This is a genomic window from Dehalobacterium formicoaceticum, assembly GCF_002224645.1.
Taxonomy (GTDB): domain Bacteria; phylum Bacillota; class Dehalobacteriia; order Dehalobacteriales; family Dehalobacteriaceae; genus Dehalobacterium; species Dehalobacterium formicoaceticum.
This window is the reverse complement of sequence record NZ_CP022121.1, coordinates 2,882,501-2,940,171: the sequence shown is the minus strand read 5'-3', so window position 1 is coordinate 2,940,171 and position 57,671 is coordinate 2,882,501. Positions and strand designations below refer to the sequence as shown.

The following is a 57,671-nucleotide window of genomic DNA, read 5'->3' as shown; positions in this document are numbered from 1 at the left end:
GACGCTGGGTGCAAGCTCCTGGAGCTTTACCACCACCGCCGGGTCGGCACCGACTGTTCAGAGTCAGTATCCCGCCTCCGGTGGGAAAAATATTCCGTTAAATGCCACCGTTACCTTTAAGTTTTCCAAAGCCATGAATTCCGGTACGATTAACGGGAACAATATTTATCTTACCCGTGCAGGCTCCAGTTCGAAAATATCCGCTGATCTGAACTACAATAGTTCGACTCGTACTGTTTCCCTTGATCCCAGATCAGATTTAGCAAGATCCACCTCTTATACTGTTTATGTCACTAGCGGTGCTAAGGATTCGTCAGGAAATGGTGTTTCCGCCACCAACTGGAGCTTTACTACGGGAAGTGCCAATTCCGTGACGATTTCCAGTAAAAATCCGGCGCCTAATGCCAAGAATGTACCGGTGGAAAGCACTGTGAGCTTTAAGTTTTCCCGTGCGATGAATACTTCTTCCATTGATAGTGACAGCATCTATCTGAGACGGTCCGGAAGCAATACTGCTGTCAAGGCGGATGTGAGTTATAACAGCTCTACTCGGGTCGTAACATTGACTCCGCGCAATGAATTGGATTACGATGAAACTTATACCGTTTATGTTACCAGTGATGTACGGGACTCTGATCGTGATTATATTGCGGCAGAGCAATGGTCCTTTGATACGATAAGTGAGGATGACCTGCATATCAGAGATCGGGATCCGGAACCGGGAGAGGATGATTTTCCGGTAGACAAGGAAATCACGATTAAATTCTCACAAAAACTAAGGTCCTCTTCCATCACAGGAAGTACGGTTTATCTCCGCAAAGCTGGAAGCTCCACTAATATCAATGCCACCTTGTCTTATTCAAATTCCAGTCGGACGGTGACATTAACGCCGAAATCCAATCTGGCAAGCGATACGGATTATCGCATCTATTTAACCAACGGGATTCGGGATGAGGACGGCAATAGATTGTCTGCCACCAACTGGATCTTTACCACAGAGAAGGAAACATTGGCAGCCGGCAGCTTTGTACCTTCTTCCGGTGCCCAAAATGTGGCGGTGGGGCAGAGTATCAGAGCCACTTTCTCCCAGGCCATGAGGGCCAATACCATTGACAGTTCTTCTGTTTATCTGAGAGAAACGAGAAGCGGTCAGTCGGTCCCGGCGGATGTGAGTTATAATTCTACCAACCGTACGGTTACCCTGAACCCTAAGAACAATCTGAAATTTGACACTCAATATACTGTTTACATTACTGACAAGGCCAAAGGTTCTAATGGAATCAGTGTCAAGGCAGTAAATTGGTCCTTTACCACGGTGAGACTGCAAGGAACCTCTGCTCGTCCCCTGGTCCTGGTGAACGGTAATAATGTAGAATTTACCGATGCCTATCCTTATTTGAAAAACGGCCGGGTGATGATTCCTTTCCGTGCCCTGTTCGAATCCTTAAATGCCACTGTGGATTATCAGCAAACGGAGAAAAAGGTTACGGCGAAATTAGGCAATAACACGGTGGTTCTTTATGTAGGAAGAAGCACGGCCTATCGTAACGGCAAGGCGATTACTCTGGATGTACCTCCTGTTTCCATTGACGGCAGGGTGATGATTCCCCTCCGCTTTGCCGGAGAATCTTTAGGTGCTGATGTGCGCTGGGATAACAATGTCAAGACTGTGTTTATCAACACGAAATAAGCTTTATATACAATAAATCCAGAAACTAGCGCTAAAGAACCTCCACTCTTCCTCCGGTGGAGGTTCTTTGTTTTACTTTCAGAAGGTATCAATGAGGTCATTTTTTCTGATTTCTCATGATAACATTGATACGAAACTTTCCTGGTTACTCCGAAGATAAAAACATATTTTGTCAAAGTTTGTATTTTAACATTATTTAAGTGAAAAAGAATTGAATTTTCTTCTCTATGAAATATAATGAAATAATATACCTTTACCATTCGGTTATAATTAAGAACAGTTAAGAGCAGAAAGGATGAGGATCATGGAGATATCATTTTCCAGACGCTGCTTAAGCACAGCAAAAAGAATCGTGGTCAAGGTGGGATCGACAACATTGACCTGCAGCACAGGGAAAATGGATTTGGACTTAATTGATAAATTGGCACGCAAATTAACTAATGCCGAGCATCAGGGCAAGGAAGTCATTTTAGTCACCTCCGGTGCCGTAGGGGTTGGCCGTGATAAGCTGGGGATGTGCAAAAAACCCAAAAGCATTCCGGAAAAACAGGCAGCTGCTGCTGTTGGCCAAGGCCTTTTGCTTCATATGTATGAGAAAATGTTCAGTGAATACGGACAAACGATTGCTCAGATTTTGCTGACCAAGGGGGATATTGCCCGGCGCAGGAGTTATATCAATGCCAGGAATACCTTGCATACCCTTTTGACCATGGGGATCATCCCCATCATTAATGAAAATGATACGGTAGCCTGGGAGGAAATCCGTTTTGGGGATAACGATACTCTGGCGGCCATGGTGGCCGGTCTGGTAGATGCGGATTTGCTGATTATCCTTTCTGATATTGACGGTCTATATACCGGGAACCCAAAAACCTGTCCTGATGCTCAACTGATTCCTTTGATTCGGGAGATTACACCGGAGATCGAAGCTCTGGCCGGGGGGGCAGGGAGCCAATTGGGAAGCGGCGGGATGCAGACAAAAATTCAGGCAGCCAGAATTGCCGGTAATTCCGGTATTCCCACGGTGATCACCCAGGGAAAGGATCTGACCCTATTTGATGATATCCTGGAAGGACGGGAGGTGGGCACTCTTTTTCTCCCCAAAGAATACAAGCTGCACCATCGAAAAAGATGGATTGCCTACGGAGCTGAAATTCGTGGTGTTTTATTAGTGGACCAAGGAGCCCGGGAAGCTATCTGCACAGGAGGGAAAAGCCTTTTACCCATTGGAGTGGTCGGCGTGGAAGGGCATTTTGAACCGGGAGATATCGTTAGCATTCAGACAGCTGATCATCAGGAATTAGCCAGGGGTATTGTAGATTATGATGGGGAAAACGTGCGAAAAATTATGGGACATCAATCACAGGATATTGAAGGAATCTTAGGCTTTAAAGATTATGATTATATCGTCCACCGGAATAATATGGTACTGAAAGGTTAAGGTGAAAAAAATGAATTGGCAAGAACGTTGGCAAGAAATCGGCAAAACGGGACAGGAGGCAGCACAGTTCTTAAACCTGGCATCTGCAACGGAAAAAAATCAGGCTTTGGCAAGAATGGGCGCAGCTTTGGTGCAAAACACCTCCTGCATCCTGGAGGAAAACGAAAAGGATATGGCTTTAGGACGGGAAAAAGGTTTGCCCGGCCCTCTGTTGGATCGCTTAATGCTCAATGAAAAGCGTATTCAGGAGATGGCGGACGGTCTTCAAGCTTTGATCAATTTGGACGATCCCATTGGTGAGGTTCTCGGCATGCAAAAGAGACCGAACGGTCTCGTGATTGGCAAAAAAAGGGTGCCCTTGGGAGTAGTGGGCATGATTTATGAAGCCCGGCCTAATGTCACGGCAGATGCCGCCGGTTTATGCCTAAAAACGGGTAATGCTGTGATTCTGAAAGGAGGCTCCGAGGCTTTTTTCTCTAATCAAGTTCTAACAAGGATCTTGCGTCAAGGGCTTAAGGAATCCGGATTTCCAGAAGGTTGTATTCAATTTGTAGCCTCCCGGGATCGGGAAGAAGTGGATCGCATGATTCAAATGAAAGAGTATCTGGATGTGATCATTCCCCGGGGAGGAGCGGGGTTGATTCAGCATGTGGTGCAGCATGCCACTGTACCTGTAATTGAAACCGGCGTGGGCAACTGTCATACCTATATTGATCAGGATGCGGATCCGGAAATGGCAGTCAGGATTGCTGTCAATGCCAAGACTCATCGGCCGGGGGTGTGTAATGCCATGGAAACGCTTTTGGTTCATGGTGAAATTGCCCCGCTCATTCTCCCTGCCCTTCAGGAAAAGCTGGAGGATCTGGGTGTGGAATTAAGGGGCTGCGCCAGAACATGTACCCTTCTCCCCGGGCTTACCCCGGCACAGGAAGCGGATTGGAGTACGGAATATCTGGATCTGATTCTGGCAGTGAAAGTGGTGGAGAACTTGGATGAGGCTTTGGCTCATATCCACACATATGGGACGAAGCATTCTGAAGCCATTGTTACCAATCATTATGGCCGTGCTCAAAAATTTCTGGAAGAAGTGGATGCAGCGGCAGTCTATGTCAACGCTTCCACTCGTTTTACCGATGGTGCCCAATTTGGTTTTGGCGCGGAAATCGGCATCAGCACTCAAAAGCTTCACGCTCGGGGACCTATGGGATTAGAAGCTTTGACCACCATCAAGTACATTATTTATGGGAGCGGGCAAATAAGATCTTAAGCATAGGAAATATCTTGGTTTTGATTTTTAGCTATAACAATATGGGGGATTAATGATATAATCAAATATAAAAATAAAAGGGAGGAATAAAAGATAATGCCCATAACAGAAATACTTGCCCGCAATGCTAATTTATATGGAGATGAGGTTTGTCTCATTGAAATAAATCCGGAGCTGAAAGAGAAGCGGGAAGTGACTTGGCGGGATTACGAGCTGATTGAACCCAATCCGGTATCAAAATACCGTTGTGTGCTTACCTGGCACGAATTTGACGAAAAAGCCAATCGATTTGCCAATCTTCTTCTCGAACGAGGAATTAAAAAAGGAGATAAGGTAGCTATTCTCTTGATGAATTGTCTGGAGTGGCTGCCCATTTATTTTGGGATTCTAAAAACCGGGGCCTTGGCCGTTCCTTTAAATTATCGTTATACGGCAGAGGAGATCAAATACTGCCTGGAATTAGCGGAAGCGGATGTACTGGTTTTTGGTCCGGAATTCATTGGCCGGGTAGAGAACATCAGTGATCATATCCCTCAAGTGAAGCTGCGGTTCTTTGTAGGTGAGGATTGTCCTTCTTTTGCGGAATGTTATGAACAATTAGTGGGAAATTTTAGCGTTTCCTCACCTGAGATCCCATTGTCAGATGAAGATGACGGGGCAATATATTTTTCCTCCGGAACCACAGGTTTTCCGAAAGCAATCCTTCATAGTCACCGTAGTTTGGTTTCCGCCTGTGAGACGGAACAAAACCACCATCAGCAAACCCGGGAGGATAATTTTCTCTTAATTCCCCCACTCTACCATACCGGCGCCAAAATGCATTGGTTTGGCAGTTTTTTGGCGGGCAGTAAAGCCGTGTTGCTGCGGGGTGTGAAACCGGAATGGATTTTGAATGCAGTTTCTGAAGAAAAAGCAACCATTGTCTGGCTCCTTGTGCCTTGGGCGCAGGATATTTTAGATGCTTTGGATCGGGGTGATGTAAAGCTGGAGGATTATCAGCTGGAGCAGTGGCGTCTGATGCATATCGGTGCGCAGCCGGTACCGCCCAGTTTGATTCACCGCTGGCAAAAATATTTTCCCCATCAACTCTATGATACCAATTACGGGCTAAGTGAATCCATTGGCCCCGGTTGTGTTCATTTAGGAATGGAGAACATCCACAAGGTGGGGGCGATCGGAAAACCTGGGTTTACCTGGGAAGCTATGATTGTTGACGAGGCAGGCAACCTGACTGATCAGGGCGAGGTAGGAGAACTGATTGTCAAAGGACCGGGGCTTATGAAATGCTATTATCGGGATCCGGAAGCTACCGAAGCTGTACTTAAGAACGGCTGGCTTTTTACCGGGGATATGGCCCGTATGGATGAAGATGGTTTTATTTATTTGGTAGACCGGAAAAAGGATGTTATTATCAGCGGCGGTGAAAATATTTATCCGGTGCAGATCGAGGATTTTCTTCATAAACACGAAGCCATTAAAGATGTGGCGGTCATTGGTCTTCCGGACCACCGTATTGGTGAAATTGCCGCAGCCATCATTGAACTGAAACCAGGTTTCCAGTGTACAGAGGAAGAAATTATGGAATTCTGTATGGATTTACCCCGTTACAAGCGTCCCCGCAAAATTATTTTTGATGTTGTGTTACGCAATCTCACGGGGAAAATTGAAAAACCGAAACTGCGGGAAAAATATTGGGGTGGGAGCGCGGTAGAGGCTCAAATCAGCAACTAAGCAAGATCCTGGTGCCGGGGAAAGGAGGCTTTCCATGGATCGTGATTTCAAAAAAGAGATCGACCCGGATATAGACGGAGATTTGTTAGAGGAAAATGAAGCGGAAGATATTGGGGAAAATATTTCCAATGATGGCTCTGATGAATACTTGGAGGTTCCCGGTCGCGGCAAATGGTTCTTACGCTTGGTCGGTATCTTGATTATATTGGCTTTTACAGCCATGCAAATGCCGAATCTTTCTTCTCTTTTGTCCGATAGAATGACCTTTTTAAGTCAGAATCGAGAACTTTTAAAAGATGAAATCGTCCTGGCGAGCAAGCCGGCGGTCGTCAGTATTGAGGCTTTCCGCACCAGAGAAGCGGATTTAGGCATCAGTCGCGGTACAGGTTTTAATATTTCTCCAAGCGGCAGGATTATTACCAATCATCATATTGTTACCAATGCTGATAGAGTTACAGTCTCCTTTGGAGACGGCAGAAAATATTTTGTCCAGTCCTATGAAGTCGTTCCCGGAGCAGATGTGGCTGTGATTGAGCTTTCGGCTGATAATCTGCCTACCTTGCCCCTTAATAAGTCAAAACTGGTGCAAAGAGGGGATACAGTCACCATTATCGGTAATCCCCTCGGTTTTGAAAAGATTTCTCAGCGGGGTCAGGTAGGGCAGTTTTACGATTGGGGAGAAAACAACGTGCCCATTTTTGATATTGACATCCCGATCAATCCAGGAAACAGCGGAAGCCCAGTGCTAAACAATCAGGGGGAAGTGGTGGGCATTATCTTTGCCAGCACGTCTTTTGAAAGGAACGGTCAAAAAGAGTACCGTGCCTTGGCGATCCCCGTGCAGCTTTTGGAACTTAAGCAGTCTTAATTGTAATCAGGAGGAATCATATGGATGATGTAGATCATAAAATCCTTAAATTATTAGAGCATAACGGCAGAATGTCTCATGAAGAAATCAGCAAAAGACTGAATATTTCACGTCCGGCCATTCACCACAGGGTGGCCAAACTGGAACAAAACCATATTATCAAAGGCTACTGTGCGGAAATCAATTGGAGTCAAGCCGGTCAGGGAATACAAGCGGTAATCTTTCTTAATGTGCATACGAAGGATTTTAATGACATGATGGAACAAATCATCCGGATCCAAATTCCCGGTTTAACCATCGAAAAATGTTACCGTGTTACGGGACAATGGTGTATCATGCTGAAGATCAGGGCCGGGATCACTGATCAAATTACAGCCCTCCATGATGAGATGCTGAAAATCGATGGGATGTTAGAAACCTTTACCATGCTGATATTATCAGATACCGATAAAAGCCAGATAGAATGATTAAAATGAAGCAGACTCCGCAAAACGGCGAAAAACTGCATCGTCAACATGGCGGTAAGCTGATAGAAGAAAATCAAGAAAAAAGGGATGTTGCTCCCCATTATTGGGGAGTATACATCCCTTTGCTTTCCATGTATTTAAAAATGGCATCACCGTGTTCCTGTTCTTCTTTCTGAATATGATTTAGAACCTGGCGCATCTGGGTGTCCCGGGATTCAAAAATCGTGGTGTCGTAGGTACCGGATACATATTTTTCTGTCATCAGCAGATCATTGCACATTTCCATATCTGTTGGCTGGAAGGCTGGCGTCCCATATGCCTGGAAACTGTTCGTGCTTTGCTGGGTTTGTTGCTGAGATTGTTGTTGGCCTTGCCCTTGATTTTGCTGTTGATTCATCGCGGGGATTTGACCGCTTAGCAGCTGGTTAATCGTGTTTAAATGTTCTTGTTCGATTTTAGCATGATTTTGAAAAAGGTTTTGCAATTGAGGATCCGAGGCCTGCCTGGCATAACCAGTGTATTTTTGGATGCATAGCTCTTCATGGCTTTTTTGATCTTCCAATAAAGATCGTTCTTTTGATGTTAAAGAAATAGTCATATCAACACCTCCAATGCTAGTATTTTCAAATAAAAAAAATCTATACGGAATTTTATGTTGTACCAGGGAAGGTGCCCTTCTCATGGACTTGAACTTTATGTTATAATCATGAGTAAATAAAAAGGAGGCGTTTTAATTGGCTGAATATAAAGGGTTGTTTCATATTGATGAAAGTGCAAAATGGGGTTTGTTGCTTACCAATGTGGAAAATACCCTGAAATCCGGGGAAGAAATGGAATAGTCGGTGGTGGCAAATGCTGAAGCGGTACGGGATTTTGCCCAGGAAGGTGCAATAAGAGAACGTATGAGCAAGCTAGCTGCCCAAGGAGTGTCTTTTTCTGCCTGCCGTAATGCTCTTCAGGGCAACAATGTTGATATTCCCTCTTTACCTGATTTTGTACAGATCGTTCCCGCCGGCATTGTGGAATTAATAAAACTTCAAACGGCTGGTTTTTGCTATATTAAACCTTAAAATGGTTTACATTAAAAGGTGCCGAATATCAGGAAATGAAATGAGGAACTAAACTGAATGATTAATTTTAAAAAGGTTGAGCTTCAGGATAAAGCTTGGGTGGACCCCTTGTTAAGGGCGGCTGATTTTGGGAGCTGCCATCAGAGTTTTACCAATTTGTTTGCCTGGGTGAACATTTATTGCTATCGCATCGCCCAGGTAGAAAATCATCTGGTGGTAAAAGGTACCATTACAAATGATTCCGGAGAAGCAACTCCATATTATTTCTTTCCCGCAGGAGGGGGAGATCCTCAAAAGGTGCTGGAAGAAATGAAAAAGGATGCAGATGATGCCGGTCATCCCTTTGTTTTGTATGGACTGTCACCGGAGAATGTGACGGACATGAAGCGTATCTTTCCAGAAAAATTTGAATTCAAGGAAACCCAGGAAAGTTTTGACTATGTTTATCTTTTGGAGAAGTTAGTGACCCTTTCCGGGAAAAAACTATCGGCCAAAAGAAATCATATCAACCGCTTTAAAGAGAATAATGATTGGACCTTTGAACCGATTACCATGGACAATATTGAGGAATGCTGGGAAATGAACGTTCAATGGTGTCGTCTTAACGGCTGCCTGGAGGATCAACATTTATCTGATGAGTATTGTGCGGTACGCCGCTGTTATAAATATTTCCAGGAACTAAGTCTGGAAGGGGGATTGATTCGCTCCGCGGGCCGGGTGATAGCCTATACCATGGGGGGGCAATTAAATTCAAATACCTTTGATATTAATGTAGAAAAAGCCTTTGGGGAAATCCAGGGTGCTTATCAAATGATTAACCGGGAATTTGCCGCCTTGATCCAAGAAAAACATCCTCAAATCCTTTATGTCAACCGGGAAGAGGATATGGGCTATCCGGGGTTGAGAAAAGCCAAATTATCTTACTATCCTGTAAAATTTGAGGAAAAATACTTAGGTAGATACATTAACTGATCAAAGCAGGTGTTCGGCAGGAGGGAAAGACCGGGATGATAAAAATAAGATTGGCCGAAGATGGAGATATTGGGGAACAGAAAGAAATCTGGCGCCTTTGTTTTGGGGATAGTCTATCTTTTATTGATTATTACTATCAGCATCGTTATCGGAAAGAAGAAACCATGCTTTTATGGACTGAGGAGAAACTGGCTGCCATGTTGACCATGATCCCTGTTAAGCTGCAGCTTCCCCGAGAGGAATCCCTGACCGGCCGCATGCTTTATGCCATTGCCACCCATCCTGCGTTTCAAAAAAGAGGCTTGGCCACCCGGCTGATGGACTATACCCATCGCTATGCGGAAGAAATGAAAGATGATTTTACGGTTTTAGTGCCTGCTCATCAGGCACTATTTGATTTTTATCGGAAACAAGGATATCGGGAAGGGTTTTATTTGAGGGAGGCCGTTTGGAACAAGGATGAAGGGATCAAAGAAGAGAAACAATTTCCTTTGAGAATGACAAAGATTACACCTGATCTTTATAATAAAAGGAGAAATAAATTTTTACTGGATAAGATTTATATTTCCTATGAAGAAAGAGAAATTTTTTACCAACAATCTTTGTCCCAAAGCTCAGGAGGGAATCTCTACGCTTTGGACATGCCTGGGGTTCAAGGATGTGCGGCTATTGAAGGGGTAGGTAAGTCGGAATATCTTATCAAAGAAATTCTGCTTCCGGAAAAGTTCCTTGCCGAAGCTCTGAAAAAAATTGCTCAAATTCTTGCTGCAGAGAAAATCATATTTCGTACCCCCGGAACTCAGCGTCCCTTTGCCATGATCAGAGAGACAGGAACATTTCCTTTAGGGTTGGGGTCAGAGCGGGGAGCTTATTTAGGTCTTGCCTTTGATTAGGGAGAAAAGCAGGAATACAGGAAAATCTGTCGAAAAAGATAAAAAGAGGAGAAAAAGATGAATAAAGTATTAAAACAACACCTTGTGAAATGACATAATGGGGGTTTCTAATATGGAAATGTCAGTTTTTCGTTTAATTTTTTATGGCATTCCTGAATACATTGCTTTGGTGGCGTTAGCTTATGCCATAGCCCGGATTAATTTTGAATGGCCAAGAATTGCACTTATCGGAGTATTTTTGGCTTTTACCACCTTTTTGATTCGTTTATTACCCATCACTTTTGGGGTTCATACTTTAATTATCGTCGGCTTATTTACCTTTTATTTGACTGTTTATGCAAAAATCGATGTTCTGCGCTCCGTTTCTACAGTACTAATTACATATTTTATGCTTGTATTTATAGAGGCAGGCTCCCGCTCTTTAACATTATCCCTGTTAAACTTATCAATGGATGAGGTAAAGAATAACGATTTTTTAATTATCGTTACCGGTTGGCCGGAGATCTTCATTATTTTAGGCTTGGCTTATGGAATCAAAAGATTTATATGGAAGGAAAGATAAAATGGGTTATTCAAAATTAAGCACGGGGATCGCCAGTTATCTGGGTCAGGAGCTCAACCTGGATCAGGAAAAAGAAACTGTCATTGCCTATTCTCTTGATAATATCCTGTTGGCCATCACCGGTTTTGTGCTGATCGTCTTGGTAGGTGCACTTTTTGGGGCGGCTTTGCCGGCAGCCATTACTGCTCTGGCCGGAGGTGTGCTGCGCAGGTTTTCCGGCGGTGTACATGCCGCCACACCTATTAAGTGTATGCTTTTCAGCTCCTTAGGATACGGACTGGCCTCTGCCCTTGGTTTTCAATTGTCTCAAAGGGTAGCTCCGGCAATGGGATTCTTCATACTGCCATTTGTTTTTGCCCTGATTGTGGTATTCCTTTATGCTCCGGTTGATTCCCCGGCCAAACCCATTCATGACTTAAAATTAAAAAAACGATTAAAACTGGGATCGATTCTTTTTATACTCTTGATGCTGCTGTTGGTCATAAGCCTGGAATCAACAACGATCAAGGTTGCAGTGACTGTAGGGATTTTGATTCAATCATGTACCCTTTTTCCTGTTTTTAATACCCATTGAGCAAGAAAGGAAATTAAAAGCAGGCAGATTAAAGAGAATGGAGGTGGAGAATATGAAGAAAACTTTATTAATTGCCCTATCCTCCCTATTAATGCTTCTGGCCAGTGCCAGTTCTGTTTTTGCATGTGCTTTCTGGGGATATCAGCCGGAGGTACCGAAAAGCTTGCAGAAATAAATGACTAATATCATCATGATAGATGCAAAAGAGAAACCATACCTTATCATAAAAAGAGGCGCTCCAGGCCGCCCCTTTTTTTGTACTTTCAAAAAGTATAAGTGCACCGAAGGCTTCCCCTAAGCCTTCGGCTTGCGTAGCGTAACCAAGTTTTCTTTACGATACGGAAGGTTAATTTGTGCTGTTTATTTCATCACTTAAGAAAGTTGGGATATAATCGCATGATGAAATATTTCCAAATCAAAAATCATGAATTTTTATATAAATATATTATTTTAACACAAATTCTCTTTTTTTTATTGACGGGAATTTTATTATTTAGAGTGTTTAATTTATCTTTCGATAATATATTATTTCATAAAGGAAATCTCTTCATATTTGTGTTCTTATTTACCCTCTGTCCTTTGCTCCAAAAGATAGATTTAAAAGTGCCCCATTACATTGTTCTTTGGGATCTTCTCATTATGACCTTTTATATCGGAGTGGTGGGATATTTTTTAATCCAGGAGCAGGAGTCCCTGTTTAAAATCGTTTTATTTATGCCGGTCATTACCATGGCCCTGAAGTATGGAGTGCGAACTGCTTATTTCTTTGCCTTAGTTTCGTGCGTGCCCTTGTTTACCAGCAGTTATGCCCACCAATTTATTACACTGGATATAGATATTGTCCTCGCCGGCGTTATCTTTTTACTGGCTTGGCTATTAGGTAATCTGGCGGAAAATGAATTTGCTTACCGCAATGAGTTGGAACGTCTGGCCACTCATGACGGTTTAACGGATATTTTTAATCATCGCAGTTTTCAAAGTATTTTAAAGCAGGAAATCAAAAAAGCAAGTAAAAAGGATTCCTGCCTAACTTTAATGATGCTGGATATTGATTATTTCAAACAGTATAATGACGCTTACGGACATCAGGAAGGGGATAAGGTTCTCTGCGATTTGGCCCAAATATTTCAGGAGACCATCGGAGAAAGAGGCTTTTGTGCCCGATACGGCGGTGAGGAATTTGCCGTGATTTTACCTGGAATTAATTTGGCACAGGGAAAAGCTGTAGGGGAAGAGCTGAACCAAAAGATTCAAAATCATGTTTTTTATGGAGCTGAGATCTTACCCCAAGGAAGGCTGACTATCTCTATTGGGGTAGCAGCTTACCCTCTCCATGCACTTAATAGAGAAAAACTAATCAAAAAGGCTGATGAAGCTTTGTATCGAGCCAAATTTATCAGCAAAAACCGGGTCGAAAGCTACTACTCTGATTTTGATCAAATCTCCTTATTCTTAAAGGATGAAGAAAAGGAACTCTTTAATTCCATCAGCGCTTTTACCATGATTATCAATGCCAAAGATGATTATACTTATGGTCATTCTCTCCGAGTCATGGATCTGGCCAAAAGACTGGCTCTGCGTCTGGAATTAGAGGGATTATTGATCCAGCAAATTACCTCCGGGGCTTTACTTCACGATATCGGTAAGATGGAAATTCCCCGGGAAATTTTAAATAAACAAGGTAAGCTTACCAAGAAGGAATGGGAATTGTTTCGTCTCCATCCCGGGTGGGGGGCAGATATTATTGCACCCCTTAAATCTTTGAATATTTTAGCGGATATTATTTGTTACCACCATGAAAATTTTGATGGGACAGGATATCCGGAAGGGATCAAAGGTGAGGTGTCTATGGTAATCTAATAGTAGGCCACCGTAGTCATTGAAAAACCGGCCACAATAGATTAACCTACTTGAGAGGAAATTCAACAGGTAGGGGCTGGGAGAGATGATCACAATGAACATCAAGCAACAAATTTTAATGATGCATATTCATGAAGGGAAATCGCGCCGGGAAATTGCGAAAATAACAGGGATCAATCGGGACACCGTAGGAAAGTACATTGGACAATATGAGGAAGGGAGACAGCAATTATTGTCGAGCGGGTCGGCAGATATCCAGGCACTAGTCGACACCCTCACTTCTGCCCCCAAGTATACTGTGGGCATTCGACCCAAAAGAAAAATGACTGACGAGGTTGTGAACAGGATCCAGTTCTATCTTGACGAGAATGAAACTAAGCGAAATCAGGGGCGGCACAAGCAGCAAAAAAAAGCCATTGATATCTTTGAAGCACTGGAAGCCGAGGGTACTCAACTAAGTTACAGTACCGTTCTTCGAACCATTAGAAGCTTGGAACGGAAACCAAAGGAAGCGTTTATTAAGGCTCTGTATGAACTTGGAGACATTTGCGAATTTGATTGGGGTGAGGTTAAACTAAAAATTAATGGAAAATTTCAAGTTTTTCAGATGGCCGTATTCACAACGGCTTACGGGAACTATCGCTTTGCTTATCTGTTCACCAAACAAACAACAGAGTGTTTTCAGGAAGCACACGCCCTGTTTTTCCAGCATATCGGCCAAGTGTATCGTACCATGGTGTACGATAACATGAAAGTCGCGGTGAAAAGGTTTATTGGAACGGAGAAGGAGCCGACGCAAGGATTGCTTCAATTGTCGCTCTACTATGGTTTTCAGTATCGGTTTTGCAATATTCGCAAGGGCAACGAAAAAGGTCATGTGGAGCGAAGCGTCGAGGTCGTTCGCCGAAAAGCCTTCGCTTTTCGGGACGAATTTGAATCCCTGGAGGAGGCAAATCAATATTTGCAGGATGTGTGCACTAAGCGTAATCGTAAGTCCCATGATGAGTACAACGGCCAGACGGCGGAGGAACGATTGGAAGAAGAGCGCCCCGCATTGCTGCCCACCCTTCCACCATTTGATGCAGCTCGCGTGATTTATGGACGGGTGAACAAATATTCCACCATCATCGTTGATCAGAATCGTTACTCAGTACCGGATCATTTGGTAGGTGAATCGATCATGATTAAAGCATATGCGACCCGGGTGCGATGCTTCCATCAGGAATCCTTGGTAGCGGAGCATGTGCGATTAACCGGCAACCACGAGTGGCGGCTTGATCTGAATCATTATTTGGATACGCTAAGGAAAAAACCTGGTGCATTTGCCGGTAGTGCGGCATGGCAGCAGGCTCCTAAAAGGATAAAAGAAATATACGAAACATATTATACCAAACAAGACAAGGAATTTATACAGCTATTGCAATATATTCGAGACGATGTCCCATTTGCGGAAGTCGAGCAAGCTATTCGGGAGCTGGAGAAAATTCATCCGGCTCAAGTGACTACGGATAAAATTAAAGTGCTTTGTGCTAGGAATCGTGACGCGATGCCTGTTGTTCAACCAAATCTCTCGAAAACGGGAAAAGAGATTGTAGAGCGGTCAGCACAGCAGCTTCGCATGTACGATGACATGTTTGATACCCATACACCAAAAGCAAAGGAGGACGTTGCATGAGTAACGCGCCGCGCAAGGCGTTTAAGGAAGCGATATTGGAATATAGCAAAGAACTGAGACTCCCTATGATTCGTAAGCATTTGGATGAGCAAGTTCGGGAGTCAACGCAGCAGGATGCCAGTTATGAAGCATTTCTGGCGCAGTTACTGGAGAAGGAATGTGATGCTCGTCGGGAAGCCTCGCGGCATAATCGCATTCGTCTGGCTGAATTTACACATAAAAAGTACCTTGAAGATTTGGTCATCGCGGATTTGCCAGATGATGCCCAAAAGAAGTTAAAGCAGCTGAAAACATTAGAGTTTATTCAGGAGGGGCGCAACATTATTCTGGCGGGGAACCCGGGAACAGGCAAGACGCATGTGAGTATTGGGCTAGGCTTAAAGGCCTGCCTGGAGGGATATAAAGTATGGTTTACAACTGTTCCCCTCCTCATTAACCGGATTAAAGAATGCCGAGCAGAGCAAACTCTTCGAGCCTTCCAGAACCGCTTTGAAAAATATGATTTGGTTATTGCCGATGAAATGGGTTATATATCTTTTGATAAGGAAGGATCTGAATTATTGTTTACCCATTTGTCGCTGAGGGCTGGTCGCAAATCGACAATCATCACAACCAACTTATCCTTCGAACGATGGGGTGAAATTTTTCAGGATCCCGTGATGACGGCGGCCATGATTGACCGGTTGACGCATCAGTCATACATCGTCAACATGAATGGAAACTCGTACCGCATGAAAGAAACGAAGGAGTGGTTACAACAACAGCAACTGGCATGAAGAAAAAAACAATAACCCTGTATAAAGGTTTATCATGTTTTTGATAAACATTTATACAGGATGTAACAAGCGATAGCGCGTTAGCATTCATCGTGAAACAATGCTCTTTGAAAACTAAATATGCTTATGAAACGACTAAATTTTTTTTTCTTAGTGGCCGAAAATTAAATGACTATATGGCCTAATTTTAAGTTGACAAATACAGTGAGGAAATTCCCTTGGGGGCGCGCATTTTACGCATTGTGGACAGTTATGATGCCATGACCACCAACAGGGCGTACCAATGCGCCATGTCTATAGAGGCAGCCCTGGAAGATTTGGCAGGTTACAGCGGAACCTATTATGATCCATGGATTTTAAAGGAATTTATCCAGATGATGAAAGAGGCAAATTTCCCTCAATGACTTGGTAAGAGTTCAGGTTAAAGGTTATCAATCAGCTGTTGCCGGAATAAATTATCTTAGAGGACTAAACCAGGATGAATTTTATTTCATAGCTTTGACTGGAGATCAAAGCTACTATGAATTTTTTGTTAATTGAAGGTATTTAATCCCTGTTAATGATAGTTGCTGGCGAAAAAAATGATTATACCGTATAATAGAGATATATATAATTAAGAACAAAAAGTACAAATTATCAGGATTATTAATATCTTAAGTTAAGATAAGATATTAAAAAAGATATTTGAGAAAGTTGTTTAGTAACTTCAATTACGTAGAGAGAGATACTAGGAGAGGTGATCCCATGGGGAGTATGTTTCATGTTGGAGTTGACATTGGATCGACAACAGTGAAGATGGTGATCTTGAATAGTAATAATAAGGTGATTTTTAGCAGATATGAAAGACATTATGCTGATATTAAAAAAAAGCTGGAGGAGATCTTAAAGGATGCTTACCATGTAATTCAGCATGCCCATTTTACTCTTGTCATTACAGGGTCAGGGGGGATGGGACTGGCCCAGAGCATTGGAGTACCTTTTACTCAAGAAGTAATCGCCTCCACCAAGGCTATCAGGACTTATTTTCCTCAAACAGATGTGGCGATTGAACTGGGAGGAGAGGATGCCAAAATCACTTACTTTCATAATGGGATCGATCAGCGCATGAACGGAACTTGCGCCGGGGGTACCGGTTCTTTCATTGATCAAATGGCCTCTCTTTTGCATGTAGATGCCGCGGGCTTAAATGAACTGGCAAAAAATGCCCAGACCATTTACCCGATTGCCGCCCGGTGCGGCGTGTTTGCCAAGACCGACGTCCAACCGCTCTTAAATGAGGGGGTAGCCAAGGAAGATATCGCTGTCTCCATATTACAATCGGTAGTAATTCAAACTATCAGCGGATTGGCCTGCGGTCGTCCGATTAAAGGAAACGTCGCTTTTTTGGGAGGACCCCTCTATTTTCTTTCAGAGCTGAGAAACCGCTTCATCGAAACCCTGCAGTTAAAGCCGGAACAGGTCATTTTTCCCGATAATTCCCAGTTGTTTGTTGCCTTGGGGGCGGCTTTGTCTTCGATCGAAGAGGAGCCCATCTCATTTCAGACTCTAATTAAGAGACTGGAAGCTCTGGAGCAGGTTTCCCTGCTTGAAACCAATAAATTAGCACCTCTTTTTGCCTCCCGGGATGATTACGCATCTTTTAAAGCACGCCATAGTCAGACTGCCGTCCCCAGAAATGACTTAACCACATACCAGGGCGATTGCTTTCTGGGGATTGATGCCGGATCCACTACAACTAAGGTTGCTTTGACAGATGATCAGGGTGCTCTTCTCTATACGTATTATGGCAGTAATGAGGGGAGTCCCATTAAATCCACCATTAAGGTATTGAAGGAGATGTACCGCCAGTTACCTACTGGAGCCCGAATTGTTCATAGTGCCGTTACCGGGTACGGGGAAGGTCTATTGAAAAGTGCCCTGAATATTGATATCGGGGAAATTGAAACCATCGCCCACTATAAGGCGGCAGACTTTTTCTGCCCCGGAGTAGATTTTGTCCTGGATATCGGCGGTCAGGATATGAAATGCCTCAAAATCAAAGAAGGGATCATCGATAGTATTTTACTAAATGAGGCCTGTTCTTCAGGCTGCGGTTCCTTTTTAGATACCTTTGCTAATTCCCTGGATATGGGAATTGAAAAATTTGCTCAGGAAGCTTTAGGAGCTGAAAAACCGGTGGATTTAGGTTCCCGGTGTACTGTTTTTATGAATTCCCGGGTTAAACAAGCCCAAAAGGAAGGGGCAACTGTTGCCGATATCTCTGCCGGTTTATCCTATTCGGTGATTAAAAACGCTTTATTTAAAGTCATCAAGGTGAGAAATCCTCAGGAACTGGGTGAGAAAATAGTTGTCCAGGGCGGTACCTTTTATAACGATGCCGTTTTAAGGAGTTTTGAGCTCCTTTCGGAGCGGGAAGCAGTGCGTCCTGATATTGCCGGCATTATGGGTGCTTTTGGCGCTGCCTTAATCGCCCGGGAACGATATATACCAGAGGTTCATACCCGGTTGTTAGGTGCAGAGGAACTGGAATCTTTCCGGTTGGATACTTCCGCCGCCAGGTGCGGCCGCTGTGCTAACCGTTGCCTTTTGACCATTAATAAGTTCGGAGACGGCACAAAGTTCATTTCCGGAAACCGGTGTGAAAAGGGAAGCGGTGCCGCCAAAACCGAAAGCAGCATACCCAATCTTTTTCAGTATAAATATGAGCGTCTTTTTAGCTATCAGCCATTAAAAGAAGAAGAAGCAAAACGAGGTCGGGTGGGTTTACCCCGGGTTCTCAATATCTATGAGAATTATCCTTTTTGGTTTACTTTCTTTACTGATCTGGGTTTTCAGGTGGTACTTTCCGATCGCTCCTCCAATAAGATTTACGAGAAAGGGATTGAAACTATCCCTTCGGAATCCGTTTGCTATCCGGGAAAACTGGTGCACGGTCATGTGATGGACCTGGTGGAAAAGGGGTTGGACTTTATATTTTACCCCTGTATCACCCATGAAAGAAAGGAAGATGAAGGAGCTCCCAACCATTTCAATTGTCCTATAGTGATTTCCTATCCCGAGGTGATTAAAAATAATGTTGATGTGCTGCGGGAAAAAGGGATCCGCTATCTGAAGCCCTTTTTACCCTTTGCCCATGAGAAACGCTTGATCACCCGTCTCTATGAGGAATTAGCGCCTTTCCACGTGACCAAAAGGGAAGTCAAGGCAGCAGTGCAAAAGGCTTTCCGGGAACAAAATTCCTTTAAAAATGAGATTGAACAGGCTGGGGAGGAAGCCCTTTCTTCCATCCGGGAAAAGGGGGTAAAGGGTATTGTCCTGGCGGGACGGCCTTATCATTTGGATCCCCAGATTCATCACGGCATCCCGGAAATGATCAATTCCTTGGGGCTGGCGGTTTTTACCGAGGATTCTCTGGCCCATTTAGGCCATGTGGAACGTCCTCTCCGGGTGGTGGATCAATGGGTCTATCATTCTCGGATGTACCGGGTGGCCGGCTTTGTAGCCCAGCAAACTGATTTGGAATTGGTACAGTTAAATTCCTTCGGCTGCGGATTAGATGCGGTAACCACGGACCAGGTTCAGGAAATTCTACAAGGAAACTCTAAAATTTACACCACATTAAAGATCGATGAGGGGAATAATCTGGGGGCTGCCCGCATTCGCATCCGCTCCCTAAAAGCAGCTATGGCGGAACGGGAGCAAAACGGTTATCAATTAAAAGCAGTAGATAATAAGTATCGACCAAATCCTTTTACTGAGGAGATGAAGAAAAACCATACGATATTGTGTCCGGAAATGTCCCCCATTCATTTTCAATTTTTGGAGGAAGCTTTTCGTTTGAACGGATACAATTTGGTAGTGCTCCCCTCCATTGACCATAAAGCCATTGATGAAGGTTTAAAGTATGTCAATAACGATGCCTGTTATCCGACGATAATCGTGATCGGCCAATTAATTGAAGCACTAAAATCCGGAGAGTATGATTTAAATAACACTTCTGTGGTCATGTCTCAAACCGGTGGCGGCTGTCGGGCAACCAATTATATCAGTCTTTTAAGAAAGGCTTTACGGGATGCAGGTTTCCCGGAGATTCCCGTAATTTCTGTCAATCCCAACGGTATGGAGAAAAACCCGGGTTGGAAGTATACCTGGCCTCTCTTGGACAAAGCCATGATGGCCATTGTTTACGGGGATCTGTTGATGAATGTTTTATACCGGGTCCGTCCTTATGAGCGCATTAAAGGCTCTGCCAATCAGCTTTATGATAAATGGGTCACCCTTTGCAAAGCATCTCTTGCCTCCAAGGATAAAAACATCTTTAAAGAAAACATCTGGCAGATTGTGCAAGAGTTTGATAACCTGGAAATTACCAATGAGCAAAAGCCGAAGGTTGGCCTGGTAGGAGAAATTCTCGTCAAGTTTCATCCCACCGCCAATAATGAGGTGGTTCAGGTAGTTGAAAACGAAGGTGGGGAAGCGGTGATGCCCAGCCTGATGGATTTCCTGCTTTATTGTCTATACGATAAGGAGTATAACTATAAATATTTAGCAGGGAGTAAGCTTTCTCAAATCGTAGGCGCGGGCGTGATTAAAATCATTGAACGTTATCAACGCCATTATATTGAAGCATTAGCCCAAAGTGATAAGTTTTATACTCCGGCCAATATTTATGATTTGGCTGAAGGAGCTGCTCCTGTAGTGTCATTAGGACATCATACGGGAGAAGGCTGGTTTTTGACCGGTGAAATGGTAGAGCTGATTCATAACGGGGTGAAGAACATTATCTGCATGCAGCCCTTTGCCTGTCTCCCCAATCATGTAACGGGAAAAGGCATGATTAAGGAATTGAAACGGGTCTATCCCGGTACCAATATTGTGGCCATTGATTATGACCCCGGGGCCAGCGAAGTGAACCAACTGAATCGGATTAAGCTGATGATTGCCACCGCCTTTGAAAATCTCTCCAAAGAAAAGGAAAAGAGCCTTTTGGAACGAAAGGATTTCGACCAGGATTTGTATCAGCCGAACTCCAGCCTGGTAAGCTTTACCAGAAGTTAAAAAGGTGAATTTGACAACACTTTTCATCTCAGCTAATATGAGATGGAAAGTGTTTTTAAATGAGAAAGGTGGTAAAAAGATGAACCATGATCCTGGAAATTTGCGTCGATCACATATGCCTGATAATCCCAACCTGGGGGTTGACTTTGATCCGACTGCCCTTAAGGATATCTGGTTTGCCGGGGGATGCTTTTGGGGAGTAGAGGCCTATTTTGCCCGGATTTACGGAGTGGCGGAAACTTCCGTGGGCTATGCCAACGGGAAAACGGAAAATCCCTCATATTATGATTTATCATCCAGCGGCCATGCCGAGACGGTGCATCTCAGGTATGATCCGGAACGGGTCAGTTTGAAAACCTTGCTGCACCACTTTTTTCTCATTATTGATCCCACCACCTTCAACCGCCAGGGTCCCGATGTGGGGACTCAGTACCGCACCGCCATCTATTATCAGAAGGAAGAGGATCGTCCGGTGCTGGAAGAAGCTTTAGCTGCTCAGAAAAGAAAATATCAGGCGCCTATTGCCACCGTGATCGAAAAATTAGAGAACTATTACCCGGCAGAAGAATATCACCAACAATACTTAGAGAAGAATCCAGGGGGATATTGCCATATCAGCTTTGCCACTTTGCATCAGCCGATAGCAGAAACAGATACATCCCGGTATCGTAAGCCTGAGCTCGCGGAATTGAAAAAGAATCTTTCCCCGATACAATTTCGGGTGACCCAGGAAAGTCATACGGAGCCGCCCTTCCAAAATGAGTTTTGGAACCATCATGAACCGGGGATCTATGTGGATATTGTGACCGGAGCGCCTCTCTTTCTATCCGCGGATAAATTTGATTCCGGCTGTGGATGGCCCAGCTTTACCCGCCCAGTGGATGAAAAGGTGTTAAAAGAGGTGGCTGATCTTAAGTATGGTATGAGCAGGGTGGAAGTACGAAGCACGGTTGGGGATTCTCATTTAGGCCATGTCTTTCCTGACGGGCCGAAGGAAAGAGGGGGTTTGCGATATTGTATCAATAGTGCTGCCCTGCGTTTTATTCCTTTAAAGGAAATGGAAAAGGAAGGCTATGGCGCATATGTCTCTCATGTTGAATAGAGATATGAGAGCCCGGTTAATTTTTTAACTGCTTGCAAGAAGAGGGATTAATATGATATAATTTGTTTTGGCAAAATTGCCATGAGATACGGACGGTCCTCTGCTGCGTCAAATTTAGCATGCGGTTATGAACGTCTTGGAAGGAAGGAGGAAAAAAGATGGATTTACTTAAAATGATCGAACAAGAGCAGATTAAAACCAATATCCCTCCCTTTAGAGCCGGTGATACTGTGCGGGTACACGTTAAGGTTGTGGAAGGAACCCGGGAAAGAATTCAGATTTTTGAAGGTGTTGTCATCAGACGCAAAGGCGGCGGAATCCGCGAGAACTTTACGGTGCGTCGGGTTACGTACGGGGTTGGTGTGGAAAGAACTTTCCCGCTTCATTCGCCCAAAATTGAAAAGATTGAAGTAATGCGGCGCGGTAAGGTACGCCGGGCAAAATTATACTACTTACGTGAACGTACCGGTAAAGCAGCCAGAATTAAGGATCTCCGATAGAAATAAAGGGACTGAGTAAAATCAGTCCCTTTTTCTCATTAAATGTGAACTTTAGTAACAAAGTCAACCAATATCAAAATATTTAACTTGTTATTATTGTTAGACAAAATTAAACTTATGATAAGGATAAATGGATTATTATCAAAATGGAGGCAATATCTCTTGGAGAAATTATCCTCTTCTTTTTTTCAGGGATTGAAAGGCAGCCGGGGGGAAATAGTGGAAGCCCTTTCTTTGGCTGTAATCTTGGCCATCCTGATGCGCTTGTTTTTGTGGGAGCCCTATTTTATTCCTTCTTCCTCAATGGAACCGGTACTACAGCCTGGAGATCGCATTTTGGTTAATAAATGGATTTATCGTTTTCGGGATCCGAAGCGAGGCGATATTATAATTTTTCGCTACCCGATGGATGAAAGAATTCAGTATATCAAAAGGATTATCGCTCTCCCGGGAGAAGTTATCCAAGGGAGAAATGGAGAAATACTGATTAATGGACAGGTTTTGGAGGAATCCTATATTTCTGAGGCGGGGACAGCTTTCGATTTTGGACCGATAACCATGGATGAAGGAGCATATTTTGTCTTAGGGGATCATCGGGATAACAGCCGGGACAGCCGGGTCTTTGGCATGGTAACCCGAGACAAAATCCTGGGAAAAGCATCAATCACATATTGGCCTTTCAATCGGGTCACCAGCCTGCCATAGGGACAGTCTATGAATGTCTATGACACTCTAAAGCAAATGGAAGCGGCAGCTTAGAGAAGAAAAATAGAGTACAAAAAAAGGGCGGTGATTTTAATGGAAAAGTCTCCACCTATTCAATGGTATCCCGGCCATATGGCCAAAGCAAAGAAGCAGATTCAGGAAAACCTGAGCTTAGTGGATGTGGTTATTGAAGTGGTGGATGCCCGGCTGCCCCAGAGCAGCAGGAATCCCATTATAGATACATTGTTAAAGAACAAAAAACGGGTCATGGTTTTAAATAAAAAGGATTTGGCTCAAGAAGAATCCACCAAAAAATGGTTGTCTTATTTTAAAAAACAGGGTATGGGTGCTGTGGCCATCGATAGCATCGCAAAACAAGGAATCAAGGAACTGATTGTCGAAGTAAAAATGGCGGCAGAACCGGTGCTGAGTGCTTTGGAAAAGAAAGGGCGCCGTCGGCGAGCAGTGCGGGCGATGATTGTCGGTATTCCTAATGTGGGAAAGTCCACTGTGATCAATGCCCTTGTGAACCAAGCATCCACCAAAACCGGCAATAAACCGGGTGTGACCAAGGGAACCCAATGGGTGCGCGTGGTAACTGATTTGGAATTAATGGATACCCCCGGCTTGCTATGGCCAAAATTCGAGGACCCCGTCACCGGCTTTAAATTGGCGGCAACGGGAGCGATCAGTGATTTGGTTTATTCCCTGGATGATGTCGCCTACGATTTATTGGTCTATATCCGGGAGCATCACCCGGACGCTTTAATGAAACGATATAAGCTTGGGGAGTTTCCTCAGGACACATGGGCCCTTATGGAAGAGATTGGGCGAAAGAGAGGCCTTCTTGCTGCGAAAGGTGCGGTAAAAATGGATCAAACGGCGATACTCCTTTTACAGGAATTTCGCGTGGGGAAATTAGGTCCCTTTACCCTGGAGGAGCCGGGAGAATTTGAAGAAGCGAGATCTTCCTTATGAAATAAAGAGGAGGTAAGGGAGGATGATGGATTTATCAGCAGAGAAATATTCCCGGGAGATAGAGCGGATTCATCTTCTCAATCAATATGAAGAATCTTTACATCAAAGAGGAATTCGATATATTGCCGGGGTAGATGAGGTGGGGCGAGGCCCTTTGGCAGGACCGGTTATTGCAGGAGCAGTGATCTTACCTCGGGATTGCAGGATCTTAGGACTAAACGATTCTAAAAAAGTCAGCGAGAAAAAAAGAAAAATCCTGGAAAAGGAAATTAAAGCCAAAGCCCTGTCGTGGGCCATTGGCGGGGTCATCCCCCGGGAGATTGATCGTATCAATATTTATCAGGCAACAAAACTTGCGATGAAGCTGGCGGTTCAGAAACTGCATCTTCCTCCGGAACACTTGATAATTGATGCCATGAAGCTGACGGAAGTAGATTTACCCCAGACCAGTATTATTAAAGGGGATGAGAAAAGCGCATCTGTCGCTGCCGCCAGTATCCTGGCCAAATGCCACCGGGACCGTTTAATGGAGCTTTATGAGAAGCGCTTTCCCGGTTATGGTTTTCAGCAACATAAGGGATATCCAACTCAGGCTCATAGAACAGCTATTCTTAAATTGGGACTATCATCGATCCACCGGGTCACTTTTCAGGTAAAAGAGATTTAAATAAAAGCAAGAAATTAGGCAGGAGTTAGTGAATGGACCAAGAAGTTAAATATATTTGACAATTAATCAAGTAAGAACTTTAATAACCTTTTCTCTTTGACTTTTAAATACAATTCAAGAAATTTTATATAAAGGAGGTGAAAACATGTTAGAGCAGTATGGTCAATTAGGCATATATCTTATTGCTTCGATTATCTTTCCTTTTATTGTTGTCTTTGTACCCATTATTTTGCGGCGCAAACGTCCAAACCCGGAGAAATTAACGGCTTTTGAGTGCGGGGTTGATACCCAGGGCCCCACCTGGGTACAGTTTAAAATCCATTATTTCATGTATGCTCTGGTTTTCGTAGTTTTTGATGTAGAAACAATTTTCCTTTATCCCTGGGCTGTTAAATTTCAATCCTTGGGATTATTTGGCTTCATTGAAATGATCATTTTCATCGGAATTTTAGTAATAGGCCTATGGTATGCCTGGAAGGAAGGAGCATTAGAATGGATGTAAGCACAAACATTGAACAATTACCGGACAATGTGATCTTAGCCTCTGTGGAAAAGGTCCTGAATTATGCCCGCGGGCATTCTCTCTGGCCGGTAACCTTTGGTCTTGCCTGCTGCGCAATTGAAATGATGGGCGCCGGAGGCGGGCGTTATGATTTAGCCAGATTTGGCTATGAGGTTTTTCGTCCCTCTCCCCGTCATGCCGACCTCATGATTGTGGCCGGAACGGTGACAAACAAAATGGCACCTTTGCTAAAAAGGATTTTTGACCAAATGCCGGAACCTAAATATGTTATTGCCATGGGTAGCTGCGCGATCAGCGGCGGTCCTTTTGTGGACTCTTACAATGTGGTGCCCGGTGTGGATCAATTGATTCCTGTCGATGTCTATGTGCCCGGTTGTCCGCCACGACCGGAAGCGTTGATTTACGGCATGCTTACGTTGAAGCAAAGAATTCTTAATCCGAAAATTACGGAGTTGAAGCCAAATGAATAATATTAAAGACGTGGCGGAAGGTTTAATCACAAAGTTTGGCACAAAAGTTGGGCTGAGTGAAGACGAAAAATCTCTCGTTGTTGCTGCGGAAGATATCATTGATGTTTTACAGGAAATCAAGGAGAACACAGATTATACCTTTTTAGAAGATGTTACGGCTGTAGATTATCCCGAATGTTTCACGGCAGTCTATCATTTATTAAGTCTTCAGGATGGACAAATATTGAGAGTTAAGGCCAATCTGGATAAAGAAAACCCCCAAATAGAATCAGCCGTATCTGTTTGGAATTCAGCTAATGTTATGGAAAGAGAAACCTATGATCTCATGGGAATCATCTTTACGGATCATCCTGATTTAAAGCGTGTCCTTTGTCCCGATGATTTTGAAGGACACCCTTTAAGAAAAGATTTCAAAGTGGAAGCTGCCCCGCGGCAGTAGAAGAGAGGTGTAGAAATGGTACTTGCCAATCAAGAAGGGAATTTTCGCACCCAGGAATTTATCTTAAATATGGGACCTCAACACCCCAGTACCCACGGTGTTTATCGGGCTGTTCTGACGATGGATGGGGAATATGTTGTGGATGCAGAGAATGTGGTAGGGTATCTGCACCGGGGTATGGAAAAGATCGCAGAAAGCAGAACCTATACTCAATTTATTCCTTATACCGATCGTATGGATTATCTGGCAGCGATGTTGAATAATTGGGGCTATGTTTTGACTTTAGAAGAAGCTCTGAACCTGGAAATTCCTGAACGTGCGGAATACATTCGCGTCATTGTAGGAGAATTACAGAGAATTGCCAGTCATTTAGTGATGGTAGCCAGCTTTGGCCTGGATATGAATGCATATACTGCCTGGATGTATGCTTTTTATGATCGGGAAAAAATCCTGGATCTTTTTGAGATGATCTGCGGTTCCCGATTGACTACGAGCTTCATGCGTGTGGGCGGGGTGCCCAATGATATTCCGGAAGGGTTTCTGCCTAAGCTGGAAGAGTTTTTACAGCGAATGCCCAAGAGAATTAAAGAATTTGATGATGTTCTGACAGGAAATGAGATCTTTTTAGCCCGTACCAAGAATGTTGCTCCCATCAGTGGTGAAGAAGCGTTGGATTATGGTCTTACCGGCCCCAATTTGCGTGCCTCCGGAGTGAACTTTGATTTGCGTAAAGTGAAGCCGTACAGCATTTATGACCGATTCGAGTTTGATGTAGCCCTGGGGGAAAATGGGGACAACTTCGACCGTTATAATGTGCGCATGGAAGAAATCCGACAGAGCTTAAGGATTATCCGTCAGGCGATTGATCAACTGCCCGAGGGCGATATAATGGCGAAAGTGCCCAAGGTATTGAAAATTCCTGCGGGAGAAACCTACGGTCATATTGAAGGAGCCAAAGGCATTCTCGGCTTTTATTTGGTAAGTGATGGAGGAACCAAGCCTTACCGCATGCATCTTCGTTCACCGTCTTTTATCAATTTAGGGATTTTTCCCAAGATGGCTCGAGGAACAATTCTCCAGGATGCTATTGCTTCCTTGGCTTCCATTGATATCGTTTTAGGTGAAGTCGATCGGTAAGAAAAATCGGTGATATAGGGGAGAAGATAAATGAATAATTTATTTTTGAATATTGCCGGCGCATTAAGTGAATGGTTAGCAGGATTCCTATCCGCCTTTTGGGTGGGGATGGTGATGATCTTAGTCAAGTTTGTTGCCATTGTTGTATTTGTCCTGCTGAACGTCATGTTCCTGGTTTATATGGAACGTAAGGTAGCCGGTTTCTTTCAGGAACGTGTCGGCCCCAATCGGGTCGGCCCTAAGGGAATTTTTCAGATTGTGCTGGACGTATTAAAGATTCTGGGTAAGGAAGATATCGTGCCTGCCGGAGTCGATAAAATGGTATACAAAGCAGCAGCATATGCCATGTTTGTACCTTCTTTATTGGTCTTTGTCGTCATTCCTTTTGGTCAGGGAATGAATGCCTTAGATTTTAATATTGGTATATTTTATATTCTGGCTGTTTCTTCGGTAACCACGATGGTGCTTTTGATGGCCGGCTGGGGCTCGGGCAGTAAGTATCCTCTTTTAGGGGGGATGCGGGCCGTAGCCCAAATGATCAGTTACGAAATTCCCTATGTATTTTCCTTTTTGGGCGTAGTCATGATTACCGGTTCTCTGCAAATGTCCGCGATTGTGGAAGCTCAGCAAGGGGTTTGGAATATCATCTTGCAGCCGATTGCTTTTATCATTTTCATGATTGCCGGTAATGCGGAAATCAACCGGGGTCCCTTTGACCTGCCGGAAGGGGAGCAGGAACTGGTTGCCGGTTACCATACGGAATATTCAGCCGGTCGTTTTGCCCTCTTTTATTTGGCGGAGTATGCTAATCTGTTGCTTATGTCCGCCATTGGGGCAACTGTCTTTTTAGGCGGCTGGCAAGGGCCGTTGCTGCCCGGCTGGTTGTGGTTTATTATTAAAACCTATGTTTTAATTTTTGTCTTCATGTGGGCACGCTGGACTTTCCCCAGAATCAGAATTGACCATATGATGCACTTTAATTGGAAGGTGCTTCTTCCAATCTCCTTGGCAAATATTCTGGTTACGGGCATCGGCATAAAAGCTTATGAGATGATCCGTACCATGGGGTGGTGGTAAAAATGAACGGTGAAGGTTTATTGAAAGGACTTGGCGTGACCTTTAAGCATTATGTGGCACCGAAGGTTACCCAGGAGTATCCGGAAGTGAAGCCTAATTTGCCTCCGGCAGTGAAGTCCCGTTTTCGCATTGATCCGGAAAAATGCATTTCCTGCGGCATGTGCGTTAGGGCTTGTCCAAATGAGGTGATCACCTTAACAAGTGAAAAGGATGAAAACAATAAAAAAGTCTTAACGGAATATATAATGAACCTGCAATATTGCCTCTTTTGCGGTCTTTGTGAGGAAATTTGCCCGACAGATGCTATTGCAGCTGATCAGAATTTTGAGCTGGCCGCTTATACCCGGGATAATACCAAGAACATTATGTATCGTAAATACCCGGCAGGGACGAGCGCGGTAACTCCTAAAGCCCCCACGGAAGAGGATGCAGAGGATAAAGGAGGGGATGCTTCATGACCGTTGCTTTCGGCGTGTTGTCCGGGGTGATCATTATTTTTGCTCTTGCTATGGTCCTATCCAAAAACCTGGTGCATAGCGCTATCTATATGGTGGTCACTTTTCTGGGTGTAGCGGGGATTTATCTGACTCTTTCTGCCGACTTTCTGGCGGCGGTTCAGGTTCTGGTTTACGTAGGAGCGATATCTATTCTCCTGGTTTTCGGGGTGATGTTGACTCCCCGGGGAGACATTAAGGAAAGTAATCTTTACAGCAAGCACAAATGGGGCAGTATTTTGGTTTCATTGGGACTCTTTATCATTTTAGGTCGTTTGATCTTTACCAGTTTTTGGCCTGTTTCCAATGGTTCTGTACCGGAAAGTACCGTAGGTCCCATTGCAGAGTTAATGATGAATGTTTATGTAATACCTTTTGAAACGGCAGCTTTGCTGCTTTTAGCCGCACTGGTGGGAGCCATTATTGTGGGGAAAGGAGCGAGACAAAACCGATGATTACCTTGGAACATTATTTGATGTTAGCGGCGGCACTTTTTTGTATTGGACTTTTTGGTGCCATTGGTAAACGAAATGCGGTGGCTGTTTTGATGGGCATTGAGCTGATGCTCAATTCAGTGAACATTAATCTCATTGCTTTTAACCGTTTTCTCGTGCCCAATCAGCTGGTAGGACATGTCTTTGCCATTTTTGTCATCGTCGTGGCAGCGGCAGAGGTTGCTGTAGGCTTAGCCATAGTCCTAAGCATTTATCGTGACCGTTACTCCACTGATTTGGATAATTTAGACTGGTTGAAGTGGTAAAAATCAAAGTATAAGGCAGGTGAAATTACAATGATAGAAAATGCTTGGTTAATACCCGTTTTTCCTCTGATCGCCTATACCTTGATTATTTTTCTCACGAAAAAGGCGAAGAGACTTAGTGTTGGCGTGGCTTTAGCCGGGGTCGGCGCCTCTCTGGTGATCTCCGTGGGTGTGCTGATTGAAACAATCCAAAAAGGCATTTCCATGGCCGAGCCTTATGAGGTATCTTTGCCATGGTTAAGGTTGTCTGCTTTGGAACAATATACGGGTTTAAATATTGATATGGGTATTTTAATTGACCCGCTTTCCGCAGTTATGTTGTTTGTGGTGACATTTATCGCCACTTTGGTGATTATCTATTCGGTAGGATATATGCATGGAGATCCTGGTTTCTCCCGTTATTTTGCCTATATGTCCCTTTTTGTATTCTCCATGTTGGTCCTGGTGATCGCCAATAATTTCTTTGAAATGTTCTTTGGCTGGGAATTGGTGGGTTTATGTTCCTACCTCCTGATTGGTTTTTGGTTTGAACGGCCCTCCGCTGCCAAAGCAGCCAATAAAGCCTTTATTACCAACCGATGGGGCGATTTTGGCTTTATGATGGGGATTATTCTCCTTTATGTTAATTTTCAGACCTTTAATTTTGGGGAATTATCTCAGATTCTTACCACGGGCAACCACGGAATAGGGGCTGCCACTCTGACTTTGATCACTTTGCTGATCTTTGCCGGTCCTATGGCCAAATCTGCCCAATTCCCCATGCATGTTTGGCTGCCCGATGCCATGGAAGGGCCGACACCCGTTTCTTCCATCCTGCACGCCGCGACCATGGTAGCCGCCGGGGTTTATCTCTTAGCCAGAGGCTTTGTCCTTTTCCAGGGATCTCCGGAAACGATGACCTTCATTGCTTATATCGGAGGCTTTACTTCCATATTTGCTGCCAGCCTGGCTCTGGTACAGCGGGATATTAAGAGAATTTTGGCTTATTCTACCTTAAGCCAGTTGGGTTACATGGTGATGGCGATCGGAGTTGGAAGTATTACCGCCGGTATGTTCCATCTGACTACCCATGCATTCTTTAAATGTATGCTCTTCCTTTGTGCCGGCAGCGTGATTCATGCCGTCCATACCCAGGATATTTTTGAAATGGGCGGACTTTCTAAGAAAATGCCCATTACTACCTGGACCTTTGTCATCGGGGCTTTGGCTTTAGCCGGAATTTTCCCTTTAGCCGGGTTCTGGAGCAAAGATGAGGTTTTACTGGCTGCCTACAGTGCAGGCTATACCGGACTTTACTGGGTAGCAACGATTGTGGCAGGTATGACTGCTTTTTATATGTTCCGTTTGATTTTTGTCGCCTTTTTTGGTGGGAAAAGAACGGACCATCATGCCCATGAATCCTCTCCCTGGATGACGGTTCCCCTGATCATTTTATCTTTCTTTGCCATCTTTGCCGGTTGGGGATTACTGCAAATGGGTTATGGAGAAATGGTTTTCTTCGGTCATCCTCATCACGGGGAAATCAATATGACCATCGCTCTAACCTCTACACTTTTTGCTCTAGGCGGTATCCTCCTGGCTTATTTGATCTACTACAAGAAAATGGTGGATACAGATCAAATGGCTGCGAAATTTGGTCCGATTTATAAGTTGCTTTGGAACAAATTCTATATTGATGAGCTTTATGCCTTTCTCTTTGATAAAGTGATGATGGGTATTGCCTGGCTCTGCAACCAAACGGATCGGAAAGTGGTGGATGGAGTGGCTGACGGCATCGGCGATGGCGTACGCTATACCGGTGGCTGGATGCGCTTTATCCATACAGGTAATTTGCAGAATTATGCTTTAGTGATCTTTGGAGCAATTATTTTAATTGTTCTCTTGATGACGACTCCTGTGCTGGGAGGTGTGATGAAATAATGTCCTCTTTATTATTAGCGATTATTATTCTGGCACCGATTTTCGGCGCTTTGACGATTTTGTTTATCCCGGATAAAGAAGAGGTGATCATTAAATGCACCGCAGCCCTCTTCACCTTTATCTCACTGGTGGCCTCTATTGTTTGTTATTTGAACTATGATGTGGCCAAGGGAGGGATGCAGTTCAACCTGGATATTCCCTGGGTTAATGAGTTTGGGATTCGCTTTTCCTTAGGAGTGGACGGAATCAGTCTGCCATTAATCCTTTTGACCGCTTTGGTGATCTTTACGGGAGTTTTTGCTTCCTGGGATATGCACCATCGCATCAAGGAATTCTTTATTTTCCTCCTGGTCCTGGTGTCCGGTGTTTTTGGAGTTTTTGCTTCCAGGGATCTGTTCTTCTTTTACCTCTTCTTTGAGGTGGCGGTGATCCCTATGTATATCCTGATTGGGGTTTGGGGTAGTACCCGCAAAGAATATGCGGCCATGAAATTAACCCTGTATCTTTTGGTGGGGAGTGCCTTTATTCTTATGGGTGCCATCGCCATGTTCCTCTATGTGGCGGATCCGGTGAAGGGGTTAGGCATACGTACCTTTGATATTGCTACCTTGGCCAGTATTAAGTACGATCCATTCTTCCAAAAATTTGCTTTCTTCCTGATGATGGTCGGATTTGGCTTCCTGGTTCCCATGTGGCCTTTACACACCTGGTCTCCCGATGGTCACGTGGCGGCACCTACGGCAGTGAGTATGCTGCACGCCGGAGTATTGATGAAACTGGGTGGTTATGGTTTAATCCGGGTAGGTCTTTTCTGCTTCCCGGAAGGGGCTCATTATTGGGCACCTTTAATTGCTACCCTTTGTACGGTAAATGCCACCTACGGCGCATTTGTTGCCATGGTGCAGAAGGACTTGAAATTTGTCATTGGATACTCTTCCGTGAGTCACATGGGTTATGTGTTGTTAGGGATCGCCTCCTTAAATACGGTGGGTATTGATGGCGCCGTGGCCCAAATGTTTGCCCACGGAATTATGACCGCTCTATTCTTCTCCATTGTGGGTAATATTTATCATAAGGCTCATACCAGGCAGATTGCGGATTTTGGTGGTTTAGCTCACCAAATGCCCCGGGTGGCTTATAGTTTCCTGATTGCCGGTTTAGCCTCTCTGGGGTTACCTGGTCTCTTTAACTTCGTCGCGGAGTTTTCCATCTTTACCGGTGCGATCCAGGTTTATCCGGTACGAGCGGTGATTTCTATTTTTGCCATTGTAGTTACGGCCATTTATGTTCTTCGGGTTATGATGCGGGTCTTCTTCGGCCCCAGAAATCCTCGTTGGGATGCATTGCCGGACGCCAAAGGAGTGGAGATTGTTCCCTTTGTGATTCTTTCCGGGACTTTAATCCTATTGGGGGTTTTCCCTGATTTGTTGATGAACTTGATTAATAACGGTGTCGTACCTCTCGCGGAGAAAGTCGCCGCCTTCAAGATGGGAGGGATATTCTAATGAATCTGGAACTCTTAACAACTGAAATAATTGTTGCCCTATTATCTCTGTTTATTTTGGTGCTGGGTCTTGTGACCCCTGCCGGGCAAAAGAAGGGCATTGGCTATTTTACCTGTTTCAGTTTAGCCGTTACCCTGATTATTGCTTGTACTCTGCACGGTGTTTCAGGTACGGCCTTTGGAGCTATGTATGTGGTGGATCCCTTCAGCAGTTTCTTTAAGATCACTTTCCTCGTGGCCGCTTTATTGATCGCCATGTTTTCCGTAAGCTACGTGGAAAAGCTGGGTTATCATCAGGGTGAGTTCTTCGCGTTGATGGTCTTTGCTTTGCTGGGCATGATGCTCATGGTTTCGGCAGCAGATTTTATCATCTTTTACGTTGCCTTGGAAATGATGACAATTCCCTTTATCGTGCTTACCGCTTTTCGTCATGGGGATAAAAAGTCTTCCGAGGCAGGGATGAAGTACATGCTCTTAAGTGCCATGTCTTCTGCAGTTCTTCTTTACGGCTTGAGTATTCTTTACGGAATGGCCGGTTCCACCCAATACGCTGATGTACTGGCCATGCTTTCAGCCGGTTCATTGCAGCCTTTCACGGTGATGGGACTCGTTTTCTTAATTGCTGCCTTCGGTTTTAAAATCTCGATGGTGCCTTTTCATATGTGGTCTCCGGATATTTACGAAGGTGCACCGACACCTGTTACGGCTTTCCTGGCTGTGGGCTCTAAAACGGCTGCTTTGGCCGCCATGTTGCGTATGTTTATGACCGTTATTCCGGATACCAGGGATGTATGGATGATTTTAGTGATTATACTATGCGCTTTAACCATCGTTTTGGGGAACTTTGTGGCGATTCCTCAAACCAATATTAAAAGAATGCTGGCCTATTCCAGTATTGCCCATGCCGGTTATCTCTTAATGGGCTTAGTGGCTTTCACCGATTTAGGTGTTTCCGCTATTATGTATTACGCCCTGATCTATGTCTTTGCCAATGCGGGGGCTTTCGCCTGTATTACTGCATTTGGCAATTACACCGGGAGTGACGAAATCAAGGATTATACCGGGATGTGGAAACGGTCTCCGGTGATTTCAGCCGTGCTCTTATTATGCTTGCTTTCCCTGGGGGGTATTCCTCCCATGGCAGGGTTTGTAGGTAAATTTTATCTCTTTACCGCCGTTATCGACCAGGGTTATCTTTGGCTGGCTTTCTTAGGGATTGGTATGAGCATGGTTTCTGCATATTACTACCTGATCGTAGCCAAGGTGATGTTCTTTGGTGAACCGGCAGAAGAGACCACCATTCCTATTCCGGTGGGTACCAAAACGGTCATGTATGTCTGTGCTTTTTTCTCCCTTTTCTTAGGGGTTTATCCAGCACCTTTGACCAGTATCGTAACTAAGGTAGCTCAGTTGTTTTTTCCCATGTAAGAAGTTCACAGAGACACTTTCCTTTTAAGGGAGGTGTCTTTCCTTTTGTACTTTCAGGGAGAAAATATTATTTTAATTTTAATGAGGGAGTATAAGTTTAGGGGACCAGATAGGTTCCCCTTTTTTGTGTTTCTGATAAATTTTGAATATAGTATTTACCCTGTCTTATTCTTAACATTATTACATTGGGACTTTAGCCCGGTTTTTCTTGTTTGCATCGCGCGCATGGCGCATAATGCATAAATCAGAGGGGCAAATCAAGGAAACGTTCTCTTGGTTGAAAATGTCGATTATAATCATTATTTGTCAAAATATGTCGTAAATTCATAAAAGGGAATCAATGGTAAATGCCGAATGTCAAATATTGTACAAATTGCGTTTTTTATAATTAATAAGAATGGCGGATCCATGATGATGGAAAAATATGTGTACATGCTTAAAAAAGTACTAAAAAGATAATTGCGGTGGATGGAGAAAGAGAAAATATGAATAGTAGTTAATGATAATCAATTACCTCAAATTTTAAAAGATTGTTTTCGCTCCCTGACAACTATTGTAACACAGAGGGGTGGGTACCCTAGTCATTATTCGTTAGATTGAAAGCGTAACAATCAGATATAATCGAGAATTGAAGGAGAGGACCAAGGTGAAAAATAGTATTTGCAAAAACTTTCTTATAATTATTGTGCTTTTTAGCCTGATTATGTCAAGTATTTCTGTATTTGCAGTTGAACAATTGAATACTGAAGACAACAAAACAGCTGAGCAGGAAAAATTATTAAATGACGTGGAGAAGTTACGAGATCTTCAAATGAACATTCAAGCTGAGGAAGTACCCGAAGCATTTTGGACTAACCGCTTCATTGTTAAGTTTAAAGACAATAACAACGATCAAGGTAAAGATAAAATATCCGGAAGTCTGAAAGACATGGTTAAAAGTTACAAAAAAACAAAAAAGAAAAATATCGAAGTGATATATACCACCAAGAAACTTAACCCTAAAAAGGTCATAGATAAGATATCCCTTAACGAAGAGATAGAGTTTATTCAACCCGATTATAAATTGAGCTTGGCTTCCGAGGATATGTATTTTGGGGAACAATGGGGATTATTTAACCAATATCCAATATATATGGAAACAGAGCCTGTAAATCAGGAAATTGACGAAGAAAATAATGATCTTAAAAATAACGAAGCGAAACCTGTTTTACAGGGAGATAAATTACATGGTTTTGATGCTAACGTAGTTCCTGCCTGGGGGGAAAGCACAGGACAGGGAGCAGTTGTTGCTCTGCTTGATACCGGTATTGATGTTTCACATTATGACCTAGAAAATAATATTTGGAAAAATAAAGGGGAAATAGCAGGTAACGGTATAGATGATGATGGCAATGGGTATGTTGACGATGTTAATGGCTGGAATTTTACTGATAATTCCAATAAAGTTCAGAATGTGAGTAAAAATGAATGGCACGGAACACATATTGCAGGAATAATTGGGTCAGAGAAGGATAATGAAACTGAAATTGCCGGTATCTCTCCCGGGGCAAAGATTATGCCACTCAAAGTTTTTGCAGATGGTGAGGCTTACACCAGTGACATTATTGACGCAATAGAATATGCCTCTCAAATGGGAGCTCAGATTGCCAATTGTAGTTGGAGTTCTGCTTTCGAAAATAATGCCTTGAAAGGGGTAATGAGAGAATCAAACTTAATTTTTGTAGCAGCGGCGGGCAATAATGGTTGGGATATTGATAAACAATCAGTTTTTCCTGCTTCCTTTGATTTAGATAATATAATAACAGTTGCTTCGATAAACGATGAAGGGTTTTTATCTGCTTTTTCAAATTATGGACAAGCCTCTGTGGATATTGCAGCTCCCGGAGAAAACATTATAAGTACGATCCCGGGGAACGATGTGGGCTTTAAAGATGGAACTTCAATGGCAGCAGCTTTTGTTTCTGGAGAAATAGCACTATTATTGGGACAAAATTCACAATTAAGTAAAGATGAAATCAGAAGTAAAATCCTTAATTTCTCTGACAAGATGTCTTCACTAATAGGAAAAACTTATAATAGCAGTAAGATAAATGTTGAAAATGCGGTGAAAGGTATTGTTAATGATGAAGTGATTGACATAAACGGGAGCACCGGTATCATAAATACTACTGAGACATATTCAACAGAACCAGAAGTTCAGATTTTCACTGAATCGACTGTGGGATATGAATCTAAACAAATATCTGCAGGGATGAATCATAGCCTTTTATTACAAGATGGTATTGTATGGTCATGGGGCGGTAATGAATATGGTCAACTTGGGGATGGAACAAAGCAAAATAAGACAGTACCTGTCCAGGTCTCAGGTTTAAATAATATAACTGCAGTTTATGCTTGTTTGCATCATAGCATAGCATTAAAGAGTGATGGCACAGTATGGACATGGGGATTCAATAGCTACGGACAGCTTGGCGATGGGACAATAACAAGTAGAAATACCCCGGTTCAAGTATCAGGACTGACCAATGTGATTGCAATTTTACTCCGGTTCAAGTATCAGGACTAACCAATGCTATAGCAATTGCGGAAGGAATTTAGCATTAAAAAGCGATGGAACGATCTGGTCTTGGGGAAAAAATAATGAAGGACAGCTTGGCGACAATTCGACAACAAACAGATATTCACCGGTACAGATAGAAGGTTTAACCGGAGTAGTGGGGGTTGCTGCCGATGATGGTCATTCCCTGTCTGTCACATCTGATGGATCGGTTTGGTTTTGGGGCTGGTCAGGGGATGGAGCAGTACCCGTAGAGGTACCTACATTAAGTGACATGACCGCAATATCCGGGGGGTTAGAACATAATTTAGCGTTAAAAGACAATGGTAAAGCTTACGCTTGGGGAATGAATTATTACGGTCAAATTGGAGACTGAACCACATCGCCAAGAAATCCTCCGGTAGAAGTAATGAATCTAAGTAATTTAGTGGCGATATCAGCGGGATATGGTCATTCTCTTGGTCTAAAAAGCGATGGAACTATTTGGGGATGGGGCCATAACTACTATGGGCAGCTTGGTGACGGGACGATATATAACCGGCTATTGCCAGTACAGGTAAAGATGGGCGGTGTAACTTATCAGTATGATGCTAATAACCGTCTGACTTCAATTATTCGTAATGGTCAGGTTATATGGAACTATCTGTATGATGATGAAGGTAATTTGATATCAAAACAAAGGATGAATTAAATCAAATAAGACTATATATAGCCTGGTATTAGATACAGGGAGAGGAAGTTTGGTATGCGAAAAGATCTATTATGCTTATTAATATTGCTGGTATTCTTATCATACGGCATTGTTCCGGCATTGGCAGAGAATTCTGGAATGACTCCTATGGAAGATGCAGTTGATACAATAGAGAATAGTGTAAATGAACCAGTGCATAGTGACGAGGAAAATATCATTGAGAATATTACAGATGATACCGATCAGCTAACAGATGACAATGTGGAAAAAGAAGCTGAACCGTTTGAAGAAGAGCCAATAAAAGATGAGGAGCCAACAAAAATAGTAGATGAGGAAGAGCAACAGCAACCAAATGATTCTTTATCAGCTTTCCAATTATTATCGCGGTTAAAAAGCTTTAGTGAAGCAACAGATGAAGAAAAGAAAATTATTTGTGATTTTTTTGGTGTGGATCCCAGCACAATGACTAATTGTGCGCAAGATGGTTATAATCTGTTGGAATCATTAAAAATTGCAAATATAACAAAAGAATTTGAATTTAGTATTGATGAAGCTGCTCAATTATTATTGAATAACAATGATCTGGTTGAACTGAACAAAGAATTGAGAAGATTTCAACATTTAATTCGTACAAGTAAAAGTAATGAAATAAAAACAGAACAGGCCAAAGGCCTGTTTTTGAAGGGCTATACTACGGATCAAATAAAAAAAGCGCTGGCTGCAGCAGAAGCCCTTGAACTTGATGTAAATGATATTATTAAAGATGGGACAGCCCGGAAGGATTTGAATATAGAGAACTATGAAGAACTTCTGCCGGAGGATATTGAAACCTTAAAAGAATTTGCCGATGACTATTTCGTGGATCTTGAGCAACTTATAAACGGCGTACAGGAAAAAGGAATTAAACCCCAAGATCTGAAAAACAAGGTTCTCTATTACGAATTTATTCAGAACAGCTCTGATGGGACAGCTTCAATGATGAGCGGGAGTGAAATCCAATTTGATCGATATTTTACATCACCCTTTCATTTTCAAGCAAATCAAGAAGAGAAAATCGTTGCAAATAACGGGACACTGCAATATGATGTAAACCTGCTTGATTTACCGGGGAGAAACGGCTTAGACCTAAATATCACTCTCCAGTATGATTCAGCACAATCAAGTTTATATAAGCCTGTATGCGGCGCTGAGATAGATTATTCTTATCAATACGAGGTATGGGGTGGCGCTGAAGGTTATTATTACCGTGATGGTATTGGAACAGGGGACTATAATCAGGCAGATATTGAATACCAATTAATTGGAATATATGATACCTTGTCTCAAGCGGAAACTGCCTTAAATAATTGGGTAGATCAATCATACATTGTTTATGATTATTGGTCTGATGGTACCGATCTTATTGTAGACTACTATGGAGATATATATCAGGTTGTCTCAGATGTTGAGTGGGATTATTATAATGATACGGAAGCCGATACTTTTGCAGAATTAAACAATAACTTGGGTTCCGGGTGGTCCTATGGATTTCCATCCATTGAAGATGATGGGGATAAGGAGTACTTGCATTTGGGCGATGGGAGTGTATACGAGATAGATATTTCCCCAGGATCATCAAACAATCTGGTAGATTATTATCTTGAGGACATAAAAATTGAAAGGGATTACGGCAACTTTTCCAATGGACAAAAGAATTCATACTATGTTTTAATACATAAAAATGGGGCCAGAGAATATTTTGCCAAAGACGGCCGGTATCTTGGCATTAAAGATCGTTATGGCAATACCATTAAATTTGAACATTCCCCGATTAACGATCACCCTGTTATCTCAAAAATTACCGATACTCTGGGCAGGGTTGTAACCATTAATTCCCGATCAACATCTCCGGGAAAGACAATAAAAATAACTTGTCCTGATAATACTTATATTGAATGTATCTTAGATCCTGTACCTAACAAGTCAGGTGAATATGTTTTGAAAAAAATTAAAGACCAAAAAGGCAGAGAGACCAGCTTTGATTATACCTATGACACAGGTAAATTTACCTTTTTCAGCAAAACATACAGGGGTGAGCAGAATATTTATGCCAACCTTGGGAAAGTAACTTACCCCACATCGGCATCAACGGAATATACCTTTGAAAAAGCAGTAGGTAATTTCGGCAACGAGGGTTCCTACGAATATTATCGGGTAATTAAACGTGAGGATAAACAAAGCAGTCTGGCTTACAACACAATTAATTACAGCTATAATGGGGAGTATAGCGGTTATCCGACATATCCGGATCCGAAAGAGCTGCCGGATACCTTCACTTACCGGGTTCTGGAAACAGATGCCAATAATACCCAGACAGAATACTACTTTAACAGCAAACACTTGTTAACGAAAAAAACAGTCAAGAAAAATGGTACTACCTTGCTTAGAGAATATATATACGAATATGACTCGAATCAATTGCTATCAAAAGAGAAAGTAAAAAAATTAAATGAATCAGGTAATTCAGACACAATTGAAACCAGCTGGAACTATAACTCATTTGGGGATCTTTTAACCGTTACCGATCCATACAGACATCAAACTGAATATACCTATGACAACAAATTTCATATCATGACCAGCATGTCCAGCTTCATGGACGCTGAAACCGAACAAAGAACGGAGTTTACCATAGACCATGAGACCGGTAATATGGAGCGAAAGAAGCAAATACTAATACAAAATGGTGCAGATGAGTCAATCATAACCGATTATGGTTACGATGATGACAATGGGAACCTTATTGTAGAAACGACATCCAAAGCTGACGGAACAGATATAATAACGAATTATACCTATAGTCCGGCGTATGATAAAGGATACCTGACCGGGATATCTGTAGAAACCACAGATTATAAAGGAAATAAAGCAACAATTGAAGAAAATTATGATTATGATTTTAATACAGGCAGAGTATCGGATTACTGGGATGGAGCAGACAATCATACTCAATATGAATATGATAACCTTGGAAGGCTGACTGCAATCATTAATCCTGATGCAACAGAACAGGTTCTTGTCTATGATGATGTCCTTAATATTGTTACAGCGACAATGGAAAATGGCTATCAAAAAAGGAATATCTATGATGGGCTTGGTAATTTGATTAAAGAGCAGGAGAAGCAAAATGGGACATGGGTTACCATAAATGAATATCATTATAACCTATTCTTTCAAAGGGATTGGATGGAGGACGGCAAAGGGAATAAAAATGAATATCAATATGACATTTTTAACCGGATCATTAAAATTATTAACCCCGATCTTACATATAGTGAAATTGTTTATGATGATGTTCAGCGAAAAAAAATAATTATTAACGAGGAACAGGATCTGACAATTGAATACCATGATAAGCTGGGGAATGTAACTCAGGAAACATCAATGCTAAATAGTATAGCGGTGAATAATTACTATAGTTATGACTACATGGGTAATTTAAAATATGTTAAGGATCCAAATCTGAATCAAACCGAATATTTCTATGATTCCTTAGGCAGAATGACGGAAGTAAAAAATGCCCGGGGAGAATCTACAAAATATGAATACGATCACCAAAACAATATAACAAAAATCATTTATCCGGATGGATTTTTTGCCCGAAAATATTATGATGAATTAGGGCGTCTGATTGCAGCAACAGACCCCAATCAAAAGACGGAGTACTATATTTATGATCACGGGGGGAACCTGGAAAAGGCAATTGACCGAACAGGCAGGGAAACCTTTTATACATATGACTCCAGAAACCGAATTTTAAGTGAAAGCAGCAGCGGCGAAAGCATGGTATATACTTACAATGATATTACAAATATCAGAACAGTTACTGACAGCAGCGGAACGACATCCTATGAATACTATGATAATGGACGGTTAAAAAAAGAAAGCCGGCCGGGCAATATCATTACCCAATATGCATATGACAATAACGGGAGCAACACCCGGATCACAGACCCATTTCTTTTAGCGGCGGATTATGATTATGACACCCTTAACAGGCTGGATAAAGTAACCGTTGACGGCAAGGTATTTGATTATCAGTATTATAACGACGGCATGATTAAAAGAATAGTTTACCCCGGATCCTTGATAACTACTGACTTTACCTATGATGATCTTAACAGATTAACAGGAATCGTAAATAAAAAAGGAACCACAGTCATTTCCAGCTATAGTTACAGCTATGATTATAATGGAAATATCGTGACGGCAAATAATAACGGAAGCTCCGTCACCTATGATTATGATCAATTGAATCGCTTGGAAGAGATTACGAACAGCAATGGTCTTACCAAATATAGTTATGACAGCCGGGGGAATCGGGAGTTTGTAACAGGAAATTTACCCTTTGAAAATGAAATAACGGGAACATTTACCTATGATCCATTTGACAGGCAGGACACCTTTGTTACCGGGACCAAGACATACAGTTATGAGTATAAACCGGAGGGAATACGAAGTAAAAAGACCGGTCCAACGGAAACGGTACAATATTACAGTGATTACAATGGAAGGGTAATCGCCGAGGGCAATGCATCAGGCCAAGTGACAGCTCAAAATGTATGGGGACATCAGCCATTAGCAAGGAAGATAAATGGAACATATTACTATTACTTATATAATGGTCACGGAGATGTGGTGCAAGTAGTAGATGAAAACGGTAACATAAAAAACAGTTATACCTATGATGAATGGGGCAATATTCTGAATAAGACTGAACAAATATCAAACCCGATAAGGTATGCCGGGGAATACTATGATGATGAGACTGGGAACTATTATCTCCGGTCAAGGTATTATGATCCGAGTATTGGGCGGTTTATAGCGGAGGATTCCTACGAGGGTAGTATTACAAACCCATTGAGTTTGAATCTGTACACCTATTGTGAAAATGATCCTATTAATTATAGTGATCCGACAGGCTTTAAAAAGGCAGATGACGGAAAATATCACCAGGATGTTCAAGATTCAATAAAAATTTATAGCGATTTTTGGTGGGATGCTGAAAAAGCATATAAAAGGGGAATAATTACTAATTCAGAAAAAGTAGCAATTCAAACTGCCATGGAATATGAGGCCGACCAAATAAGATTCGCAGCTGACCATCCAATTAAGACAGGTGCTAGCAAAACTGCAGAATTTGTGATTTTTGACGTATTTTTAGGAGGTGTTAGTGGGAAAGCTGGGCAAGGTGGAGACAATTCTGATGTAGCATTTAATAAAATGTTAATTGGGATGGCTAATAATAATGGATTTACTGGCGGAAATTCGCGAACATTGGGTAACAAGGAGATAAGGGGTAACAAAGTTAGAGTTGATATGGAGATGCCAACAGGTAAGAGTACTGGTAATGTTCACATACAAATTAAAGGTAAAGGCGGACCACAAAAGATTTATGTTAATTCAATTGATGATTTAACAAATCTATCGAAAACAATTGGAAATGATCCCGATATAATTAGATGGGTAAAAAAGGCTTTTAATCTTTTAGATAAAATGAGATAAAATATTTCATGGAGCGAAAAAAATGAAAAAAATTACAGAAACAATTGAAGTAGATTTAAATTATTTTATTGGTAAACAGGATGAACTTAAAGGTATTTTTAACGGAGGTGTCAAAGAACCGTTATTTACTGATGAACTAAAAATTGATGTTTCTGAAGATGAAATTTTTGATGAAACAAAAGATGATTTTGTTAAGAATGGCAAAATTAATATTTCTATCGCTGGAACAGACAATGCATTGTATGAATTGGGAAAGTTTTTAATTGCAATTTCAAGATACGAAACGTTAGATAAGGAGTATCATGAACACCTAGATAACATACGTAATTCAAATCAGCAACACGTGATTAATTTAACCATTAGAAAGGGATGAATTAGGGCTTGCTAACCATATCCCCAATTTTGCTTGGCTATTTAAATATCTCAATTTCTGTAATGCAAAAATACCTCTTCAGTAGGGGACGCGGGTACAGGTACCATGTCCCCCTTTAATTGTTGTCTTAGATGAGATGAGAAGCGGATATCATCGAAGACAAGGTAAATTAACCCCTTTAGTGGCAGCTGGTAATAGGGCTAGGCTAGCGAAACCGCGCCTTTAGGCGCAGCAGGTACTATGCCCTTATAGGGCTAAAATCAAGCCACCCGTTGAACGGGTGGTACCGTGACATATTCTTGTAATTCCTTAAATGACTTAAGTAGCCTGTCACAAGGGGAAAAACTGTTTGAAATCCAATTATCCCATGGACTTATGGTGGATAAGGCAGACGACCATGAGCCGATATGCAGGGACTTTGATGCAAGTATGCTCCCCGAATGATGGAAAGGTGGGGGTTTAGCTGAAGAGTCATCATCTTGCTACTTTTTGTTTAAGGGTCAAGAGGAAATCAAATTTATGGGTATGGCCAGGTGGAATAAAAATTTAAGGCTACGTACCAGAACATTCAATGGTGTAGATCTGTGGATGAATGTTCCTAAAAGTATCAATGTAAACAAGTTAATCCAATCAGATGATAACTTATTTATATGGTCCTGATCAGTTTATGGATACATATCTGAGGTCACAAAAGAAAAGTTTGTTGAATCTGAGATGAAACCGGGGGTTACCACGGGTTGCCGGGCTTTATATGGGTGAATTATTTTGGACCCACATTTATAACAGAGCCTGTTTTTTATTTGTTTTTTGATAAGACATTGTGTAAGGTAAACCGGACATAAGAATTAACAATCTGATAATAAAAATTTCCCCTGTTTTTGATAGAATAGGATACAAGATATAAGGATTTGATATGAAGGACGATTAGTATTATTCTATTAAAATGATATGCCTATTTCATTAAATATTATAAAAAACGGGGGGAATTATAATGGTAAACCTTGATCCTAAAAATTTTAATGCGGATGAAATGATCAAAATGGATAAAGACCACTTTTGGCATCATTTAACACAACATAAGGTCTTTGAATCTAAGGATCCCATGATTATAACGGAAGGGGATGGCTTGATTATCAAGGACATCCGCGGCAAAGAGTATGTGGATGCTACTTCCGGCGGCGTATGGTGTGTCAATGTAGGTTATGGCCGGGAATCTATTGCCAAGGTGGTTTATGAACAATTAAAAACTATGGCGTATTATGCCGGCTCCGCCGGAAATATTCCCGCAATTCTGTTAGCAGACAAAATTATTTCTAAAATGCCAGGGATGTCTAAGGTTTATTTCTCCAACAGCGGTTCGGAAGCCAACGAAAAAGCTTTTAAAATGGTACGTCAAGGGAATCGAAAAAAATATCCCGGCAAAGATAAAACCAAAATTCTCTATCGGGATCGTGATTACCATGGCACCACGATTGCTGCATTAAGTGCCACCGGTCAGGAACAACGTCGGGAAGATTATGGGCCGTTTGTACCGGGCTTTGAAAAAGTACCCCATGCCTGCTGTTATCGCTGCCCCTTTGGCAAAGAATATCCCGGTTGTGATATCGACTGTGCTAAGGCTTTGGAAGATGTGATTTTAAAAGAAGGTCCGGATACGGTAGGTGCTTATATCGTTGAGCCTATCACTGCCGGCGGCGGCATTATCATGCCGGTCCCTGAATACTATCCCATGGTACAAAAGATTTGTCAAAAATATGATGTCCTGCTGATTATGGACGAAGTAGTTAATGGTTTTGGCCGCACCGGTAAATGGTTTGGTTATCAGCATTTTGATGTAGATCCGGATATGGTGACCATGGCCAAAGGAATGGCCAGTGCTTACGCTGCTTTGTCGGCTACAGTAACGAAACAAGGAGTGTTTGATACCTTCTTGGAAAATGCCGATAAGCCTATGGATTTCTTCAGAGATATCTCTACCTACGGCGGATGCACCGGCAGCCTAGCAGCAGGTTTGGAAAACGTGCACATCATGGAAGAAGAGAATCTTCTTGAAAACAGTACTAAAATGGGTGAATATTTAATTGGCAGGTTAAATGAACTGGCTGATCTGCCGATAGTAGGTCAAGTGCGTGGTAAAGGCTTATTTGCCGGAGTTGAGTTGGTGGCGGATAAAGCAACCAAGGAACCATTAGACGAAGCAAGAATGGGCAAAGTCATGGCTGATGTTACGGCAGAGGGCGTGCTCATCGGACGCACCAACCGCAGCTTCCATAATAATTTGAACAACACCTTAACCTTTGCCCCGGCTTTAGTTGCCGATGAAGCGATTCTGGATCGGATTGTGGATGCTGTTCGCGTGGCTCTGGAAAAAGCCAGTAAATAAGGATTGTCTTAAAGGACTGATTTAATTGGGTAGAAAAACATGTCTCAATTGTATGAATGGCGTTATAGTTCATCATAACAATTCTCCTTGGGATCAAGTCTCTAAACCATATGAGATCGATTGTACTCTCCGTGAGGAAATTATTAAAAGCGGTAAAGTACATAAGTGGAATGAGACCTATATGCCGGAGGTTTGCGGATCATACCGTCCTAAAATGGTGGAGAAATGCGCTTATTGTAAAAAAACCATTGATGCAGCGGAATATCTCTGGGACAAATGGGGTGGCATTAACGGCCGTCCTGTGTGCAGCAACGACTGTGCCGTGAAACTAGAGGCTGCGGAAGTGGGAAGCATGTTTTATGATTAATTTATACAGAGTAAGAGCAGGGAGCAAAATATGCCCTGCTCTTTTCTCTTTCATCTTATCCGGCCAGTCCTTCAAGTTGATGAATGGGTATCGATTACCTTTATCATCTTTTTTAAATTTGTAATGAAAAAGTAAACAAATCAAGAGATATATGTGATATTATATATTAATAGAGAATTAATCCGATAACTAATTCTAAGCATCAGATGGAATAAAAACTCCACTTGATACCAAGAAATCATTGGGTAATTAATTGTCCCTAATCCCAGTTTATTGACTTGGGGGGTAAAGGATCCTAAGTTGCTGGGCAACGATTTCTTAGCATCAAAAGGACTAAAACACTATCTGATGCCGGGAATTCTGTTAATATTATAGATGTCGCAGAAGGAGTGACCATATTATCATGGATGAAATCAAGATTCAAAAAACACTACAACCTAAGGAAAAGCCTCAGCTGTCCGAATTAGGTTTCGGAAATTATTTTACAGATCATATGTTTGTTATGGATTATAAAGAGGGAAGGGGATGGCACAGCCCCCGGATCATCCCTTATGGTCCTTTAGAACTTGATCCTTCCGTCATGGTTGTTCACTATGGACAGGCTACATTTGAAGGTTTAAAAGCATACAAAACTAAAGATCATCACGTTTTGCTCTTCAGGCCTCATGCCAACATGGAGCGCATGAATATCTCCAATGAGCGTCTTTGTATTCCTACTCTTGATGTAGAATTTGCTGTTTCCGCGATTCGCAAGCTGGTAGAAATGGAACAGGACTGGATTCCTGAGGGTGAAAACACCTCCCTTTATATTCGTCCTTTTGTTTTCGCCACGGATCCCCATTTAGGTGTGAGACCTTCCCATACGTACAGTTTTATGGTGATACTATCTCCGGTGGGATCATATTATCCTGAAGGGATTGATCCGGTAAAAATTTATGTGGAAGATAACTATGTGCGTGCTGTAAAAGGAGGTCTGGGATATACCAAGACTCCCGGGAACTATGCAGCCAGTATCAAGGCGCAGGAAGTTGCCAAAGAACGAGGTTATACTCAGGTTTTATGGCTGGATGGGATTGAAAAAAAATACATTGAAGAAGTTGGTACGATGAATGTATTCTTCAAAGTGGGCGGTGAAGTGATCACTCCGGCCTTAGAGGGCAGCATTCTGGCCGGGATCACCCGTGATACCACCATAAAACTGCTCAAGCACTGGGGCATTCCTGTTCAGGAAAGAAGGATCAGTATTGATGAAATTTATGAAGCTCATGCCCAGGGCAAACTAGAGGAAGCTTTTGGTACCGGGACTGCTGCTGTCATTTCTCCCATTGGTGAACTCAATTACCAAGGAAAAATCATTTCCATCAATGATGGAAAAACCGGAGAAATAGCAACCAGGATATACGATACGATTACCGGTATCCAGACAGGTGTTTTAGAAGATCCCTTTAATTGGACATTAAAGATAAAATAGTTATTTTAAGAACCATGGTTTATTAAGCCATGGTTCTTATCAAAAATAAGGTATACAGAGCCGTTGTTGCAATATAATGATGATTATTTCATCAGATGAATGCCAAGATATTTTTGTCGAAAAATAATGGATGGATATTAAAGGAAATCAAGCAATATCGTTGAATATTTAATAAGATGTGAGCAGTACCCGGCAGTTTTCGGGTATAAGTCATGCTTTTTAATGGAGGGCTGTAATATGAACCAATTCAACGTGAAAGAACTGATTGCAGAACAGGATTACCTTGAACTATTGTCTCGCAGATTTCCTACCATCTCCAAGGCTGCCACTGAGGTGATCAATCTCAAATCCATTTTGAATCTTCCTAAAGGGACGGAGCATTTTCTGACGGATCTGCATGGAGAATACGAAGCCTTTAACCATGTAATGAATAATGGATCCGGCGTCGTAAAAAGAAGAATTATTGACACCCTGGGTAAGTTTCTTTCCCAAAATGAGATCAATGACTTAGCCTCCCTGATCTACTATCCCGAAGAAAAGCTTCAGCTGGTGAAAGATCAAGAGGAGAACCTTTCTGACTGGTATGAAATCTCCATTTACCGGTTGATTCAAGTATGCAGGGATGCTTCATCAAAATATACCCGTTCCAAGGTGCGCAAGGCACTGCCGGTGGATTTTGCCTACATCATTGAAGAGCTGCTTCATGAGGATGAGTACCGTTTTAATAAAAAAGATTACTACAATCAAATCATTCAAACCATTGTAGAATTGGATCGGGCGGATGATTTTATTATCGCGATCTCCGCAGTAATCAAAAGACTGACAGTGGATCATCTTCATATTATCGGCGATGTTTACGACAGAGGGCCGGGACCCCATATTATTATGGATACCTTAATAAATCACCATTCTGCGGATATTCAATGGGGCAATCATGATATTCTCTGGATGGGTGCAGCGGCAGGGGATCGCTCCTGTATTTCCAACGTCTTGCGTATTAGTCTTAGATATGCCAACATGGATATCCTGGAAGAGGGCTATGGCATTAATCTCTTTCCTCTGGCCACTTTTGCCATGAACACTTATCAGGGAGATAATTGCCAAAAATTTAAACCGAAATTAAGCGCCGATGATATCGTACCTGATGCAGACATAGATTTACTTGCCAAAATGCATAAGGCGATCTCTATCATTCAATTCAAACTGGAGCACGAAACGGTTTTAAACCATCCGGAATATGAAATGCAGGATCGGTTGCTTTTGGATAAAATCAACTACGATGACTATACCATTACCATTGGGAGCGATGTCTACAAACTTAATCTCCGGACCTTCCCCACCATTGACCCCAAAGAACCCTGGAAGCTGACGGCGGAAGAAAAATCAGTGATCGACAAGCTTAGATATTCTTTTCTAAAAAGTGAAAAGCTGCAAAAACATATTCGGTTTATGTTCGCCAAAGGGAGCATCTATCTGAGATATAACAACAACCTGTTATTTCATGCCTCCATTCCCATGAATCCGGATGGAACCTTTAAAAAGATCAAACTGAAGGGTTTGGAAAAAACCGGTAAGGAACTGCTGGATCAAATGGAGCAGATGGCCAGGGAAGCATACTTTGGCAGAGAAAAGAAAAATAATTCTACTGATTTTCTCTGGTATCTATGGTGCCATCAGGATTCCCCCCTCTTCGGCAAGGATAAGATGGCCACCCTGGAAAGGTATCTCGTAGATGACAAAAAACCCCATAAAGAGAACTATACCCCTTATTATTTGTTGGTAAATGAGGAAAAGACTGCCAAGATGATTCTGGAGGAGTTTGGATTGGATCCTGAGACGGGACATATTATCAACGGACATGTCCCGGTAAAAGTGGGTAAAGGGGAAAATCCAATCAAAGCCAACGGGAAGCTTTTGGTGATTGACGGTGGTTTTGCTAAAGCTTATCAAAAGGAAACAGGAATCGCCGGATATACCTTGATTTATAATTCTTACGGTCTTCTACTAGCAAGTCATGAACCTTTTGAATCTGTAGAAAAAGCTGTGAATGATGGCATTGATATCCGCTCCACAGTCCGGGTAGTTGAAAAGGTAGTTGATCGGAAAAAGATCTCCGATACCGATATTGGCTCGAATCTTAAAAAACAGATCTATTACCTGGAAATGCTCTTAAGTGCATTCCATAAAGGCGTGATTAAGGAAAAAATTTAATGAGGAGATGATAAGGGGAGGATGTGGATTATTTTAAAAACTGATTTGTCCTCCCCATTTTATATGCCAGCGAAATCATGCTTTGCTCCTCCGCTGTCATCTCCCGGGCATACATTTTTTCAAATTGCTTGATCAGCTGATCAAAATCAATCTCTCTTTTTTGTAGTTTTGGTCTGATCCTAATATGAGACGGATCATAGAGTTTTGGTTCCATGGAGGGATGATATATTTTTTTAAATACTTGAGTAGTGTAATAAGCATCATGAAAGGCATCATGGAATGGTTGGGTCATGGGAATCCGGAGCAGTTCAACCGCATGTTGCAGGCGCAGCATGGTTTTCTTGGGCAGATTAAAATGACTGGCCATAAAAGGCTGCAGATTCAGATACCTTTTGGGTAAGAGCTCCGGATTTATGTGATGATATTTCACATTATTGAAAATTTCTTTTATATCCGACATACCCCAAATACAAAATATGGAATCTGCTCCGCCGATAAATTCTGCATAGGATTGATAAACGGCAGGAAAAGTTTCCTCTTTTATTAATTGTTCTGTAGTAATACCGGTCAATGATGCAATAAAAGGACTTATTTTTTGATAAATGGTTGGCTTGACAAAACGATTAAACGTAGCCATCGTCTTTAGATCTTTATCTAGTTTTACGGCACCAATTTGAATGATTTCAAAGGGGAAGGATGATATTTTGCCATCAAAATTATCTGAAGAAGAAAAATCTTGATTCAACTCTAAGTCAAAGATTATAAAATTCATATAAATCTCCTTATTAAATCGAGTATGATTTTTTTTAAGTTGATGGACTGGTGGGTACTTTTATGCTATTCTGAAGAAAATAATTTTCCATAGGAGAAAAAATGTCGTATTCATTCGAAGCATTAGGATTAAATCCCCAACTGATCGCAGGTTTAAAAATGAGAGAAATTCTTGAACCCACAGATATTCAGCGTGAAGCAATTCCTCTGGCACTGGCAAATCAGGATCTGATCGGACAATCATTTACAGGAAGCGGAAAAACATTGGCCTATCTGCTGCCATTGTTTCAAAAAACTGATTGTGGAAAGAGGGAAACGCAAGCTATCATTTTAGCACCTACCTATGAGCTGGCACTGCAGATTGACAAAGAGATCAAAATTTTAAGAGAAAATTCCGGGATAGCAATGACCTCTCTTCCAATCATTGGTAACGTGAACATTGCCCGGCAAATAGAAAAGCTGCGTGATAAGCCTCATATCATCGTTGGGACTGGGGTAAGAATTCTAGAACTGTTAAAAAGAGAAAAATTAACGCTCAGACCATTAAAACCATTGTGATTGATGAAGGTGATCGTTTATTGGATTCCGAGCATTTTAACTCGGTTCAGGATGTCATTAAGTCTACTATGAGAGACCGTCAAATCATGGTCTTTTCCGCAAATATGGATGAGAAAGCTCTTCAAGCCGCACACAAAATTATGAAAGATATCAGGATGATCAGCCTTAATCAGAAGCAATTGATCAATCCTGCGATTACCCACTGGTATTTTACCGTTGAGCGGAGAGAAAAATTAGAAACGTTAAGAAAACTTGTTGCTGCGATTCAACCGACTAAGGCGATTGTATTTTTAAATTCCACGGAAGATGTCCAGGTTGCCACAGCAAAATTACAATATCATCATTATAAAGCTTTTGGCCTATTTGGCAAAGCCTCAAAAGAAGAACGAAAATCCGCTTTGGCAGGCTTTAGAAAAGGGGAGATTCAACTTTTGGTTGCCTCGGATATTGCAGCTCGGGGTCTGGATATTCAAGGATTGACCCATATTTTTAATTTGGATTTACCGAAAGACGCAAAAGAGTATCTGAATCGGGCGGGCAGAACCGGCAGAAGCGGAAAAGAGGGTATTGCTTTATCTTTGGTCACAGAAAAGGAAAAGCATTTAATCAAGAAGTTTGAAAAAGAGTTTAATATCATTTTTGAAGAAAAAACTTTATGGAAAGGCAGCATCAGAAATTCCAGATAAAACAATTTTTGTACTTTCAGAAAGCATAAACTGAGTTCTTGGCATTAGGTGGAGTTTTTGCTCCATCTGATGCTTAGTAATCCTTATCCAGGAACTTAAGTTTTCTTTATATGACAATCCTGAAAATTAATGTATAATATGTAGAGTATGTTTGAATAAGATATCTGTATTTGTGTTTTGAAGCTTTATTTACTTACGCATAATGTTTGCAGATAAAATTAACAGAGATCTTTTCCAGAGAGGAAGAAAACCTTAAGATGATAAGTAAAGAAATAAAAGATAAAATCCGTGCTATTGTCGGGGATGAACATGTACTGGATTCCGATTTGGATTTGTTCAGTTACTCATATGATTCATCTTTTGTCCCATTATTACCGCCCAATAAGCCTTATCTGGTGGTACGACCTCTTACCACAAGAGAAGTTTCCGCAGTGATGAAGCTTGCATACGAAAATGATATTAACGTTACACCTCGGGGTGCTGCCACCGGCCGCACCGGAGGAAGCATTCCCCTACATGGCGGCATTTCTTTGGTTTTGGATCGCATGAAAAATATTATTGAACTTGATGAACGCAACATGATGGTGACCACAGAACCGGGTGTCAGGACCATCGATCTGTATAATTACTGTGCAGAAAAAGGACTCTTCTATCCCCCGGATCCAGGCAGCTGGAAATACTCCACCATTGGCGGCAATGTCGCAGAGAATGCCGGAGGCATGCGTGCCGTCAAATATGGAGTAACGGGTAATTATGTGATGGGTCTGGAAGTGGTCCTGCCGGATGGGAGGGTGCTTCATACCGGGGGTAAGGCGATAAAGAATGTTACCGGTTACAACCTTACCGATTTATTTACCGGATCGGAAGGAACCTTAGGTATTGTTACCAAGATCATTTTGCGCTTAATCCCGATGCCCAAGGTACGTAATACCATGCAGCTGATGTTTAAAACCTTGGATGAAGCCTGTAATACTATTCATCGTATGCTCCAATCCGGGGTGGTGCCTTCCTCAGCAGAATTAATGGACAAAATGAGTTTGCAGGCAGTAGCCAGACACAATCGGATGGATATCAGTCCTTCGATTGAAGCTTGTCTCGTTATTGAAATCGATGGAGACGATAAAGAGGAACTGAACAAGCAAGCTCAGCAAATCTCTGAAATTGCCGCTCAGTTTAATGTGATTGAAGTACGCATTGCTGCTTCAACGGAAGAGGCTGAGGAGATTTGGGCGATCCGCCGTGGTTTAAGTTCAGCCATCGGAGCCATGGCACCAAACCGACTGGGCGAAGATGTTTCTGTGCCCAGAGATGCTTTCCCCGAGGTGGTACGTCGGATCGGTAAGATTGCAGATAAGTACCAATTGACCATCGCCGTTTACGGTCATGCCGGGGACGGCAATGTACATCCCTCGATCCTTTGTGATTTGTCCAATCCAGAGGAAGAGAAACGTGTCCACCTGGCAGTCAACGAAATTTTTGACGCCGCAATTGATTTGGGCGGCACATTATCCGGGGAACACGGAATCGGCATCACCAAACGGGATCACATTGTTCATGCCTTGGGTGAGGTGGGAGTCTCGGCGCTAAAGGCTGTGAAACAAGCCTTTGACCCGAAAGGACTATTAAATCCGGGGAAAATATGGCCTTAATTAAAGAGCAGCGCTCAAGTTAGAGATATGACATAAGGAGACAAAAAAATGATCAAACCAAAGGGAGAAAAATTATTAAATGAAATAAAAGAGATTGTAAGGCAATGTGACCGTTGCGGGACCTGCTTGCCTGTTTGTCCCCTTTTCGGGGTTAAAGACATAGAAAAAGTGAGTGCCCGGGGTAAAAATAATATTGCACGCGCCCTCGTTGAAGGAGGGATTGAAGCGGACGGTCAGGTTTCTGATACTGTGAACATGTGTCTGCTCTGCGGTACTTGTGTCAGCAATTGTCCCAACAAGGTAAAAACGGATGAAGTAATGATGAATATGCGGCAATACTTTGCAGACAAAAAAGGCGGTCCCGGATTTAAATATAAGATAATAGGAAAGATACTGAAAGATCGAACTGCAATAAAAATGTCTGCCGGCAGCTTAAGTCTCATTAAAAAAGTTAAGTTAAACCGCTTTGTGCCCTATGGTATGGCACCCCATAAGGTTACCCGGGATGATTATTTAAAACATTTTGGCGGACCGGCAGCTTTAAAAGGTTCAGCTCTGACCCGGGAGACAACTCTTGATAAAGATACGAAGATTGCCTATTTTCGTGGCTGTGGCATGGAGATGTTATTTCCGGAAGCTGCTGCTGATACCATCAGAATCCTTAATACATTGACAAAAGTTCAGCTTATTGATAATGTTTGCTGCGGCTTACCCCATATTTCACATGGCTTACAAAATGATTTTTTTGAATTGGCCAAGAAGAATATCCAACTATTTGAAAATGCCGATGTAGTGGTGAGTGATTGCGCCAGCTGCAGCAGTACTTTGAAACATATTGCCGCCTATTTCGCAGATGATCCGAAATGGCGGGAAGCAGCTGAGAATTTCAGCAAAAAGATCATGAGCTTATCGGAGTTTCTGGTCAAGGTGGGCTACAAACCAGAGCATCATCTGGACGTGAAGATCACCTTTCATGAACCGTGTCATCTGGGACGAGGTCAGGGTGTGAAGAAGCAGCCGAGGGAGCTATTGAAATCAGCAGGGAATTATATTGAAATGAATGAAGCTGATGTTTGCTGCGGTGGCTCCGGTACTTTTCATACGGATTATCCGGAAATTGCTAACGCCGTATTAGACAAAAAAAGACTTAATATTGAAGCAAGTCAAGCACAAATCGTGGTTACGGAGTGCCCGATTTGCCTGATTCAATTAAACAAGGCTGCCCAAAAGGGTGGAAACAAGTTCCAAGCGATGCATATTAGTCAGGTGATTTGAGCTTCGTGATGGTAGATAATCAATTGCAGCTGGAAACTGTTTTAAACAACTGTATGATCGGACAAATAAAAATTTTATAAAATTTATTGCACGGGTTTGTGTTGAGGTCAGCAGATTGCCAAAAGACGTGAATATTGAAATCGATGCTATTGCTTATATGGGATAGATTGATAAGGTGTAATATCATGACACAGGGGAGGTTATTGCTGTGTCATTTTTTATTTTGAAAATTTTCATCAAATTGTGTAACATAAGCTGTAAATATAGTATAATAATTAAGTAGTATGATATCTTTGATAATCTGATTGAGATTAAAATATTCACTTCAAGGTTTTGTAATAAGGGTGATAACTTTTTTAATATGAATATAAAAAGATCTCGGGACATATACATATGAAGATGCAGAATCAATTAATAAAAAGCAGTTAAAATTGGACTCAATTAATTCAAAGCAAAATAATATATATTTACACGAATTTATCTAAATAAGGAGTGGTAAAAATGCCATTAGTAACGTCAACAGATATGTTTAAAAAAGCCTACGAAGGCGGTTATGCCATTGGAGCCTTCAATGTCAACAACATGGAAATCATTCAGGGAATCACGGAAGCAGCCAAGGAAGAAAATGCTCCTTTGATTCTACAAGTATCTGCAGGTGCCAGAAAATATGCTAATCATACCTATTTGATGAAATTAATTGAGGCTGCCTTGATTGAAACAGATCTCCCTATCTGTGTTCATTTAGATCATGGAGATTCCTTTGAATTATGCAAATCATGTATTGAGGGAGGATTTACCTCGGTAATGATTGATGGCTCTCATCTTTCCTTTGAAGAGAACATTAAGCTTACGAAACAGGTAACTGATTATGCCCATGATAAGGGTGTTGTGGTAGAAGGTGAACTAGGCAGACTGGCGGGTGTAGAAGATGCAGTCAATGTTTCGGAAAAAGATTCATCTTATACAGATCCGGATCAGGTAGAGGAATTTGTGAAAAAAACGGGTGTGGATTCCTTGGCCATCGCCATTGGAACCAGCCATGGCGCCTTTAAATTTAAAGGTGAACCTCAATTAAGGTTTGACATTCTGGAAGAAGTTCAGAACCGTTTATCGGGTTTCCCCATCGTACTTCACGGTGCTTCCTCTGTAATCCCGGAATTCGTGGAAATGATCAACACATACGGGGGCAATATGCCGGGCGCTAAAGGTGTGCCGGAAGACATGCTGCGTAAGGCTGCTTCTATGGCTGTATGTAAGATTAACATTGACTCTGATTTAAGACTGGCCATGACTGCCAATATTCGAAAACATTTTGCAGATCATCCGGATCACTTTGACCCCAGACAATATCTGTCCCCAGCCAGAGCAGCTATCAAGGGATTGGTCAGAAATAAGCTGGTCAATGTCCTGGGTTGTAACGGCAAAGCATAATGATAAAATCACACAATAATATCATAGAAACATCTGCAAAAAAGGGAATCAGTTTCGATTCCCTTTTGATATTATAGGAATTGGTAAGAGGTTTTAGGTTAAAAGCGTTTAAGATAACTTTTATTTAAATATTGCTATGAATGGTATAAAATACTTCTGGATCTATTGGAATATATTTCGTTCTGTCTTATAATGCTGGCTAGAGGGTTTATAATTTTTCAGGAATATTGAAAGGATTGTTTAGTAAAATGAAAATAAAATATGCCATTTTTGATTTGGATGGCACGCTCATCGATTCCATGGAATTCTGGGGTAAATTAGGTAACGAAATTTTGGCTTATTATGAAATTGTTCCTCCTGAGAATCTTAGTGAGATATTGATGCCCATGAACACTCAACAAATGGCAGAATATCTAAAAGAAAAATTTTCACTGCCGCTCTCAGTTCAGGAAATAATCTGGTTCGTTCATAAAAAGGTCGAGGAAAAGTACAAACATGAAATTCCTTTGAAACCTAATGTTAGGGAGTTCTTAGAAAAACTCAAATCAGATAAAGTAAAAATGGGCATTGCAACAGCCAATGATTACAGCACTACCCGTGATGTTTTGCTTCGATTAGGCATAGGGAATCATTTTGATTTTATTTTAACATGTTCGGATGTGGGATACAGTAAAGAAAGCCCTCAAATCTATTATGCAGCTGCAGAAAAATTAGGTTGTCATCCAAAAGAAGCCGTGGTTTTTGAAGATTGCCTGACTTGTATTAAAACTGCTAAGAATGCCGGTTTTTGTGTTGTCGGCGTAGCTGATAAATACTCTGTACAAAACAAAGGAGAGATCCAAACAGTTTGCGATTACTATATCAATTCCTACGCAGAAATTTAGAATGAATTGTAACCTGTTGAGTTGATTTTATCTGATCAGTTTATATTATAAGGAAATTTCCGCCATAAGTTTCCATAGAAAAAACCATTGACTTTGTGAAGAAACTTTGTTAACCTTATAAAGCACTCGAGGGAGCAGTCCAGCAATCACTAAGAACACCAAGAAAATAGTGATTGACAATGAGAGATTAGTTTGATAAACTGATCAAGTGC

50 protein-coding genes and 1 pseudogene (1 of these 51 cut by a window edge) are annotated in these 57,671 nt (G+C 42.1%); 49 read left to right on the top strand and 2 right to left on the bottom strand.

The window, feature by feature from the left end; all coding sequences use genetic code 11:
* The 6 genes from CEQ75_RS14220 to CEQ75_RS14195 form a co-directional block, all read left to right on the top strand.
* On the top strand, positions 1-1,690 hold the 3' portion of the coding sequence (locus CEQ75_RS14220) for an Ig-like domain-containing protein (RefSeq protein WP_089611703.1). It extends 1,049 nt beyond the left edge of the window; the window shows 1,690 of its 2,739 coding nt (coding positions 1,050-2,739); the start codon falls outside the window, past its left edge; its stop codon occupies positions 1,688-1,690.
* A gap of 304 nt (positions 1,691-1,994) precedes the next feature.
* Positions 1,995-3,131, top strand: coding sequence for a glutamate 5-kinase (gene proB, locus CEQ75_RS14215; RefSeq protein ID WP_089611702.1), 1,137 nt, complete (start codon positions 1,995-1,997; stop codon positions 3,129-3,131).
* Positions 3,132-3,141: 10 nt separating this feature from the next.
* Positions 3,142-4,398: a glutamate-5-semialdehyde dehydrogenase gene (locus CEQ75_RS14210; RefSeq protein WP_089611700.1), complete on the top strand. Its 1,257-nt coding sequence runs from the start codon at positions 3,142-3,144 to the stop codon at positions 4,396-4,398.
* 96 nt (positions 4,399-4,494) lie between these two features.
* Positions 4,495-6,129: a class I adenylate-forming enzyme family protein gene (locus CEQ75_RS14205; RefSeq protein WP_089611698.1), complete on the top strand. Its 1,635-nt coding sequence runs from the start codon at positions 4,495-4,497 to the stop codon at positions 6,127-6,129.
* Between the two features lie 34 nt (positions 6,130-6,163).
* Positions 6,164-6,997 (top strand): S1C family serine protease, encoded by an 834-nt coding sequence (locus CEQ75_RS14200; RefSeq protein ID WP_089611696.1) that lies wholly within the window; start codon positions 6,164-6,166, stop codon positions 6,995-6,997.
* 20 nt (positions 6,998-7,017) lie between these two features.
* Positions 7,018-7,464: an Lrp/AsnC family transcriptional regulator gene (locus tag CEQ75_RS14195; protein ID WP_089611694.1), complete on the top strand. Its 447-nt coding sequence runs from the start codon at positions 7,018-7,020 to the stop codon at positions 7,462-7,464.
* A 100-nt stretch (positions 7,465-7,564) separates the two neighbouring features.
* Here CEQ75_RS14195 and CEQ75_RS14190 read toward each other — a convergent pair whose 3' ends face one another.
* Positions 7,565-8,062 (bottom strand): spore coat protein, encoded by a 498-nt coding sequence (locus CEQ75_RS14190; RefSeq protein ID WP_089611655.1) that lies wholly within the window; start codon positions 8,060-8,062, stop codon positions 7,565-7,567.
* A gap of 247 nt (positions 8,063-8,309) precedes the next feature.
* On the opposite strand from CEQ75_RS14190, the gene CEQ75_RS14185 reads away from it, so the two are divergent.
* The 36 genes from CEQ75_RS14185 (at position 8,310) to CEQ75_RS14005 (ending at position 50,205) form a co-directional block, all read left to right on the top strand.
* Entirely contained in the window at positions 8,310-8,534 is a 225-nt protein-coding gene (locus CEQ75_RS14185; RefSeq protein ID WP_242965233.1) for a DsrE family protein, read from the top strand.
* A gap of 57 nt (positions 8,535-8,591) precedes the next feature.
* On the top strand, positions 8,592-9,506 hold the full coding sequence (locus tag CEQ75_RS14180; protein WP_089611654.1) for a DUF2156 domain-containing protein: 915 nt from the start codon (positions 8,592-8,594) through the stop codon (positions 9,504-9,506).
* Between the two features lie 35 nt (positions 9,507-9,541).
* A complete protein-coding gene (locus CEQ75_RS14175; RefSeq protein ID WP_089611652.1) occupies positions 9,542-10,399 on the top strand; it encodes a GNAT family N-acetyltransferase in 858 nt (285 codons plus the stop codon).
* Positions 10,400-10,511: 112 nt separating this feature from the next.
* Positions 10,512-10,961 (top strand): hypothetical protein, encoded by a 450-nt coding sequence (locus CEQ75_RS14170; RefSeq protein ID WP_089611650.1) that lies wholly within the window; start codon positions 10,512-10,514, stop codon positions 10,959-10,961.
* 1 nt (position 10,962) lies between these two features.
* Positions 10,963-11,535 carry an accessory gene regulator ArgB-like protein gene (locus CEQ75_RS14165; RefSeq protein WP_157677482.1) on the top strand — a complete coding sequence of 191 codons (573 nt, stop codon included), beginning with the start codon at positions 10,963-10,965 and terminating at the stop codon, positions 11,533-11,535.
* Positions 11,536-11,587: 52 nt separating this feature from the next.
* The gene (locus tag CEQ75_RS14160) at positions 11,588-11,710 is read left to right on the top strand and encodes a cyclic lactone autoinducer peptide (RefSeq protein ID WP_089611647.1); all 123 of its coding nucleotides are present in this window, start codon (positions 11,588-11,590) and stop codon (positions 11,708-11,710) included.
* Between the two features lie 464 nt (positions 11,711-12,174).
* The gene (locus CEQ75_RS14155; protein ID WP_198306550.1) at positions 12,175-13,395 is read left to right on the top strand and encodes a bifunctional diguanylate cyclase/phosphohydrolase; all 1,221 of its coding nucleotides are present in this window, start codon (positions 12,175-12,177) and stop codon (positions 13,393-13,395) included.
* 85 nt (positions 13,396-13,480) lie between these two features.
* On the top strand, positions 13,481-15,070 hold the full coding sequence (istA, locus tag CEQ75_RS14150) for an IS21 family transposase (RefSeq protein ID WP_089608934.1): 1,590 nt from the start codon (positions 13,481-13,483) through the stop codon (positions 15,068-15,070).
* Complete coding sequence (gene istB, locus CEQ75_RS14145; protein ID WP_089608935.1) at positions 15,067-15,846, top strand: IS21-like element helper ATPase IstB; 780 nt, start codon at positions 15,067-15,069, stop codon at positions 15,844-15,846. Before istA ends, istB begins: the two co-directional genes overlap by 4 nt.
* A 212-nt stretch (positions 15,847-16,058) precedes the next feature.
* Positions 16,059-16,250 (top strand): HD-GYP domain-containing protein, encoded by a 192-nt coding sequence (locus tag CEQ75_RS14140; RefSeq protein WP_338032029.1) that lies wholly within the window; start codon positions 16,059-16,061, stop codon positions 16,248-16,250.
* A 340-nt stretch (positions 16,251-16,590) separates the two neighbouring features.
* Positions 16,591-20,904: a 2-hydroxyacyl-CoA dehydratase gene (locus CEQ75_RS14135; RefSeq protein ID WP_089611641.1), complete on the top strand. Its 4,314-nt coding sequence runs from the start codon at positions 16,591-16,593 to the stop codon at positions 20,902-20,904.
* 115 nt (positions 20,905-21,019) lie between these two features.
* Positions 21,020-22,006 carry a peptide-methionine (R)-S-oxide reductase MsrB gene (gene msrB, locus CEQ75_RS14130; RefSeq protein WP_338032028.1) on the top strand — a complete coding sequence of 329 codons (987 nt, stop codon included), beginning with the start codon at positions 21,020-21,022 and terminating at the stop codon, positions 22,004-22,006.
* Between the two features lie 158 nt (positions 22,007-22,164).
* On the top strand, positions 22,165-22,506 hold the full coding sequence (gene rplS / locus CEQ75_RS14125) for a 50S ribosomal protein L19 (RefSeq protein ID WP_089611638.1): 342 nt from the start codon (positions 22,165-22,167) through the stop codon (positions 22,504-22,506).
* Positions 22,507-22,668: 162 nt separating this feature from the next.
* Positions 22,669-23,211 (top strand): signal peptidase I, encoded by a 543-nt coding sequence (gene lepB, locus CEQ75_RS14120; protein WP_198306548.1) that lies wholly within the window; start codon positions 22,669-22,671, stop codon positions 23,209-23,211.
* A gap of 93 nt (positions 23,212-23,304) precedes the next feature.
* Positions 23,305-24,189, top strand: a complete 885-nt coding sequence (ylqF, locus tag CEQ75_RS14115) for a ribosome biogenesis GTPase YlqF (protein WP_089611636.1) — start codon at positions 23,305-23,307, stop codon at positions 24,187-24,189.
* Between the two features lie 22 nt (positions 24,190-24,211).
* Positions 24,212-24,856, top strand: coding sequence for a ribonuclease HII (locus tag CEQ75_RS14110; RefSeq protein WP_089611634.1), 645 nt, complete (start codon positions 24,212-24,214; stop codon positions 24,854-24,856).
* A gap of 145 nt (positions 24,857-25,001) precedes the next feature.
* Positions 25,002-25,358, top strand: a complete 357-nt coding sequence (locus CEQ75_RS14105; RefSeq protein ID WP_089611632.1) for an NADH-quinone oxidoreductase subunit A — start codon at positions 25,002-25,004, stop codon at positions 25,356-25,358.
* Complete coding sequence (locus CEQ75_RS14100) at positions 25,349-25,849, top strand: NADH-quinone oxidoreductase subunit B (RefSeq protein WP_089611630.1); 501 nt, start codon at positions 25,349-25,351, stop codon at positions 25,847-25,849. Before CEQ75_RS14105 ends, CEQ75_RS14100 begins: the two co-directional genes overlap by 10 nt.
* Entirely contained in the window at positions 25,842-26,288 is a 447-nt protein-coding gene (locus tag CEQ75_RS14095; protein ID WP_089611628.1) for an NADH-quinone oxidoreductase subunit C, read from the top strand. The genes CEQ75_RS14100 and CEQ75_RS14095 overlap by 8 nt, the downstream gene beginning before the upstream one ends.
* A gap of 15 nt (positions 26,289-26,303) precedes the next feature.
* The gene (locus CEQ75_RS14090) at positions 26,304-27,425 is read left to right on the top strand and encodes an NADH-quinone oxidoreductase subunit D (RefSeq protein ID WP_089611627.1); all 1,122 of its coding nucleotides are present in this window, start codon (positions 26,304-26,306) and stop codon (positions 27,423-27,425) included.
* 30 nt (positions 27,426-27,455) lie between these two features.
* The gene (nuoH, locus tag CEQ75_RS14085; protein WP_089611625.1) at positions 27,456-28,502 is read left to right on the top strand and encodes an NADH-quinone oxidoreductase subunit NuoH; all 1,047 of its coding nucleotides are present in this window, start codon (positions 27,456-27,458) and stop codon (positions 28,500-28,502) included.
* A 2-nt stretch (positions 28,503-28,504) separates the two neighbouring features.
* Positions 28,505-28,960, top strand: coding sequence for a NuoI/complex I 23 kDa subunit family protein (locus CEQ75_RS14080; protein ID WP_089611623.1), 456 nt, complete (start codon positions 28,505-28,507; stop codon positions 28,958-28,960).
* A complete protein-coding gene (locus CEQ75_RS14075) occupies positions 28,957-29,451 on the top strand; it encodes an NADH-quinone oxidoreductase subunit J family protein (RefSeq protein ID WP_089611621.1) in 495 nt (164 codons plus the stop codon). The genes CEQ75_RS14080 and CEQ75_RS14075 overlap by 4 nt, the downstream gene beginning before the upstream one ends.
* Positions 29,448-29,756: an NADH-quinone oxidoreductase subunit NuoK gene (nuoK, locus tag CEQ75_RS14070; protein ID WP_089611619.1), complete on the top strand. Its 309-nt coding sequence runs from the start codon at positions 29,448-29,450 to the stop codon at positions 29,754-29,756. The genes CEQ75_RS14075 and nuoK overlap by 4 nt, the downstream gene beginning before the upstream one ends.
* Before the next feature lie 30 nt (positions 29,757-29,786).
* Positions 29,787-31,676 carry an NADH-quinone oxidoreductase subunit L gene (gene nuoL / locus CEQ75_RS14065; protein ID WP_089611617.1) on the top strand — a complete coding sequence of 630 codons (1,890 nt, stop codon included), beginning with the start codon at positions 29,787-29,789 and terminating at the stop codon, positions 31,674-31,676.
* Positions 31,676-33,181: a complex I subunit 4 family protein gene (locus tag CEQ75_RS14060; protein WP_089611615.1), complete on the top strand. Its 1,506-nt coding sequence runs from the start codon at positions 31,676-31,678 to the stop codon at positions 33,179-33,181. Before nuoL ends, CEQ75_RS14060 begins: the two co-directional genes overlap by 1 nt.
* Positions 33,181-34,608, top strand: coding sequence for an NADH-quinone oxidoreductase subunit N (locus tag CEQ75_RS14055; RefSeq protein WP_089611614.1), 1,428 nt, complete (start codon positions 33,181-33,183; stop codon positions 34,606-34,608). The genes CEQ75_RS14060 and CEQ75_RS14055 overlap by 1 nt, the downstream gene beginning before the upstream one ends.
* Before the next feature lie 646 nt (positions 34,609-35,254).
* Positions 35,255-37,174 carry a S8 family peptidase gene (locus CEQ75_RS14045; RefSeq protein ID WP_089611611.1) on the top strand — a complete coding sequence of 640 codons (1,920 nt, stop codon included), beginning with the start codon at positions 35,255-35,257 and terminating at the stop codon, positions 37,172-37,174.
* Positions 37,140-37,541 carry an RCC1 domain-containing protein gene (locus CEQ75_RS14040; protein WP_089612652.1) on the top strand — a complete coding sequence of 134 codons (402 nt, stop codon included), beginning with the start codon at positions 37,140-37,142 and terminating at the stop codon, positions 37,539-37,541. The genes CEQ75_RS14045 and CEQ75_RS14040 overlap by 35 nt, the downstream gene beginning before the upstream one ends.
* Before the next feature lie 33 nt (positions 37,542-37,574).
* The gene (locus CEQ75_RS14035; RefSeq protein ID WP_089612651.1) at positions 37,575-37,856 is read left to right on the top strand and encodes a hypothetical protein; all 282 of its coding nucleotides are present in this window, start codon (positions 37,575-37,577) and stop codon (positions 37,854-37,856) included.
* 54 nt (positions 37,857-37,910) lie between these two features.
* Positions 37,911-43,400 carry an RHS repeat domain-containing protein gene (locus tag CEQ75_RS14030; protein ID WP_089611609.1) on the top strand — a complete coding sequence of 1,830 codons (5,490 nt, stop codon included), beginning with the start codon at positions 37,911-37,913 and terminating at the stop codon, positions 43,398-43,400.
* A 22-nt stretch (positions 43,401-43,422) separates the two neighbouring features.
* Positions 43,423-43,773, top strand: coding sequence for a hypothetical protein (locus CEQ75_RS14025; protein WP_089611607.1), 351 nt, complete (start codon positions 43,423-43,425; stop codon positions 43,771-43,773).
* A gap of 991 nt (positions 43,774-44,764) precedes the next feature.
* Positions 44,765-46,156 carry an aminotransferase family protein gene (locus tag CEQ75_RS14020; protein ID WP_089611605.1) on the top strand — a complete coding sequence of 464 codons (1,392 nt, stop codon included), beginning with the start codon at positions 44,765-44,767 and terminating at the stop codon, positions 46,154-46,156.
* Between the two features lie 25 nt (positions 46,157-46,181).
* Entirely contained in the window at positions 46,182-46,523 is a 342-nt protein-coding gene (locus CEQ75_RS18440) for a hypothetical protein (protein ID WP_157677481.1), read from the top strand.
* A gap of 403 nt (positions 46,524-46,926) precedes the next feature.
* On the top strand, positions 46,927-47,994 hold the full coding sequence (locus tag CEQ75_RS14010) for a branched-chain amino acid aminotransferase (RefSeq protein WP_089611601.1): 1,068 nt from the start codon (positions 46,927-46,929) through the stop codon (positions 47,992-47,994).
* 222 nt (positions 47,995-48,216) lie between these two features.
* Entirely contained in the window at positions 48,217-50,205 is a 1,989-nt protein-coding gene (locus CEQ75_RS14005; protein WP_420828413.1) for a fructose-1,6-bisphosphatase, read from the top strand.
* Between the two features lie 28 nt (positions 50,206-50,233).
* On the opposite strand, the gene CEQ75_RS14000 is transcribed toward CEQ75_RS14005, so the two are convergent.
* Positions 50,234-50,977, bottom strand: coding sequence for a 3'-5' exonuclease (locus tag CEQ75_RS14000; RefSeq protein ID WP_089611598.1), 744 nt, complete (start codon positions 50,975-50,977; stop codon positions 50,234-50,236).
* A gap of 101 nt (positions 50,978-51,078) precedes the next feature.
* Here CEQ75_RS14000 and CEQ75_RS19400 point away from each other — a divergent pair, with 101 nt between their 5' ends.
* The 7 genes and pseudogenes from CEQ75_RS19400 to CEQ75_RS13975 all read left to right on the top strand — a co-directional run bounded on the left by CEQ75_RS19400 (position 51,079) and on the right by CEQ75_RS13975 (position 57,459).
* On the top strand, positions 51,079-51,534 hold the full coding sequence (locus CEQ75_RS19400) for a DEAD/DEAH box helicase (protein WP_338031970.1): 456 nt from the start codon (positions 51,079-51,081) through the stop codon (positions 51,532-51,534).
* Positions 51,531-51,590 (top strand): annotated as a pseudogene (locus CEQ75_RS19395) (hypothetical protein); the annotation flags it as partial. The gene CEQ75_RS19400 and the pseudogene CEQ75_RS19395, both read left to right, overlap by 4 nt.
* A 12-nt stretch (positions 51,591-51,602) precedes the next feature.
* On the top strand, positions 51,603-52,220 hold the full coding sequence (locus CEQ75_RS19390; protein ID WP_338032027.1) for a helicase-related protein: 618 nt from the start codon (positions 51,603-51,605) through the stop codon (positions 52,218-52,220).
* Between the two features lie 257 nt (positions 52,221-52,477).
* A complete protein-coding gene (locus tag CEQ75_RS13990) occupies positions 52,478-53,869 on the top strand; it encodes an FAD-binding oxidoreductase (protein WP_089611596.1) in 1,392 nt (463 codons plus the stop codon).
* A gap of 48 nt (positions 53,870-53,917) precedes the next feature.
* Positions 53,918-55,144, top strand: a complete 1,227-nt coding sequence (locus CEQ75_RS13985; protein ID WP_089611594.1) for a (Fe-S)-binding protein — start codon at positions 53,918-53,920, stop codon at positions 55,142-55,144.
* A gap of 501 nt (positions 55,145-55,645) precedes the next feature.
* A complete protein-coding gene (gene fba, locus CEQ75_RS13980) occupies positions 55,646-56,575 on the top strand; it encodes a class II fructose-1,6-bisphosphate aldolase (RefSeq protein ID WP_089611592.1) in 930 nt (309 codons plus the stop codon).
* A gap of 248 nt (positions 56,576-56,823) precedes the next feature.
* A complete protein-coding gene (locus CEQ75_RS13975) occupies positions 56,824-57,459 on the top strand; it encodes an HAD family hydrolase (protein ID WP_089611590.1) in 636 nt (211 codons plus the stop codon).
* Positions 57,460-57,671 lie beyond the last annotated feature (212 nt).

Coding starts and splice junctions, on each gene's coding strand:
- CEQ75_RS14035 (WP_089612651.1), top strand. CDS start 37,575: ATGAATCTAAGTAATTTAGTGGCGATATCAGCGGGATATGGTCATTCT.
- istA (WP_089608934.1), top strand. CDS start 13,481: ATGATCACAATGAACATCAAGCAACAAATTTTAATGATGCATATTCAT.
- CEQ75_RS14020 (WP_089611605.1), top strand. CDS start 44,765: ATGGTAAACCTTGATCCTAAAAATTTTAATGCGGATGAAATGATCAAA.
- CEQ75_RS14165 (WP_157677482.1), top strand. CDS start 10,963: ATGGGTTATTCAAAATTAAGCACGGGGATCGCCAGTTATCTGGGTCAG.
- CEQ75_RS14155 (WP_198306550.1), top strand. CDS start 12,175: ATGACCTTTTATATCGGAGTGGTGGGATATTTTTTAATCCAGGAGCAG.
- CEQ75_RS14180 (WP_089611654.1), top strand. CDS start 8,592: ATGATTAATTTTAAAAAGGTTGAGCTTCAGGATAAAGCTTGGGTGGAC.
- CEQ75_RS13975 (WP_089611590.1), top strand. CDS start 56,824: ATGAAAATAAAATATGCCATTTTTGATTTGGATGGCACGCTCATCGAT.
- CEQ75_RS14170 (WP_089611650.1), top strand. CDS start 10,512: ATGGAAATGTCAGTTTTTCGTTTAATTTTTTATGGCATTCCTGAATAC.
- fba (WP_089611592.1), top strand. CDS start 55,646: ATGCCATTAGTAACGTCAACAGATATGTTTAAAAAAGCCTACGAAGGC.
- CEQ75_RS19400 (WP_338031970.1), top strand. CDS start 51,079: ATGTCGTATTCATTCGAAGCATTAGGATTAAATCCCCAACTGATCGCA.
- CEQ75_RS14030 (WP_089611609.1), top strand. CDS start 37,911: ATGCGAAAAGATCTATTATGCTTATTAATATTGCTGGTATTCTTATCA.
- CEQ75_RS14195 (WP_089611694.1), top strand. CDS start 7,018: ATGGATGATGTAGATCATAAAATCCTTAAATTATTAGAGCATAACGGC.
- CEQ75_RS14110 (WP_089611634.1), top strand. CDS start 24,212: ATGATGGATTTATCAGCAGAGAAATATTCCCGGGAGATAGAGCGGATT.
- CEQ75_RS14080 (WP_089611623.1), top strand. CDS start 28,505: ATGAACGGTGAAGGTTTATTGAAAGGACTTGGCGTGACCTTTAAGCAT.
- CEQ75_RS14025 (WP_089611607.1), top strand. CDS start 43,423: ATGAAAAAAATTACAGAAACAATTGAAGTAGATTTAAATTATTTTATT.
- rplS (WP_089611638.1), top strand. CDS start 22,165: ATGGATTTACTTAAAATGATCGAACAAGAGCAGATTAAAACCAATATC.
- istB (WP_089608935.1), top strand. CDS start 15,067: ATGAGTAACGCGCCGCGCAAGGCGTTTAAGGAAGCGATATTGGAATAT.
- CEQ75_RS14010 (WP_089611601.1), top strand. CDS start 46,927: ATGGATGAAATCAAGATTCAAAAAACACTACAACCTAAGGAAAAGCCT.
- CEQ75_RS14100 (WP_089611630.1), top strand. CDS start 25,349: ATGGATGTAAGCACAAACATTGAACAATTACCGGACAATGTGATCTTA.
- nuoK (WP_089611619.1), top strand. CDS start 29,448: ATGATTACCTTGGAACATTATTTGATGTTAGCGGCGGCACTTTTTTGT.
- nuoH (WP_089611625.1), top strand. CDS start 27,456: ATGAATAATTTATTTTTGAATATTGCCGGCGCATTAAGTGAATGGTTA.
- CEQ75_RS14135 (WP_089611641.1), top strand. CDS start 16,591: ATGGGGAGTATGTTTCATGTTGGAGTTGACATTGGATCGACAACAGTG.
- CEQ75_RS14160 (WP_089611647.1), top strand. CDS start 11,588: ATGAAGAAAACTTTATTAATTGCCCTATCCTCCCTATTAATGCTTCTG.
- CEQ75_RS14190 (WP_089611655.1), bottom strand. CDS start 8,062: ATGACTATTTCTTTAACATCAAAAGAACGATCTTTATTGGAAGATCAA.
- CEQ75_RS19390 (WP_338032027.1), top strand. CDS start 51,603: ATGAGAGACCGTCAAATCATGGTCTTTTCCGCAAATATGGATGAGAAA.
- CEQ75_RS14005 (WP_420828413.1), top strand. CDS start 48,217: ATGGAGGGCTGTAATATGAACCAATTCAACGTGAAAGAACTGATTGCA.
- CEQ75_RS14095 (WP_089611628.1), top strand. CDS start 25,842: ATGAATAATATTAAAGACGTGGCGGAAGGTTTAATCACAAAGTTTGGC.
- CEQ75_RS14210 (WP_089611700.1), top strand. CDS start 3,142: ATGAATTGGCAAGAACGTTGGCAAGAAATCGGCAAAACGGGACAGGAG.
- nuoL (WP_089611617.1), top strand. CDS start 29,787: ATGATAGAAAATGCTTGGTTAATACCCGTTTTTCCTCTGATCGCCTAT.
- ylqF (WP_089611636.1), top strand. CDS start 23,305: ATGGAAAAGTCTCCACCTATTCAATGGTATCCCGGCCATATGGCCAAA.
- CEQ75_RS14175 (WP_089611652.1), top strand. CDS start 9,542: ATGATAAAAATAAGATTGGCCGAAGATGGAGATATTGGGGAACAGAAA.
- CEQ75_RS14090 (WP_089611627.1), top strand. CDS start 26,304: ATGGTACTTGCCAATCAAGAAGGGAATTTTCGCACCCAGGAATTTATC.
- CEQ75_RS14205 (WP_089611698.1), top strand. CDS start 4,495: ATGCCCATAACAGAAATACTTGCCCGCAATGCTAATTTATATGGAGAT.
- CEQ75_RS14105 (WP_089611632.1), top strand. CDS start 25,002: ATGTTAGAGCAGTATGGTCAATTAGGCATATATCTTATTGCTTCGATT.
- CEQ75_RS14055 (WP_089611614.1), top strand. CDS start 33,181: ATGAATCTGGAACTCTTAACAACTGAAATAATTGTTGCCCTATTATCT.
- CEQ75_RS13985 (WP_089611594.1), top strand. CDS start 53,918: ATGATCAAACCAAAGGGAGAAAAATTATTAAATGAAATAAAAGAGATT.
- CEQ75_RS14000 (WP_089611598.1), bottom strand. CDS start 50,977: ATGAATTTTATAATCTTTGACTTAGAGTTGAATCAAGATTTTTCTTCT.
- msrB (WP_338032028.1), top strand. CDS start 21,020: ATGCCTGATAATCCCAACCTGGGGGTTGACTTTGATCCGACTGCCCTT.
- CEQ75_RS14060 (WP_089611615.1), top strand. CDS start 31,676: ATGTCCTCTTTATTATTAGCGATTATTATTCTGGCACCGATTTTCGGC.
- CEQ75_RS13990 (WP_089611596.1), top strand. CDS start 52,478: ATGATAAGTAAAGAAATAAAAGATAAAATCCGTGCTATTGTCGGGGAT.
- proB (WP_089611702.1), top strand. CDS start 1,995: ATGGAGATATCATTTTCCAGACGCTGCTTAAGCACAGCAAAAAGAATC.
- CEQ75_RS14200 (WP_089611696.1), top strand. CDS start 6,164: ATGGATCGTGATTTCAAAAAAGAGATCGACCCGGATATAGACGGAGAT.
- CEQ75_RS14075 (WP_089611621.1), top strand. CDS start 28,957: ATGACCGTTGCTTTCGGCGTGTTGTCCGGGGTGATCATTATTTTTGCT.